Consider the following 56422-nt stretch of genomic DNA (forward strand, 5'->3'; position numbering starts at 1 on the left):
AGCGCCGGCGCACGATGACGAGCGACGTCACGACAACGGCGATGAGGGCGGCGAGACCCAGGAAAGCGAGGGGCATGTCGGGAACGGCGGACAGTGCGAAGCTCTCGGCGACCAGGTCTGCGCCATCCGTGATCGCGTATCCGACGAGCAGCAGGCCCGCGTGGGCGATCAGCAGCAGCAACGCGGGCTTGCCGAGCTTCGCGTGCAGCACCATCGCCCTGTCGTGCCCGAAGGCGCGATCGATGATGGGCAGGCGCGCGGCCAACAGGAGCATGAGAAGCAGAAGGTCGGTGCCGACCAGACCGCACAGGATGCCGAGCTGGTCCAGGCCCTCGGCCGGCGAGGCGATCTCCAGGCCACGGTCGGCGAGGAACAGCGCGACCACGACGGCGACCGACAGGATGGCGAGCACCTGCAGCACATCGACCCTGCGGCGCCGCTTACGCGCGGCCGTCGCCGGCGCGAGCAGCGCCGCGCGGCGGTCGGTTGGGCTGATGAGCATGCTTCATGCTGCCAAGCAGGCGTTCGTGGGACCTGCATAGCCGCTATGCGGTCTCTATGAGAGGGGGTCGCTCATCGGGCGCCCGGATGCTTGCATAGAGCAATGGCGCGCGCGTACATCGGCATCTCCGGCTGGACCTACAGGCCGTGGCGCGGGGTGTTCTACCCGAAGGGGCTCGTGCAGAAGCGGGAGCTCGAGTACGCATCCCGTCGCGTGAGCTCCATCGAGATCAACGGATCGTTCTACTCGCTGCAGCGGCCGACGAGCTGGGTGAAGTGGCGCGACGAGGTGCCGGGCGACTTCCTGTTCGCCGTGAAAGGGCCCCGGTTCATCAGCCATATCAAGCGACTGGTCGACATCGAGGCTCCCTTGGCGAACTTCTTCGCGAGCGGAATACTCGCCTTCGGCGAGAAGCTCGGCCCCATCCTGTGGCAGCTGCCGGCCACATTCCGCTTCGACCCCGTCGTGCTCGACGCCTTCCTCTCCCGCCTGCCGCGCACGACGACGGATGCCCGGGCCCTCGCGGCGCGCCACGACGAGCGCATGGAGGGCAGGAAGTGGTTCGACGTGCACGAGGAGCGGCCGTTGCGCTACGCCTTCGAGGTGCGCAGCACGAGCTTCGAGACGCCCGAATGGGCGCAGCTGCTGCGAAGCCACAACGTGTCATCCGTTGCCGCAGACACGGCAGGCAAGTGGCCCTACATCGACGAGACGACCGCCGACTTCGGCTACGCCCGGCTGCACGGCGACAAGGAGCTCTACGCGTCGGGGTACGACGAGGAGGGGCTGGACCGGTGGGAGGGCTGGTGCCGCGGGCACCTGGATGCCGGCCGCGACGTGTACGTCTACTTCGACAACGACATCAAGGTGCGGGCGCCCTTCGACGCGATCGCGCTCATCGAGCGGCTGCGACCTCAGGGCTGACCCCGTGTCGGCGCGGCCCGAGGCGCGCGTAGCATCGCGGGCAACACCGACACGACCCGAGAGGGCGCTCCCATGGCAACGAATGCCGCAGGTGGCGAGCCGGTTCTGGAGCTCCGCATCCATGGAGTGCAGAACATGCCGCCGTTCGAGATGCTCGACCTTCCGCGTGAGCAGGCGGAGTTCGCGATGGGCGATCCGCTCGGCAGTTTCTGGCATCCTACGGCGAGCGCGCTCGAGAGCGGCCGCAGCGTGCAGGAACTCGGCGAGGGCAGCCGCGGCGTGGTCGACCCGAGCGAGCCGCCGCGGGGCAGCGTGCCCGACGGCATCCACCGCGAGGCGTATTCCTGGGGCGGCATGGTGCGCACCACTCCCCCGGGCTCCGGGCCGGGCGGCGCCATACTCGCCGTAATGGCGCGTGCCTGCTGGACCCTCGTGCTGCCCTTCAGCATCGCCAACGCGGGCATGTGGGCATGGGAACTGCCGCACCGCCACCGCGCGCAATCCGTTCGAGCGGGCATCGTGCGCGTCTACTGTGCCCTTCTCACCGTGCTGCTCACCCTCGCGTTCGCCTCGGTCGCCATGGACCTTCTCGCTGTGCAGTGCTACGGGCACGGCGTGATGCAGTGCACGGCGCTGCCGGATGTGCTCCGCGTCTTCGAGGGCTGGGGCGATGCCCGCCGCATCGCCGCGTACTCGGCCGTTCCGATCCTGGTTCTCGTCGCCGTCTACATCGTCTCCACGGTCAGCAGGCTGCGCTACAGCGTCGCCGGGCGCATCGCCATCGAGGCCCGCGCCCTCAACGAGAGCGAACCGCTGCTCGCCCAGCCGCGGTTCTGGGAGAGCCGCCGCGAGACCAACCGGCTCGCGCTGGCCAACATCGCCCTGGGCGTCGGAGCCGTGGCGCTTCTGTGCGGACTCGCCGTCTGGAGCGCCGACGGCTCGCCATGGGACGAGCGGATGCTGTGGGGCGTCGCGGTCGTGGTGGTCGCCTCTGCGGCCATGCTCGTCGCGGCCGTCGTGGCGTTCCGCACCGACTCGATGCCCTTCGAGCGCCGACCTCGCCCCGCCGCGCACAAGATTCCGGCCGGGGAGATCGCGCTACTCGTAGCGCTGGCGGCGTATGCCTTCGGCATCGTCGCACTGCTCAGCCATCCCGACATGCTCATCGGCAACGTGCGCATGCGCGCCGCCTTCAATGTCGTTCTCACCTGCACGGTGGCGCTGGCCGTCGCCCTGCTCATCGTCACGATGTTCTTCCGGGTGAGCGGGCGTCGCTATCGGGCGTGGCACGGGTTCGCACCCGCCGTCTTCCTGCTGCTCGGCCTGGTCGTCGGCCTCATCTGGTCGAGCCTGGTGAACGTGCTGGTGGGTGACTGGCTGAACGGATCGCCCGGTGCGCAGGCCCTCGCCGCAACCGGGAGCGCCGCCGCTGCATCCAAGGCCGCCTGCTCGCCCTCGGGATGCCCGCCGCCGCTGACGCTCGGCGCCTTCTATCCGTGGTTCCTGGCGTTCCTGCTCGGAGCCCTCGTCGTCGCGGTCCTCTTCATCGCCGTCGCCCTTGTGCGCCGCCGCGATGTGGACCCGCGCGTGAAGGAGTTCGTCGGGGGTGTCTCGACCGCCACAGGAGCACAGGCGGATGCCGCACGGACCGTCGGGGCACGCACCGACATCGAGCAGCTCCTGAGTGGAGAGCGCCGGCGCAAGCGCGCGGCCGCCGCGCGGTTCCACCTCGTGGAACCCCTCCTGACCGTGCTCTGCATCGGTGCGGGCGCCGCCATCATCGTCACGCTCGTGTGGAGCGCATTCGGAGCACTCCCGGCGGCGGCGTTCGATGGCATCCGACCGCGGGTCGTGGCGGCCGTCACGCGCGGCTTCTCGCTCTTCATCGATGCGGGCCTGCTCGCCTGGGCGGCGATCGGGCTGCTCGTGGTCGCCGCTCTCGTCTTCGGCGGGTCCAAGACCGTGCGCCCGCTCGGCATCGTGTGGGACCTGGCCTGCTTCCTTCCCCGGGCTGGGCACCCGCTCGGAGCGCCGTGCTACACCGAACGGGCCGTGCCCGAGGTGGCCCGACGCCTCTCGTGGTGGCTCGACCTGGATGCGGCGGGCGATCCCCCGCGCCGGCGCAGCGTCGTGCTCGTGGCGCACAGCATGGGGGCGGTCGTCGCCGTCGCGGCCCTGTTCATGCTGCGCAACTTCCCGCGCGGGGCGGAGTACGAGAAGCAGGTCTCGCTGCTCACCTTCGGCGTGCAGTTGCGGCCCTACTTCGGCCGGTTCTTCCCCGAGATCCTCGGACCCCGTGTGATCGACGCCGTGCCCTGCCGCGCGCCGCGGTTGTGGAGCCGGGATCCCTGGGCGCGGGATCTGGCCGACGCCAGCGCGAACGCCGGCGGGACTGCCGGCGACCAGGTCGACGAGCAGCCTCCGCCCGTGGGCACGACCCCGACCGGCGTGCCGGTCCACGAATGGGTCAGCCTCTGGCGGGCGACGGACTACCTGGGCTTCCCCGCCCGCTCGACCGGCCGAAATTCGCGTGACGTCTTCGCCGAAGAGGTGGATGCGAGCGGCTACGTGGGCTCCGTCGACACCCATAGCTCCTACCCGCGCGTACCGAGTTACCGCTCCGCGCTCGGCCGCCTCGCCGGGCTGCCGCCGCGGGCGCCCGGACGGCCCTGATCCGCTCCTGTCGCTTCAGCGTCGAAGTGCCTAACCTGAGAGTGACTCAGAACAGTCGCGATCCAGGAGGGCTCGCCATGAATGAGGATTTCAACGGTGTCATCAAACTCGATGTGCGGGACTCCGTACCGGACTGGACACCCTACGAATTGAAGCGGGCGCCGGAGGGAGCGCCGAACATCCTCGTGGTGCTCTACGACGACACAGGCATGGCGGCCTGGTCGCCGTACGGCGGTCGCATCAACATGCCCACGCTGGACCGCCTCGCCCAGAACGGGCTGACCTACACGCAGTGGCACACCACCGCGCTCTGCTCGCCGACCCGGTCGACCTTCCTCACCGGTCGCAACCACCACGTGAATCGGTGCGCCTCGATCATGGAGGGCACCGACGGCTTCCCGGGAGCATCCGGACGCCTTCCGGCGGAGTGCGCGACCATCGGCCAGGTTCTGCAGGAGAACGGCTTCAGCACCTTCTGGGTGGGCAAGAACCACAACGTCCCGGAAGAGGACAACGCCGGCGGCGGCAGTCGTTCCGAGTGGCCGCTCAACAAGGGGTTCGACCGCTTCTACGGATTCCTCGGGGGCGAGACCAACAACTGGTACCCCGACCTCGTCGAAGACAACCACTTCGTCGATCAGCCGGCACTGCCGCAAGACGGTTACCACCTCTCCAAAGACCTTGCCGACCACGCCATCCGGATGCTGCGCGACCAGAAGTCATCCAACCCGTCCAAGCCCTGGTACCTGTGGTTCTGCCCGGGCGCCAACCATGCCCCGCACCACGCGCCGCAGGAGTACATCGACAAGTACAAGGGTGCCTTCGACGAGGGCTACGAGGCCTACCGCGAGTGGGTGCTCGCACGCATGATCGAGCGCGGCATCCTGCCCGAGGGAACCGAACTCACGCCGCTCAACCCGCTGCCCGACGACGTCTCGAACCCCGGCGACCACGTGCGCCCCTGGGCAGAGCTGAACGATGACGAGAAGCGGCTGTTCGCACACTTCGCCGAGGTCTTCGCCGGGTTCTCCGAGTACACCGATGCTCAGGTCGGGCGCATCATCGACTACCTCGAGGAGACGAACCAGCTCGAGAACACGCTCGTCTTCTACTGCGCCGACAACGGCGCCTCGGGAGAGGGCAGCCCGAACGGCTCGGTCAACGAGAACAAGTTCTTCAACGGCTACCCCGACGAGCTCTCCGAGAACCTCGCCATGCTCGACAAGATGGGCAGCCCCGACACCTACAACCACTACCCCACCGGATGGGCGGCGGCCTTCTCGACGCCGTTCCAGATGTTCAAGCGCTACGCGCAGTTCGCCGGCGGGACATGCGATCCCATGGTCATCCACTGGCCGAAGGGCATCCGGGCCAAGGGCGGGGTGCGCAACCAGTACCACCACTCCACCGACATCGTCTCGACCGTGCTCGATGTCGTCGGGCTCGAGATGCCCGACGTGTATCGCGGAGTGAAGCAGCATCCGCTGGCCGGAGTGTCGATGCGCTACTCGTTCGACGCCGAGCCGGATGCGCCCACGCGCAAGAAGGTGCAGTACTTCGCGATGCTCGGAACCCGTGGCATCTGGAAGGACGGGTGGAAGGCGGCGGCGCTGCACGCGCCGATCAGCGGCAAGGGGCACTTCGACGCCGATGTCTGGGAGCTCTACCACGTGGATGAGGATCGCTCGGAGTCCAAGAACCTCGCCGCCGAGCATCCCGAAAAGCTCACGGAGCTCATCGACGCCTGGTTCGCCGAGGCCGAGGCCAACTTCGTGCTGCCGCTCGACGACCGCACGCCCATCGAACTCATCTCCATCGAACGGCCCCAGTCCGAGCCGCGGCGCGAGCGCTACGTCTACTACCCCGACGCGACGGCCGTGCCCGAGGGCGTCGCCGTCAACGTGCGCGGCCGGTCGTTCAAGATCATCGCCGACGTCGATCTCGGCGCCGACGCGCAGGGAGTGCTGTTCGCACACGGGTCCCGCTTCGGCGGCCACGCGCTCTTCCTCAAGGACGACAAGGTGCACTACGTCTACAACTTCCTCGGCATCCCGCCGGAGCAGCATTTCGTCTCGGAGGCCCTCACGCCCGGACCGCACGCTCTCGGCGTGGAGTTCGTGCGCGAAGGAGCGGGAAAATACGGCGAGTCCACCGGCACCTGCAGGCTGTACGTCGACGACACGGTGGTGGCCGGGGGCCCGATGCGTGCCCAGATCGGCAAGTTCACCCTCTGCGGTGATGGGCTCTGCATCGGTTACGACAGTGCGGATGCCGTCAGCGGCGAGTACTCGAATCCGTTCCCGTTCTCGGGCGGCAAGCTGCTCGGGGTGGCTGTGGACGTGAGTGAGGAGCAGTACCTCGACCTCGAGCTCGAGGCCTTGGCGATGCTGTCGAGGGAGTGACGCGACCTCCCGAATCTCGCTGTTCGCTGAGCTCGTCGAAGGGCCGCGAGCCCCTACCCAGAGCCCGTCCGCTGAGCCTGTCGAAGCGCCGTGCGCCGCCTTTCGAATCCCGTTCGCTGAGCTTGTCGAAGCGCCGTGACCCGCCTCGAAGTGGGCCCCGTTCCCTTCGACAGGCTCAGGGAACACTCCCTGCAAACCCCCACCACCGCTGTTCGCTGAGCCTGTCGAAGCGCCGTGACCCGCCTCTCGAAGTGGGCCACGTTCCCTTCGACAGGCTCAGGGAGCACTCCCCCGTTCCCAGGGTCAACGGCGACCGTCCGCCTTCGCCGCCTTCGCCGCCCGACGCGCGCCCTTCGCGTCGGCCGTCTCGGCGTCGAGGAGGGCCTTCGTGCTCGTCAGGTCGCCGAGGGCCGGCCGCAGCCAGCGGGCGCGCGGGTTGGAGTCCACGAGCAGCATGCGCACGAGCAACGACAACGGGATGGCGAGAATGGCGCCGACAGGGCCGGCGACGACCGCCCAGAACAGCACGCTGAAGAAGGTGAGAGTCTGGCTCAGGGCGACGGCATTGCCGACGACCTTCGGCTGGATGATCGACTGGATGACGGCGTTGATGATGCCGTAGATGACGACGACCGCAACGACCAGAGGCCACCCGCCGACGAGCGCTCCGAAGACGAGCGGCGGGATGATCGCGATGAAGTACCCGATGTTGGGTATGAAGCTGCAGAGGAACGCGAGCATTCCCCAGAGCGCTGCGCCCGGAATGCCGAGCAGGGCGAGCGCGACGCCGTTGATCACACCCTGCGCGACGCCGAGCGCGGTGGTCACGACCATGTAGCTGCGCACTCCGTGGGCGAACTCGACGAGCGCGCTCACGAGGGCGGGCCGACGCGGCTCGAGCTGGTGCAGCAGCGTCGGCCCGAAGCCGGCATCCGCCGCCATCAGGATGAGCATGGTGAGCACGATGACCAAGCCGGTCGTGACGCCGGCCGCACTGCCGAGCAGCCCGCCCGCGAGCGCGACGAGACGGGAGGGATCGAAACCGGAGATGATGGCCTCAACCTGCGCCTGCCCGATGCCGAGGGAGGCCAGCCAATCGCCGAATGACTCCAGAGCGGCCTGCAGCTGAGGGCCGTAGTGGGGAAGCAACGTCGTGAATTGGGCGAAGGCCACGAAGAGCGCCCAGCCGAATGCCGCGAGCAGCAGGACCACGGTGAGGATGACGGATCCGGTCGCCAGTCCCCGCGGCACCCCGCGCTTGATCAGCGTTGTCCGGAGCGGGTGCACGCAGATGGTCAGGACGAGGGCGAGGAACGTCGGCGCGAAGATCGACTGGATCGCGGCGAGTCCGAAGGCCGAGACGGCCGCGCCGCCGAGCCCCATGAGGATGAATGCGGCCCGGTGCGGATCGGCGTCGCGCGAGGTCTCCCGAGGGGTATCGTCGCCGGATGCCGGTGCCGTTGAAGGTTCTGCAGCGCCCTTACGTCGAAACCACATCGGCCCTCCCGCAATCGCCTGCTGCCGTCGCTTCACCGTACGGCCGGCGCATGCGTCTGGCGGGGAGGCTCACCCGAGAGGAGTGAGGTTGTCTCGCCTCGAAGCGGTCGGGCGCGCCCCGCTCACAACTTCTCGATGGGCGCGATCTTGATGAGCAGCTTCTTCAGACCGGCGGTGTCGAACTGCACGTGTGCGACGCGCTTGCTGCCCTCGCCGGTGACCTGCGCCACGCGACCCTCGCCGAAGTTGTCGTGACGGATGCGGTCCCCCGCGACCAGTTCGAGGTCGCCGTTGTCTCGCACCTGGGCGCCGACCGTATTCGGCCAAGCCGCCTTGGGCCTGGATGCGGGCGGCAGGGCGTAGGCCGCCGCGCTGTCGTCGAAGTAGCCCGTGTCGCGCTGGCCGAACACGCGCCGGGCGTTCAGGGCGCGCGGTTGCGTTCCACCGCGGGAGTTCGCGGCGCCGGGCGATTGCCGCCACTCGATCAGCTCGCCGGGAATCTCCTGCAGGAACCGGCTCGGCATCGCCACGCTCGTGTCGCCGAACTGCGAGCGGGTCATCGCGAGCGAGAGGTAGAGCCGCTTCTTCGCGCGGGTGATGCCCACGTAGAACAGCCGGCGCTCCTCGGCGAGGCCGCCGGGCTCGTTCGCGCTCATCTTGTGCGGGAGCAGCTCCTCCTCGATGCCGGTGAGGAAGACCGCCTCGTACTCGAGGCCCTTCGCCGTGTGCAGGGTCATGAGCGAGACGGTTCCGGAGGAGTCGTCGAGCTCATCGGCCGCCGCCACGAGCGAGACCTGGGTGAGGAAGTCGACGAGCGTCGCATCCGTGTTCTCGCGCACGAAGTCGCGGGTCTGCGCCACGAGCTCCTCGACGTTCTCGGCGCGCGTCTCGTCTTGCGGGTCGCGGCTGGAGCGCAGCGCCTCGAGCAGCCCGCTCTCGGTGACGAGGTGGGTGAGCACGTCGGAGACCTTCGAGGCGCCACCCGGCCGTGCCGGGTCGGCCATCGCGGCCGCCTCGTCGAGCAGTCGTGCCAGCGACAGGATGGCGCCGGTCACCTTGGGACCGAGTCCGAGCCCGCCAGCCTCGCGCATGGCGTCGCGGAAGGTGATGCCGTTCGTCTCGGCGAACGTCGCCAACTGCGTCTCGGTGGCCGGTCCGATGCCGCGCTTGGGAGTGTTCAGGATGCGACGCAGGGCCAGCTCGTCCTGCGGATTGGCGACGGCGATGAGGTAGGCCATCGCATCCTTGATCTCGGCGCGCTCGTAGAACTTGGTGCCGCCGACCACGCGGTAGGGCAGCGCCGAGCGCACGAAGATCTCCTCGAGCGGACGCGTCTGCGAGTTGACGCGGTAGAACACGGCGATGTCGCGGTACGCCATGCCGGCCCGGTGCAGGGCCTCGATCTCGTCGGCCACGAACTGCGCCTCGTCGTGACCGGAGTACCCGGTATAGCCGACGATCTTCTCGCCGTTGCCGACCGCGGTCCAGAGGTTCTTGGCCTTGCGGTCGAAGTTGTTCTCGATGACGGAGTTCGCCGCAGAGAGGATGTTCTGCGTCGAGCGATAGTTCTGTTCGAGCAGAATGACCGTCGCGCCCGGAAAGTCGCGCTCGAACTCGACGATGTTGCGGATGTCGGCGCCGCGGAACGCGTAGATGGACTGGTCGGAGTCGCCCACGACCGTCAGGGATGCGCCGGGGATGACCCCGGAATCGTCCTGCAGGTTGGCCACGTGCAGGCCGTCGCGCTCCATCGCATCCGCGAGGTCGGCGGGAACCGGCCTCGTCAGTTCCTGGATGAGGGCGTACTGGGCGTGGTTGGTGTCCTGGTACTCGTCGACGAGCACGTGCCGGAACCGCCGCTGGTAGAGGGCCGCGGTGTCGGGAAAGGCACGGAAGAGGTAGACCGTCTCGGCGATGAGGTCATCGAAGTCGAGCGCGCCGGCAGAACGCAGCGTACGGGTGTACTGCCGGAAGATCTCGAGGAACGTTGCCTCTTTGGGGTCGCTGAGGTTCGCGCCGCGGGCGTAGGTGTCGGCATCCGTCAGCTCGTTCTTGAGCTTTGAGATGCGCGCCGCCGCGTTGGCCGGGGTGAAACCGAGCGTGTCGGCCTCGAGCACCTTGATGATGCGCTTCAGCACCGTGCGGCTGTCGGCCGAGTCGTAGATGGTGAAGGTCTGGGTGAGGCCCATCTTGGCCGCCTCGCGCCGCAGGATGCGCACGCACGCGGAGTGGAACGTCGAGATCCACATGCCGGATGAGGCGTCGCCGACGAGCGCCGCGACGCGCTCGCGCATCTCGGCCGCCGCCTTGTTGGTGAAGGTGATCGCCAGGATCTGGCTCGGCCACGCCTCTCGGGTGTCGAGCAGGCCGGCGATGCGATGGGTGAGCACGCGGGTCTTGCCCGATCCGGCTCCGGCGACGATGAGCAGGGCAGGGCCGCGGTACTCGACGGCCGCGCGTTGCTGCGGGTTCAGGCCCTCGGTGAGCCCGCTCGAGATGCCGGGTCCGCCGCCCTCACGCGGGTCGTGGACGATGATCGGGGCGGAGGACTGGGAGTCGGAAACGGTGCTCATGGGCGTGCTCAAGTCTAGGCCGCCTCCCTGACATCCCGGCGGTCCTCGACGGGAAGGCCGACGTCACGCACTCGGCCGTCGTCGGCGCGTCCATGCGAGGAGCGCACCACCGACAGCGCAGGTCACGGCGGCGGCCGCGCAGAGGAGCGCGACCATGGCGCCCGAAAGGTCTTCTCCCGTCGCCGCGAGCCGGCTCGGCCCTCCGGAGGCACCGCCGGTCGAGGGCGAGGCCGCGGCCGGCGCCCCCGGCGCCGCGCTCGGGATCGTCGGGGCCGGGGACGGGGTCGGGGACGGCGGGCCGCCGACCTCGGAGAGCACGACCGTCGTCTGCGCCGAGGCGCTCACGGGAGCGTCGTTGGATGCCCGTCGACCGCTCACCACGACGCGTGCCGTGAGTGTCGGTGCCGCGGCAGCCTTCGTCGCCGAGGAGCGCTGTTCGACCGTCGGCGGTGCCGCGGCGATGCTGGAGCAGGTGATCGTGACCGTGGCAGACGGGTCGAGAGTTCCGACCGACCGCGTCGGGCAATCGGCGATGCTCGCCTGGACGTCGAGCACCGCTTCATCACCGGGGTTGGTGATGCTCGCCCGCCACTGGATCGGCTGACCGGACTCGACAGGGTCCGGCGTGCCCGTCAGCGCCGCGGTGAGGGTGCCGGGCACGAGCGCCCGAACGGATGCCGTGGCGGTGGCCGTCGCCGCATCCGTGGCCGTCGCGGTGGCCGAGTATGCGAGCTGTCCCCGTGTCGTCGCGGTCGTCGAGCACGGCGCCAAGACCGCCAACGCCCCGGCAGCGATGGTGCCGATCGGTTGAACGCCGCAGGCCGAGGTGATCGCGACGCCGTGGACCGGGGCGTCACCGGTGTTCGTCACCGTTCCGCTCCAGCTCGTCGCCGACCCGACGAACACCGCATGCGGTGCGCCGGCAACCGCGAGCTCGAGGGGTCCGGGCACCCGCACGCGCACGGAGGCGGTGGCCGTAGCCGCGATCCTCTCGCCGGTTCCGGGAACGAGAGCCGAGAACGAGCCGGTCGCCTCGATGGGCCCCGATGCCGGCGCCGTGCTCGTACAGGTGATCGCGGGGGTGGAGGCACCGGCCGGCAACTCCCCGCGAATGTCTCAGCGGGACAGACTCTCGACGTCCACGCCGCATCCTGCAGCCGCGCTCCGCCGCTGTTGGTCAACTGCAGCGTCCAGGTGAGAGTCGCTCCGGGATCGACCGCGTCGACGGATGCCGTCAGCCTGGCGGTGAGGCCGGTCGGCAGCACATCGACGTAGCTGGTGACCGTGGGGTCGAGCGTGGTCCCGAGTTCGGGAACATCGGCGAGGAAGGTCGTGACGTTGACCGCGCGGCCGGACGCCGGCGCTCTCGTGACGCAGGAGAACACCGGCGTCTCGGCGCCGGGAGGAAAGGTGCCCGTGAAGCGCCTGGTGCCGCACGCGGAGCTGCTCCAGCCGAGGTCGGCGAGGTCGGTGGTGGATCCGCTGCTGTTCTCCGCAGCGAGGTACCAGGTGATCGACGCCCCCGGTTCGACGGGGTTCGGAGACCCGTAGCTCGTGGTGTAGAAATCGCGCACCGGCCCGTCGGCGAACGCTGTGGGCGAACCGACGAACGGCATTCCGGCGAGGAGTGCCGCCGCCGCGATGAGGCCCACCCAGAACCGAACGAACCCCCGGCTCGCCATGAGCCAACTGTGGTCTCGTTGTCGGCACCCGTCAAGATGTCGTGCCCGAGCTGCCGGGTCGCGTGGCGCCTCGAGCCCCGCGGGACGCGCGCCTCAGTTGGAGAGTGCCGAACGCGCCTCGACGGCGAGGTCGGGGTGGTCGGCGAAGACGCCGTCGACCCCGGTCGAGAGCACGAGTTCGAACTCGCCGAGCCAGTCCCCGTAGGCGCCCTTGGGCTTGCCCTGCCGGAACGCGGGAGCGAGGAAGCGGTTCTCGGGCCGGAGGGTCCACGTGAACACGAGCAGTCCGTTCGCGTGGGCGCTCCCCACGAGGGCGTCGCCGGCCGGCTCGCCCGCGGCATCCGTGCTCAGCAGGAGGGCTTTGTCGACGCTGATGCCGTCGACGGATTCGGCGAGGGACCGCAACCCGTCTTTCGTGAGGAAATCGGCGTACGGCCGTGCCCCGGCGCCGCGCGCGAGCACCTCGTCGTAGGGGGTGCCCGACTTCTCGAGCAGGAAGACCCGGCGCGCTCCCACTGCCCGGTTCGCCAGGTCGTGCAGCACCCCGAGCTCGAAGCACTCGAGGGTGAGGCGTTCGTCACGCGCCTGCCAGCCCGCGGCCGCGACCTCGGCGGCGAAGAGCTCGTCGAGGGGCAGCCCGATGCCCGCGAAATAGCTCGGATGCTTGATCTCGGCCACCATGCCGACGGGGGTACCGGCGTCGGCCGAGCGCTCGAGCAGTTCGAACAGGTCGCTCAGCCTCAGAAGCGGGTAGCGAGAGTCGAAGGTCGCGTTCGCGGGCCGCGTCTTCGGGATGCGCTCTCGCGCACCCAACGTCGAGAGCTCCGCCCACGTGAAGTCCTCGGTGAACCAGCCGGTGAGCGGCCTGCCGTCCACGACCTTCGTGGTGCGCCGCCGGACGAACTCCGGATGACGCGCCACGTCGGTCGTGCCGGAGATCTCGTTCTCGTGCCGCACGACGAGCACGCCGTCACGGGTGGCGACGATGTCGGGCTCCACCGCATCCGCCCCAAGCGCGATGGCCAGCCGGTAGGACGCCGCCGTGTGCTCCGGCCGGTAGCCGGGAGCGCCGCGATGGCCGATGACGAGCGGATGCGACGCGGATGCCATGCCCCAACGCTACTGTCGTGCACGCCTGCAGCGAATTCACGGCAATAATCCGCGCGCGCCGGGTAGATTCATAGGCAGCGGCCGTGGGCCGCGACACCCCCGCCTGAGAACGAAGGATCCCATGGCAACCAACCCGGCTTTCTCGCGTAACCCCGCTTTCAGCTCCAAGGGCACCGCCGTCGCGCCCGTGCCGACGGCATCGGCCGAGGAGCTGCAGGCGATGTACAGCGCGCCCGCCGCGAGCGCGGTGGACACCGACCGCATGACTGTCGAAGACACGGTCGTCAAGTCCGTCGTCGGCTTCGTCGTGCTCATCGCGGGCGCGGTCGTCGGCTACCTCATCACCCCGGCAGCCCCGGCGGTGTTCTGGATCGCCTCGATCGTCGGCTTCGTGCTGGCACTGGTCAACATCTTCAAGCGCGAACCCTCCGCCCCGCTCATCCTCGCCTACGCCGCGGCGCAGGGCATCTTCCTCGGCGGCATCTCGCTGATCTACGAGACGCAGTTCTCGGGCATCATCGCGCAGGCCGTCATCGCGACGCTCGCCGTCTTCGGCGTGACTCTCGCGCTGTTCGCGAGCGGCAAGGTGCGGGCGTCGAAGAAGGCGACCAAGATCTTCATGATCGCCCTGGGCTCGTACGTGGTGTTCTCGCTCGTCAACGTGGTGCTGATGCTGACCGGCGTCAACAAGGACCCGTGGGGCCTCTACGGCGCCGAGATCTTCGGCATCCCGCTCGGCCTGCTCATCGGCGTGCTCGTGGTCATCATGGGCGCCTACTCGCTCGTGCTCGACTTCGACGCCATCCAGCAGGGCGTGCGCAACCGCGCTCCCCGCAAGTACGGCTGGTCGGGTGCCTTCGGCATCATGGTCACGGTGATCTGGCTCTACGTCGAGATCCTGCGCATCATCGGCATCGCCCGCTCCAACTGACCAGTTACATCGAGAACGAGCCGTCCTTCGGGGCGGCTCGTTCCGTTTGCGCGGCACACCACCCCGGGTCGACTTGCCCTTTCCTGTGGGTTTGGGGCGCCTCGAACCCGCGAAAGGTGGCAAGTCGGGGTCGAGTCGGCCGCCTCAGGCGGTCGGCGGCCCCTCCACCAGGGCGGCGGCCTTGGCGAGCAGCACGTCGCGCTCGCGGATGTTGCCGGTGAGCTCCGCTGCGCGGGCGTACTCGGCCCGGGCCTGTTCCGTGCGACCGAGCCGGGCGAGCAGCTCCGCCCGCACGCTCGGCAGCAGGCGATAGCCCTCGAGCCTGCGGGATGCCGCGAGCTCGTCGACGATCTTCAGAGCGGTCGCGGGCCCGGTCGCCATGGCCACGGCCACGGCACGGTTGAGATCGACGACCGGCGACGGCGCGATGCGCCCGAGCGCCTCGTAGAGCACGACGATGCGCTCCCAGTCGGTCTGCTCGGTCGAGGGGGCGAGTGCATGGCATTCAGCGATCGCCGCCTGCAGGGCGTAGGTGCCGCGCCCCTGGCCGAGCGCATCCGCCCTCTCGAGCGCCGTTCGACCCCGCCGAATCTGCTCTCGATCCCACCTGCGACGATCCTGGTCGGCGAGCAGGATCGGCTCTCCAGCCGGTGTGAGCCGTGCGGGAAAGCGCGCCGCCGTGAGCTCCATCAGCGCGACGAGTGCGTGCGTCTCGGGCTCGCGTGGAACCAGCGCGGCCAGAACGCGGCCGAGCCGCAGCGCCTCATCGCACAGTTCGATGCGCATCCAGTCCTCGCCGCTGGATGCCGCGTAGCCCTCGTTGAAGATGAGGTAGATCACGGCGAGCACGGATGCCAGTCGCGCCGGCGCCTCCTGTCGGGAGGGCACCTCGAAGGGCACCTTCGCGGCCGCGAGCGTCTTCTTGGCCCGCACGATGCGTTGCTGCACGGTTGCCGTCGGCACGAGGAAGGCACGGGCGATCTGCTCGCTCGAGAGGCCACCGACCACGCGGAGCGTGAGCGCCACTTGGGCTTCCCGCGCGAGAACCGGGTGGCACGCGACGAAGACGAGCCGCAGCACGTCGTCGTCGATCTCGTCGGGGTTCCAGGGGCCGGCATCCGCCAGCAGGTCGTGCTCCAGCTCGCGCGCCAGAGCGGCGTAGCGGGCGTCGAGTCGTTCCTGTCGACGCCAGCCGTCGATCGCCCGCCGCTTGGCGACGGCCGTCAGCCAGGCGCCCGGATTGCGCGGAACGCCCTCGGCGGGCCACTGTCGCAGGGCGTCGACGAGCGCCTCCTGAGCGAGGTCCTCGGCCAGCCCGAAGTCCCCGACCACGCGGGTGAGGGTGGCGACGATCCGGGCGGCCTCGATGCGCCAGACGGCCTCGACCGCGCGGCGGGCGCGCACGTCGGCATCCGTCAATCTCGAGCTCGATTCCGTCATCGCCGCCCTCGCTCCCGCATCAGTTCGCGGGGATGTCTTCCCCGGCATCGCGGCGCCACTGCGCCTCCTTCTCGATCCACTCGTTGTCGGCCGGGAAGTCGGAGAGTTCCGTGACCCGGCGCACCTCGATCTTGGAGCCGGGGCCGAGCGGAACCCGCTTCGCCCACTCGACGGCCTCCTCGGCTGTCGCGACCTGGAGAATCCAGAAGCCGTTGAACAGTTCCTTGGTCTCTCCGTAGGGGCCGTCGGTCACCAGCGGAGGCTCTGCCGAGAAGTCGACGACGAATCCCTCGGACGCGTCGGTGAGACCATCGCCTCCGATCAGCACACCGGCCTTGATGAGCGCCTCGTTGTAACGGCCCATCGCCTCGATGACCTTCTCGAACGGCATCTGCTTGTACGCCTCGACGGCACTGTCGTCCGAGCGCATGATGAGCATGTACTTCACGGTGTTCTCCTTCATTCCGACAGGATGCGATTCATCCCCTCACCACTGCGTCGAACGGCGGGGCGGCCGATCGACACGTCGTGCGAAATTCTTCCGTGTGCTCAGACGGGGTCGGCGGCGAGACGTGCCGCGAGGTGCTCGGCGTCGCCGCGATACTGCTGCGCGTGACGCTCGAAGTCGGGCTCGTTCTCGTCGACGGCGCGACGTTCGGTGAACTCGGCCAGTTCGAGCAGGCGCTGCACCACGACCCGTTCGAGCTCGCCCGGCTCGAGTTCGATGCCGTAGGCCTCCGCGAGCAGCGCGAGGCGGCGCTCGCGCAATGGTTCGACGATCTGCACGTCGTCGCTCGAGCCCGGCGCGGTGAGCGGCACCATGCGGTAGGCGAGGTAGGCGATGTCCCACAGCCGCGGTCCCGGCGACGCGGTGTCGAAGTCGATCACGCCGACGCACTCGTCGTTCTCGTAGGCGAGGTTGTAGGGCGCGAAGTCGTTGTGGCAGATCACCTCGACGGGCTCGTGCGACGGCGAGCGCCAGACGGCGTCGTCGGGCAGGTCGGCGGCGAACGCGACGGAGGCGTCATGCACGGCCCGCAGCATCCGCGCGCTCGAGGTCAGAGCGTTCTCGTGCCACAGCCAAGCCGGGGCCGGGTAGAGCGGAACCTCGCCCTCGACGAACGACACCACCTCGCGGCCGAGGTCGTCGAACCCGAGCACGACGGGCAGACCCGGGATGCCCGACTGGGCCAGAGCGTCGAGCAGCCGGTGCACCGTGGGCGTCCACTCACCCACCGAACGGTGCACGCCGTCGTTCCGGATCTCGACATCGCTGTAGCTCACCCTGGCTGCCTTCTCTCGTTGGTGGACGGAACCGTGCGGCTGGCGCACCTCGGCCACCGGCCGGGCCTACGCCCCGCCGGTGGGAACTACTCCCACTCGATGGTGCCCGGCGGCTTCGACGTGACGTCGAGAACGACGCGGTTGACGCCGGCGACCTCGTTGGTGATGCGGTTCGAGATGCGGGCGAGCACGTCGTACGGCAGCCGGGTCCAGTCGGCCGTCATCGCGTCTTCGCTCGAGACCGGCCGCAGCACGATGGGGTGACCGTAGGTGCGGCCGTCACCCTGTACGCCGACGGAGCGCACGTCCGCGAGCAGCACAACGGGGCACTGCCAGATCTCGGCGTCGAGTCCGGCGCTGCTGAGTTCGGCGCGCACGATGGCATCCGCCTGCCGCAGCAGCTCGAGGCGGTCCTCGGTGACCTCGCCGACGATGCGGATGCCGAGGCCGGGGCCGGGGAAGGGCTGGCGACCGACGATGGCCTCGGGAAGCCCGAGCTCGCGGCCGATGGCGCGCACCTCGTCTTTGAAGAGGGTGCGCAGCGGTTCGACGAGCTCGAACTGCAGGTCTTCGGGCAGCCCGCCGACGTTGTGGTGGCTCTTGATGTTGGCCGTGCCCGTTCCGCCGCCCGACTCGACGACGTCGGGGTAGAGCGTTCCCTGCACGAGGAAGCGGATGGGCTCGCCGTCGGCCGCGGCCTCGGCCACGAGGTCGGCCTCGGCCCGCTCGAAGGCGCGGATGAACTCGCGGCCGATGATCTTGCGCTTCTGCTCGGGATCGGTGACCCCGGCGAGCGCCGTGAGGAACACCTCGCGGGCGTCGATCGTGACCAGGCGGATGCCGGTGGCGGCCACGTAGTCCTCTTCGACCTGGCGGCGCTCGTCCTGGCGCAGCAGGCCGTGATCGACGAAGACGCACACGAGCTGGTCGCCGACCGCCTCGTGCACGATCGCCGCCGCGACAGCGGAGTCCACACCGCCCGAGAGGCCCGCGATGACGCGGGCGCCGCCGACCTGCGCGCGGATCTTCTCCACCTGCTCGGCGATCACGTTTCCGCTGTTCCAGTCGGCAGCGATGCCGGCCGCCTTGTGCAGGAAGTTCACGATGACGTCTTGGCCGTACTCGGAGTGCTTGACCTCGGGGTGCCACTGCACGCCGTAGAAGCGCTTCTCGTCGTTGGCGAACGCGGCGACGGGGGTCGAGGCGCTCGACGCGAGCACGTCGAAGCCCTCAGGGGCGATGGAGACCGAGTCGCCGTGGCTCATCCACACCGTCTGCGCCGACGGCTGGCCGCCCAGCAGCGCGTTGCCGTCATCCGTCAGTGCGGTCACCGCGGTCGAGCCGTACTCGCGCTGGCCCGTGTGCGCCACCTCGCCGCCGAGCTGCTTGGCCATCACCTGGAAGCCGTAGCAGATGCCCAGGGTGGGCACCCCGAGTTCGAGGATGCCCTCGTCGAGCGCGGGCGCGCCCTCTTCGTAGACCGACGATGGACCGCCCGAGAGCACGATGCCGATCGGGTTCTTCGCCGCGATCTCCTCGGCCGTGATGGTGTGGGGCACGATCTCCGAGTACACGGATGCCTCACGCACCCGCCGCGCGATGAGCTGGGCGTATTGGGCGCCGAAGTCGACGACGAGAACGGGCCGCTGTTCGGTGTCGCTCATTTGGCTCCCTCGCTCGCCGATGCTGCCGGGGTAGTCGGGGTCGCCGGGGTGGTCGGGGTGGTCGCCGGCGCCACCGCATCCGCCTCGCGCCGGGCCAGGTATTCACGCACCTCGCGCGAGAAGCGCGCCTCGAGGAAGAACGAGAGCAGCGGAACGACGCCGCCGAGGGCGATCACGATGAAGCGCGAGAACGGCCAGCGCATCAGGCTCCACAGCCGGAAGTCGGCGAAGAGGTAGACCACGTAGAACCAGCCGTGCACGATGAGGATGCCCGTCGACAGGTTGACGCCGGTCACGGTGTCTCGCGGAACGAGGGCGAGGAATCCGTGGCGGCCCGCCAGTTCGATCTCGTACCCGAGCGCGTACTTCAGCAGCATCTCGATGCAGAGCAGCAGCAGCAGGCATCCGGTGATGATCGACGCGACCTGGTAGAACCTCACCGCCCCGCGGATGCGCGGAAAATCAACGGGCTTCGGTTCGAGCGGCATGCCTCAATTCTAGGGCTGCGAAAGCTGGCCGTTCTCCTCGGTCTGCGCCGTCTCCTCGGCCTGCGCCGTCTCCTCGGCCTGCGCCGTCTCCTCCGCCTCCTCGAGCTCGCGGTTGTAGGCATCGCGCACGAGCCGGTACCAGAGGAAGACGGCGAAGCCCGCGAACACCGCCCACTCGATGGCGTAGAAGACGTTGAGCCAGTTCAGCTCCACCTGCACGCTCGGCGGCGGCGAGCTGATCTGCTCCAGGCCGGATGCCGCGTCGCGGTCGATGACGTACGCCCAGTACACGTCGTGCGCGTCGAAGTCGGCCCACAGGTTTATGAGCGCGGCCACGGCGACCGTCGTCATCTCGTGGGCCGGGTGGCCCTCCGCGGGCACCTCGGGCGCCTCGGTGGGCAGCAGGCGCCCCGTCACCGTCACGGTTTCCTGCCCGTTGCCCTGTGCCAGCTCGGCGGCGGCCTTCGCGGCCTGCTTCTTGTCGGCCGTCCAGCCACGAGCGATCGGGATGCCGGGAGTGCCGTCGGCATCCACCGCGAGATGGCTGACCACCCAGTAGCCGGTGGCGCCGTCGTTCAGGCGTCCGGTGATGACCTGCTCGTCGCCCGGAACCCAGTGGCCGCTCACCTGCACCAGCTGGCCCGTCGAGGTCTGCCGGATGGGTCCGCCGGGCGTGGCCGCATCCGACAACGGCTTCACCGTCTCGGTGTCGCGCTTCTCGACGTGCCCCGATTCGACGGCACGGCTCAGCTGCCACTGGCCGAGCACCGCGAATCCCGAGGCGACCGCGAGGGCGAACAGCAGGGCGAGCACCCAGCGCGGGCGCACCATCATTCGGAGCATTCGGGTTCAGTCGTCCTGATCGTTGCGCGGGCGGGTGTCCGTCCCATTCTCGTTCACGTCGAGCAGCCGATCGATCGCCTTCTGGGTCTCCTGCTCGCTGCGGGTGCCGATCTCGCTCGTCGCCGCCTCCACCAGGGCGATCTCCTCGTCGAGCATGGCGTCACGCGGGGCCTTCGTGGCAGCGGGCGGGGTCTTCTTCTTCGGCAGGATGGCGGCGCCGATGCGTTCGGAGTTGGCGGCGAGAATGGGGCCGAGAATCGACATCACGAGCACGTAGAGGCCCGCGAACGGCGTGATGCGATCATCGAGCCCGGCGCCGAGGGAGAGCGTGGCGAGGATGAGCGCGAACTCGCCACGGTTCTGCAGGATGACCGCGGCGTTGATGCCCGCCTGCGGCCCGAGCTTGTTGAGCCAGGCGACGAGCTGCCCGGCGGCAACGTTGAGCACGATCGTCATGACGACGGCGAGCACGACCGGCAGGGCGACGCCAGGGAAGTCGGCGATGTTCATCGTGAGGCCGAAGTTGAGGAAGAAGAAGGCGGCGAACACGTCGCGCAGCGGCAGGGCCGTGTGCTCGATCTTGTTGCGGAACCGGGTGGCGCCGAGCACGAGGCCGATGAGGAAGGCGCCGATGGCATCCGTCACCCCGAGCACCTCGCCGATGCCGCCGAAGAGCACCGCCAGCCCGAAGAACAGGATGGTGAACAGCTCTTCGTCCTTGGTGCGGAACAGGCGGCTGACGAAGCGGCCACCCCAGCGCGCGACGATGAACATGACGATGAGGAACGTGAACGCCACACCGAGCTTCAGCAGGATGGGACCCAGATCGCGTTCCCCCGAGAGCACGACGGAGACGATGGCGAGGTAGATGGCGATGAAGATGTCTTCGACAACGGTGACACCGAGGATCATCGGGGTCTCGCGGTTGGGCAGGCGCTTCAGTTCGATGAGCAGCTTCGTCACGATGGCGCTCGAACTGGTGGCGGTGATGCCGGCGATGACGAGCGCCTCGCGGGTGCCCCATCCGACGAGGAAGCCGAAGGCCAGGCCCGCCGCCATGTTGATGAGGATGTAGCTGCCGCCGGAGACGATGAGCCGGCCGAAGTTGCCGAAGAACTCGTCTTGATCGAACTCCAGCCCCAGGTTGAACAGCAGCAGGATGAGGCCGAAGACGGCGATGAGCTCGATGTAGTGGTTCTCGAAGTTGAGGGGGAACCATCCGGTGTGCGGACTCGCGAGCAGCCCGACGATCATGTAGATCGGGATCGTCGGCAGGCCGACGAACTTGCCGAGCCTGCCCAGGATGTAGGCGACGAGCAGCAGCAGGCCGAGAACGATCAGGTCTTCGCCGAAGTGCATGCTCAGCCTCCGGGGGATGCGTCGGCGGCGCGGCTGCCTGAGCGGAAGAACGCGAAGGCCTTGGCCACCTTCTCGGGTGCTCCCGCGACCACGAGGGTGTCGCCGGGGAACGCCTTGAAGTCGGGGGCGGGTGCCGGATGCGCGGCTTCGCCGCGAACGACGGCCACGACGGTGACGCCCGGAACGCCGCTGTCGGCGGGGCCGCCGAGGGGCTGGCCGGCGATGTGGTCGTCGTAGTCCACGGTGAACCAGTCGATGGACAGTCCGGGAATCTGGTCGAGCGCCGTGAGGGTCTCGGTGATCTGGGTGCCGCCGAGCAGCTCCGCGAGGGTGTGCGCCTCATCCTCGGTGAGACGCAGCGACACCTTCTCGGCATCGCTCGCCTCATCGGAGAAGGTGATGAGGTCGCTCGGGCCGGAGCGATGGGCGATGACGCCGACCTTGCCGCCGTCATCCGTGATGAAGGTATGCAGCACCCCGACGCCGGGAAGCTTCACCCGCCGAACATCAACCATGGTTGGGCTCCTGAAGTCTTGGGGGCAGTGGTTCCAGCCTAACGAACGCCGCTCGCGCCCCCTCGCCCTCCCCGGCCCTCCGGCCCCGGCCCGGCGCCGCCCTTCCTCCCGCCGTTGAACCATTTCGTCGCCGTTGAGCCGCTTCTGACGGATCAAGGGGCACCAAATGGTTCAACGGCGGGCATGAGAGGCGACCTTCACCACTTATCCACGGGCGGTGGCGCGTCCCCACTCATCCACCGATCGCGGACGGGCCGCGAACAGTCGCCTCTATGGGAGGAGGCTCACGTTATGTCTCCTCCATCCGCGCCCTTCGACGGCGTGCAGTTCGCATCCCAAGCGCGCCTGCGCGGCGAGACCTCCGCTCTGCAAAATGCCGCCCGGCGGGGTGAACTGCGCGCGCTGCGCCGTGGCGCATTCATCGATCAGACAACGTGGGACTCCCTGGCTCCACTCGATCGATATCTGAGAAAGCTGGCGGCGGTCGCGGGCACACGGTCGGATGCCGTCTTCTCCGGTGTCTCCGCGGCCGCACTTCACGGTCTGCCCATCATCGGCGACTGGGACGATGACGTCCATCTCGTGTGCCCGTCATCCGTGGGTGGCAAGAAGAGAAGCGGCGTCGTCGAACACTACCGTCGCGGCGATGAAGCGATCGTGTCTGTCGATGGATTCATGGCGACGTCGGTTCCGCAGACGGTGGTCGAGGTCGCGCGCGTCTCGAGTTTTCTCATCGGCGTGACAATCGCGGACGCTGCACTTCGCGTCGACCGGTTCGACCGTCAGCGCCCGTTATGCACGGCGGACGAACTCCGCGGGGCATACGAGCAACGACTGCCCTTTCCCGGTAGCCGTAAAGTGCGCCACGTTTTGGACTTCGCCGTCTCCGCAGCAGACACACCGCTGGAGTCGCTGAGCAGAGTCGTCATGTGGGAGGAGGGATTTGCGATGCCCACCCTGCAACACCGACTATGGCTGCCGCGGAGTGGCAGGTGGATCTGGCTCGATTTCGCGTGGCTCGAGTACAACGCGTTCGGCGAATCAGACGGCAACGGCAAGTACCTCGGCAGCGAAGATCTCACCGGCGTCGATGCTCGAAACGTCGTGATCCGAGAGAAGAATCGCGAGAACGAGGTGCGAGCACTCGGCCATCGCCTCGATCGCTGGGACTGGGCGGAGGCCCGGAGTCGAAGAGCACTGAGGGCGAAGTTGCTACAACTCGGCATCCCCATCGTTCGCAAACCGACCCACGCGCAGCACTCCCGTCGCAATCACACCGCCTTTGAACCATCTGGTCGCGATTGATCCGCACCTGGCGGGTCAAAGCGCACCAAATGGTTCAAAGGCGGGGCGGGGCGCGGGGTTACTCCACCGGCTGGATGTCCGGGGCCTCAAGACGCACGCGGTCGGCGGATGCGTCGTCGGGCTCCTCCTGCGAGGCACGCTCCGCGGCCACCCGCTTCAGGTAGTTGGCCACCTCGCTCTGCCTGCGCGCCTCATCCCAGCCGAGCACGCCGCCCATGAGCTCCGCGGCGACCGGGGCCGCCGAGACGCCGCGGTCCCACGCCTCGATCGAGATGCGGGTGCGGCGCGCGAGCACGTCCTCGAGGTGCAGCGCCCCCTCGTGCGAGGCGGCGTAGACCACCTCGGCCGCGATGTAGTCGTCGGCGCCGGGAAGCGGCTCGGCGAGCTTCGGGTCGGAACGGATGAGGTCGAGCAGCTCGTCGGTGAGCGTTCCGTAGCGGTTGAGCAGGTGCTCGACGCGCACCTTGTGCAGCCCGAACGCCTTCGCGATCTTGCCGCGCTTGTTCCACGCCGCGTGGTACCCCTCTGCCCCGAGCAGCGGGATCGTCTGCGTCGTCGAGGGCGGGATGCGGCCGTCGAGCGCGTCGGCGGCAGCGTCGATCGCATCCTTCGCCATGATGCGGTACGTGGTCCACTTGCCGCCGGCAACGACGACCAGGCCGGGAACCGTGTGGGCCACGACATGCTCGCGCGAGAGCTTGGAGGTCTGCTCGCTCTCACCGGCGAGCAGCGGCCGCAGACCGGCGTAGACGCCCTCGACGTCTTCGCGGGTGAGCTTGAGGGCGAGCACCTGGTTCACGTGCTCGAGCAGGTAGTCGATGTCGGCGGCCGTCGCCGCGGGGTGCGCCTTGTCGAGGTTCCAGTCGGTGTCGGTCGTTCCGATGAGCCAGTGCCGACCCCACGGGATGACGAACAGCACGCTCTTCTCGGTGCGCAGCAGCAGCCCCATCGAGCTCTGGAATCGATCGCGCGGCACCACGAGGTGGATGCCCTTCGAGGCGCGCACGTGGAAGGTGCCGCGCTCCCCCACCATGCGCTGGGTGTCGTCGGTCCAGACTCCGGTCGCGTTCACGACCTGCTTGGCCCGCACGTCGAAGCGCTCGCCCGTCTGCAGGTCGTGCGCGTGCACGCCCACGACGCGCTCGCCCACCTTGATGAAGCCCTCCACGCGTACGCGCGTGGCCACGTGGGAGCCGTAGAAGGATGCGGTGCGCCCGAGCGAGGACACGTAACGGGCGTCGTCGACCTGGGCGTCGTAGTACGTGATGCCGCCGACGAGCGCATCGTTGGCGAGCGAGGGGATGGACCGCATCACCTGGCGCTTGCTGAGGTGGCGGTGGTGCGGAACGCCAGGAGGCCGCCCGCCGCTGTAGCTGAAGATGTCGTAGAGCAGCATGCCGGAGCCGATGTAGAAGCGCTCGAACACCCGCTTCTTCAGCGGGTAGAGAAAGCGCACCGGCTTCACGAGGTGCGGTGCGAGCTCCTGCAGCAGCAGGCCGCGTTCGATCAGCGCCTCGCGCACGAGTCGGAAGTCCAGTTGCTCGAGGTAACGGATGCCGCCGTGCACGAGCTTGGACGACCGGCTCGAGGTGCCCGACGCGAAGTCGCGCTGCTCGAGCAGTCCGACCGACAGCCCGCGTGTCACGGCATCCAGCGCAGCGCCGGTGCCGACGATGCCGCCGCCGACCACGAGAACGTCGAGTTCCCGATCCTTCATGCGCTCCAGCGCCGCCGCACGTTCCTCTGGTCCGAGCTTGGACGACCTGCTGACCGAATTCGTCGCTGCCATAGCTGCCTCCGATGGGGATGGATCACTCTCGACGTTAGGCCATCCCGCCACCACATGCACCGGATTGCCGAGGTTCCACAGCTCTGCTAGCCCCGACGCAGGCGGCTGGCCCCGACCTCAGTGCCCGCGGTAGGGCGAGATGACGACCTCGACGCGCTGGAACTCCTTGAGGTCGGAGTACCCGGTCGTCGCCATCGAGCGACGCAGCGCTCCGACGAGGTTCGCGTTGCCCTCCGAGACGGATGCCGGGCCGTAGAGGATCTCCTCGAGCGGTGCGATGCCGCCCACCTGCACGCGGTTTCCCCGGGGCAGCTTGGAGTGGTGCGATTCCGCTCCCCAGTGAAACCCGCCGCCGGGAGCGTCGGTCGCGCGGGCGAGCGCCGAGCCCAGCATCACGGCATCCGCTCCGCAGGCGATCGCCTTCACGATGTCGCCCGAGGTGCCGAGACCGCCGTCGGCGATCACGTGCACGTAGCGTCCGCCCGACTCGTCGAGGTAGTCGCGGCGGGCGCCGGCGACATCGGCGACGGCGGTGGCCATCGGGGCGTGGATGCCGAGCGCCGCCCGGGTGGTGGATGCTGCGCCGCCGCCGAAGCCGACGAGCACGCCCGCGGCGCCCGTGCGCATGAGGTGCAGCGCGGCGGTGTAGGTCGCCGCGCCGCCCACGATCACGGGAACGTCGAGTTCGTAGATGAATTTCTTGAGGTTCAGCGGTTCCTGGTTCTTCGAGACGTGCTCGGCCGACACCGTGGTGCCGCGGATGACGAAGAGGTCGACGCCCGCTGCGACGACGGTCTCGTAGAGCTCCTGCGTGCGCTGCGGCGAGAGCGCGCCGGCCACGGTCACGCCCGCGGCGCGGATCTCGGCCAGGCGCTGGGTGACGAGCTCGGGCTTGATGGGCTCGGAGTAGATCTCCTGCATCCGCCGCGTCGACTGCTCCTGCGGCAGCGAACGGATCTCCGCGAGAACGGGCTCCGGGTCGTCGTAGCGGGTCCACACCCCCTCGAGGTCGAGCACGCCGAGGCCACCCAGCTGGCCGATGCGGATGGCGGAGGCCGGCGAGACGACCGAGTCCATCGGCGCAGCCAGGAACGGGATGTCGAACTGGTAGGCGTCGATCGACCAGGTCACCGACACGTCCTCGGGGTCGCGGGTGCGCCGGCTGGGCACGATCGCGACGTCGTCGAAGGCAAACACGCGGCGCCCGCGCTTGGCGCGGCCGATCTCCATCTCCATACTCACCGGGCAAGCCTATCGCCGCGGCCGAGAGGCGCCCGGATGCCGCCGGTGCCTAGCGCCGGCGGCGCACCCGCGATTCATCCCAGACCGGTTCGTTCGATTCGTAGACCTCGCCGTCGGAGCCGAAGACGAGGAAGCGGTCGAAGCTGCGCGCGAACCAGCGGTCGTGCGTGACGGCCAGCACCGTTCCGTCGAACGCCTGCAGCGCATCCTGCAGCGCCTCGGCCGAGACGAGGTCGAGGTTGTCGGTCGGCTCGTCGAGCAGCAGGAGGGTCGCCCCCGAGAGCTCGAGCAGCAGGATCTGCAGTCGCGCCTGCTGCCCGCCCGAGAGCGACTCGAACCGCGAGCCGGCAGAGGCGACGAGGCCGTAGCGGTCGAGGGCTCCGCTGGCGGCCTCGCGGGGCATCCCGGCGCGTCCGTCGTCGCCGCGGTGCAGGATCTCGAGCAGGGTGCGACCGACGAGATCCGGGTGCTCGTGCAGCTGGGCGAACCAGCCCGGAACGACTCTGGCACCGAGCACAGCACGGCCGGTGTGCGGAACGGGGGCAAGGCCCTCGCCGACACTCGTCACGTGGCCGAGCATGCGATCGGGTTCCGTTCCACCGCGGGCCAGCAGGCGCAGGAAGTGCGACTTGCCCGAGCCGTTCGAGCCGAGCACCGCCACGCGCTCCCCGTACCAGACCTCGAGGTCGAACGGATGCATGAGTCCCGTCAGTTCGAGGCGCTCGGCGATCACGGCCCGCTTACCCGTGCGCGCGCCACGCAATCGCATCGAGACGTCCTGTGCCGGCGGTCGCTCCTGGGGCGGCCCGGCGTCCTCGAAGCGGCGAAGCCGCGTCTGCGCCGCCTGGTAGCGAGAGGCCATTCCGTCGTTGTAGGTCGCCTTGGTCTTCAGCGTCTGCACGAGCGTCTTCAGCTTGAGATGCTCCTCGTCCCAGCGGCGCCGCAACTCGTCGAGCCGCTCGAAGCGTTCGGCACGGGCATCGTGGTAGCTGCCGAACCCGCCACCGTGCGTCCACGCCGTGTTGCCGGCCGCACCGAGCTCGAGGGTCACGATGCGATCCGCCGCCCGCGCGAGCAGCTCGCGGTCGTGTGAGACGAGCAGAACCGTCTTGCGCGTGGCTCGCAGCTGCTCCTCGAGCCAGCGCTTGCCCGGCACGTCGAGGGAGTTGTCGGGCTCGTCGAGCAGCAGCACCTCCTCGGGTCCGCGCAGCAGCGCCTCGAGGGCGAGCCGCTTCTGTTCACCGCCTGAGAGCGTATTGACGTCGCGATAGCGCGCCCGCTCCCACGGCACGCCGATGGCGGCGATGGTGCAGGTGTCCCACAGCGTCTCCTGCTCGTACCCGCCCGCATCCGCGTAGTCGGCGAGCGCGGTGGCGTACCGCATCTGCGTGGAGGTGTCGTCGTTCTCGATGAGCGCCTCCTCGGCGGCGTCGAGTTCGATCGCCGCTGCGCGCACCCTCGACGGAGCGACCGAGACGAGCAGGTCGTGCACGGTTCCGGATGCCGCGTGGCCGACGAACTGGTCCATCACGCCGAGCCCGCCCGAGATCGCGACAGCGCCGTCATCGGGCGCCGTCTGGCCGCGGATGATGCGGAGCACCGTGGACTTGCCCGCACCGTTGGCGCCGATGAGGGCCGCCGTGAGACCGTCGCCGATGCGGAACGAGACGTCCGCGAGCAAGGGCCGTCCGTCGGGGAGGGCGAGCGTGAGCCCGTTGACCTCGATGCTGCCCATGTCCGTGTGTCCTCCGGAAGCCTCTGTGCAGGGCCGCCCGGCGGGCAGCCTCCCAGACTAGCGGCTGCTCGCGCGTGTGGGTGCCCTGCGGCAAGCTGGAGGCATGAGGATCGATCCCGAACCGCTCGACCGCCTGCGCACCCGCACGAGCGCGAAGTGGTTGTCGTATCCGCCCGACGTGCTGCCGCTGCCGGTGGCCGAGATGGACTTCCCCCTGGCTCCGGCCGTCGCCTCCGCCCTCCATGACGCGATCGATCGCTCCGACACCGGCTACCACTACGGCAGCCGCGACGTTGCCGAGGCCTTCGCCGAGTTCGCGGCTGAGCGGTGGAACTGGAGGCTCGATCCGGCCCGGGTCACGCTCTGCGTCGACGTGAGCGCGGGCATCGTCGAGGTGCTGCGCCAGGTGACGGATGCCGGCGACGGCATCATCATCTGCCCACCGGTCTATCCGCCGTTCTTCGAGCTGCCCGACGAGGCGCAACGCCCGCTCGTGACGGTGCCCCTGCTCGGCGGCATCGAGGAGGGCTGGTCGCTCGACCTCGACGGCATCGACGCCGCCTTCTCGGGCGGAGCGCGCGCCATGATCCTCTCCAACCCCCACAACCCCGTCGGACTCTGCTTCGACGCCGCGCAGCTCGCGGCGCTCGCGGAGGTCGCCGCCCGGCACGGCGCCACCGTCATCAGCGACGAGATCCACGGCGCGCTCACCCTGCCGGGCGCCAGCTTCGTTCCCTTCCTGGGGGTGTCGGATGCGGCGCGCGAGATCGGCGTCACCGTCACCTCGGCGAGCAAGGCGTTCAACCTCGCGGGGCTCAAGTGCGCCATGGTCATCTCGGCGAGCGAGCGCGCAGACGCGATCCGCGATGCCTTCCCGGCCGAAGTGGAATGGCGCGCCTCGATGTTCGGCGCCGTCTCCGCGATCGCGGCGTTCCGCGAGAGCCGGGAGTGGCTCGACGGCGTCATCGAGACGCTCGATGCGAACCGGCGGTTGCTCGAGCGGCTGCTCTCCGAGCAGCTTCCCGGGGTGCGCTACCGGCTCCCCGACGCCACCTACCTCGCCTGGCTCGACCTCTCCGCCCTCGGCTGGGGGGACGATCCGGCGGCGTACGCCCTCGAGCACGCCCGCGTTGCGCTCGGCAACGGCCCCGAGTTCGGTGCCGAAGAAGGCCGGGGCCACGCCCGGCTCAACTTCGGCACCCACCCCGAGATCCTCACCGAGGCGATCGGGCGGTTGCGCTCAGCGCAGTGACCGGAAGGCCGCCCGCATCTCCTGGGAACTCCGCATCCCGCGCGAAAAGCGAGGAGATCCGAAAAGCGAGGACATTCCGAAAAGCGAGGAGGTTCGGCGCGACACGCCGCCGAAACGCGCGAAACGCCCGGCACCAACCCGGAATCGCCTCGCTTTTCGGAATCTCCTCGCTTTTGGAAACCGGCCTACCGCGTGTAGTTCGGCGCCTCCACGACGATCTGCACGTCGTGCGGATGCGATTCCTTCAGCCCGGCGGGAGTGATGCGCACGAAGCGGCCCTTCTCCTTGAGCTCGGGGATGGAGCGCGCGCCCACGTAGAACATCGACTGGCGCAGCCCGCCGACGAGCTGGTACGCCACCGCGGAGAGCGGGCCGCGGAACGGCACCTGTCCCTCGATGCCCTCGGGGATGAGCTTGTCGTCGTTCGGCACGTCGGCCTGGAAGTAGCGGTCCTTGGAGTACGAGGTCTTCTTGCCGCGCGTCTGCAGGGCACCGAGGGAACCCATGCCCCGGTAGGTCTTGAACTGCTTGCCGTTCTGGAAGACGAGTTCCCCGGGGCTCTCGGCCGTACCGGCCAGCAGCGAACCGAGCATCACGGTGTCCGCACCGGCGACGAGCGCCTTGGCGATGTCACCCGAGAACTGCAGGCCACCATCCGCGATCACCGGGATGCCGGCCTCGCGCGCCGCGAGGGAGGCCTCGTAGACGGCGGTGACCTGGGGCACTCCGACGCCGGCGACGATGCGGGTGGTGCAGATGGAGCCCGGCCCGACACCGACCTTGATGGCGTCGGCCCCTGCGTCGATGAGCGCCTGAGCGCCCGACCGGGTCGCGACATTGCCGCCGATGATGTCGACGCCCGCGAAGGCCGGGTCGGCCTTCAGCCGTCGGATGATGTCGAGCACGCCGGCGCTCTCGCCGTTGGCGGTGTCGACGACGAGCACGTCCACGCCCGCCTCGAGCAGCGCCGTGGCACGCTCCCAGGCGTCGCCGAAGAAGCCGATGGCGGCACCGACGCGCAGACGGCCCTCCTCGTCCTTCGTGGCGTTGGGGTACTGCTCCGACTTGTCGAAGTCCTTCACCGTGATCAGGCCGGTGAGACGGCCGGCGTCATCGACGAGGGGAAGCTTCTCGATCTTGTGCTGCGCGAAGATGGCGACGGCCTCGTCGGGATCGATCCCGACGCGCCCGGTGATGAGGGGCTGCTTGGTCATCACGTCGCGTACGAGCGTCGTCTTCTTCTCGAAGTCCGAGACGAAGCGCATGTCGCGGTTGGTGATGATGCCGACGAGCACGCCGTCCTCGTCGATCACGGGAACGCCGCTGACGCGGTACTGGGCGCACAGGTCATCGACATCGGCGACCGAGGCATCCGGCGTGGTCGTGACGGGGTTGGTGATCATGCCCGACTCGCTGCGCTTCACCAGGTCGACCTGCGCAGCCTGGTCCTCGATGGAGAGATTGCGGTGCAGGATGCCGATGCCGCCCTGGCGCGCCATCGCGATCGCCATGCGCGTCTCGGTCACCGTGTCCATCGCGGAGGAGAGCAGCGGCACGGCCACGTTGATGCGCCGCGTGAGCCTGCTGGTGGTGTCGGCCTCGCTCGGGATGACGTCGGTGTGCCCGGGAAGCAGCAGCACGTCGTCATACGTCAGTCCGATGAATCCGAAGGGATCGGGCTCGCCCATGTCAGTCCTTTTCGTCGCGCAGATCAATTGCGAACCGGGGCCATCGTGATGATTCGACCGGTTCACCAATGTTAAGCGAGTTTGCGTCCAAGGCATTCCTCCCCCCAGAATCACCACACGACACACAGCACCGCCGAAACACATAAGACATAATCAGCACGTACTGTCGACACCGTCGTTGACAGACCGGAACTCGGGGCCGCGGGGCACCACCATGGAGGTTCAGTGCGATCCACTGATGCGGTACACAGGCGAGCACCGGGTTTTCTCGTGCTCCTGCTGACTGCCCTGCTCGCGGCCATCGGGCTCAGCCTGTTCGCCGCCGCCCCGGCGCACGCCGACGAGGGCGGTTCCGGTGACTACACGTTCGCCGGCAACGTGCAGTACAACCAGAAGCCCCTCGAAGGCGTCGAGATCACGGTCTCCGGCAACGGTGAGAAGGTCACGGTGAAGACGGATGCCGCGGGCCAGTGGCGCATCCACGTCGCCGCGAAGGGCAGCTACAAGGTCACCCTCGACGAGGAGACCCTCCCCAAGGGCGTCGTCGTGGCCAAGGGCGGGGCGACCCAGACGGCGGAGTTCGGGCTCACTCAGACGAAGGCGGTCAACTTCTTCCTCGGCCAGGGCCAGCGGGTCACGAACACGTTCTGGGACCAGCTGCTGCAACGCCTGATCAACGGCCTGAACTTCGGGCTCATGCTCGCGCTCGCGGCCATCGGCCTCTCCCTCATCTTCGGAACGACGGGCCTGTCCAACTTCGCGCACTCCGAGATGATCACCTTCGGCGCGCTGATGACGCTCACGTTCAGCACCATCCTCGGATGGCCGCTCTGGGCGGGCATCGCCATCGCGCTCATCCTCTCCGCCGGACTCGGCTGGAGCATGGATGCCGTCATCTGGAAGCCGCTGCGCAAGAAGGGCGTCGGCCTCATCCCGATGATGATCGTCAGCATCGGCCTCTCGCTCGCCATCCGGTACGTGTACCAGTTCTTCTACGGCGGCGCGACGCGCCAGCTGCCGGGAGCGACGCTTCCCTCGGAACTGCGCATCGGCGCCGCGAGCCTGTCCTGGGTCGACGTGCTCAGCATGGTCATCAGCCTCGTCGTGCTGGGCGGAGTGGCGTTCTTCCTGCTGCGCACCCGCATCGGCAAGGCCACCCGCGCGGTCTCCGACAACCCCAGCCTCGCCTCGGCCAGCGGTATCGACGTCGACAGGGTCATCCGCATCGTGTGGGTCATGGGCGGCGCCCTCGCGGGCCTCTCCGGCATCCTGTACGCCTACTACCGTCCGGGCGTCAGCTGGGACATGGGCTTCCAGATCCTGCTGCTCGTCTTCGCCGCGGTCACGCTCGGCGGCCTCGGCACCGCGTTCGGCGCCCTTGTCGGCTCGCTCGTCGTCGGCCTGTTCGTCGAGCTGTCGACGCTCTGGCTGCCCTCCGACCTCAAGTACGTCGGAGCGCTCGTCGTCCTGATCCTCGTGCTCCTGCTTCGACCGCAGGGCATCCTGGGTCGCAAAGAGAGAATCGGATAGGGGCCGGCCATGCTCGACTGGGGAGCCATCTTCTCGAACGCGTCGCAGGAGCTCATCAGCCCGACGACCGCCGCCTACGCCCTGGCCGCACTGGGGCTTGCCATCCACTTCGGCTACACCGGACTGCTGAACTTCGGCCAGGCCGGATTCATGGCGCTCGGCGCCTACGGCTACGCCATCTCGACCCTCACCTTCGGGTTCCCGGTCTGGGCGTCGGTGCTGGTCGGCGTGGGCGCATCCGTCATCTTCGCCCTCATCCTGGGCATCCCGACGCTGCGGTTGCGGGCGGACTACCTCGCCATCGTGACGATCGCGGCCGCCGAGATCCTGCGCCTGCTGTTCACGACGAACACGTTCGAATCGATCACCGGATCGGCGACCGGCCTCAGCGGCTACAAGGGCGGCTTCGGCGACCTCAACCCGATTCCGCCCGGAACCTACGGGTTCGGCCCCTGGCAGTACAACGCCTACGACTGGTGGGTGCGCATCGTCGGGTGGAGCGTGGTCATCCTCGCGGCCCTGTTCACCTGGCTCATCATGCGCAGCCCGTGGGGGCGCGTCATCAAGGGCATCCGTGAAGACGAGGATGCGGTGCGCGCCCTCGGCAAGAACGTGTACTCCTACAAGATGCAGAGCCTCATCCTCGGTGGCGTCTTCGGCACCCTGGCCGGCATGATCTTCGTGCTGCCCCGCGCGGTGGTTCCGGCCAACTACCAGACCTCGCTCACGTTCTTCATCTACGCGATCCTGCTGCTCGGCGGTGCCGCCACCATCCTCGGCCCCATCGTCGGCTCGATGATCTTCTGGGTGCTGCTCTCGTTCTTCTCGGGCTTCATCGCGCGAGCGGTCGAGGCCGGCTGGCTGCCATTCATGTCACAGGTTCAGGCTGGTCAGCTACGGTTCATCCTGGTGGGCGTGGCGATCATGCTGATCGTGATCTTCAGGCCTCAAGGCATCCTCGGAAACAAGAAGGAGCTGGCCTTTGTCAAGTGACATCTCTTCCGCGACCAGTCCGGTCAAGACGACCGGACTGCACATCGGCGAGGCCGAGCCCGGCTGCCGCAAGGTGGATCCCATCCTCATCGCCGACGGCGTCCGACGCACCTTCGGCGGATTGACCGCCGTCGACGTCGAGCACGTCGAGATTCCGCGCGGCGCCATCACCGCCCTCATCGGCCCGAACGGCGCCGGCAAGACGACCTTCTTCAATCTGCTCACCGGCTTCGACCGGCCGGATGCGGGCGTGTGGGAGTTCGACAAGAAGCCGCTGGCGCACGTGCCCGCCTACCGGGTCGCTCGCATGGGCCTCATTCGCACGTTCCAGCTGACCAAGTCGCTCGGCCTGCTCTCGGTTCTCGACAACATGAAGCTCGGAGCCAAGGGCCAGTCGGGCGAGAACCTGTTCCGGTCGGTGCTGCCCTTCCTCTGGCGACGGCAGGAGAGCGCGAACGAGCAGAAGGCGATCGAACTGCTCACGCGCTTCAAGCTCGACGGCAAGAAGAACGACTACGCCGCATCACTCTCGGGCGGCCAGCGCAAGCTGCTCGAGATGGCACGCGCCCTCATGAGCGACCCTGAGCTGGTCATGCTCGACGAGCCGATGGCGGGTGTGAACCCGGCCCTGACCCAGTCGCTGCTGGACCACATCCTCGATCTGAAGAACCAGGGCATGACCGTGCTGTTCGTCGAGCACGACATGCACATGGTGCGCCACATCGCCGACTGGGTCATCGTGATGGCCGAGGGCAAGGTCGTGGCAGAGGGTGATCCCCACACCGTCATGCAGAACGAGGCCGTGATCGACGCCTACCTCGGGCGCCACCACGACACCGACCTCGGCACCGAGGACTCGGAGCACATCGAGGTACTGAAGGAGCTCATCGATGACGAACAGTGACGCCACCCTGACACCGGCACCGGCGGCCACCGCCCGTTCGGTCGTCGAGGTGCGCAACGTGACGGCGGGCTACCTGCCGGGCGTGAACATCCTGAACTCCTGCTCGCTCGTGGCCAACCAGGGCGAGCTCATCGGCATCATCGGCCCCAACGGCGCCGGCAAGTCGACTCTGCTGAAGGCCATCTTCGGCCTCGTGAAGGTGCGCGAGGGCGGAATCTTCCTGCAGGGCGAGGAGATTACCAATCTCAAGGCCAACAAGCTCGTCGCCAAGGGCGTCGGCTTCGTGCCGCAGACGAACAACGTCTTCCCGTCGCTGACCATCCAGGAGAACCTCGAGATGGGCATGTACCAGAAGCCCAAGGGGCTGAAGGAACGCCTCGAGTTCGTCACCGAGATCTTCCCTGAGCTCGGCCGTCGTCTTCCGCAGCGGGCGGGCTCGCTGTCGGGCGGTGAGCGCCAGATGGTCGCCATGTCGCGTGCGCTCATGATGGGCCCGCACGTCATGCTCCTCGACGAGCCCTCTGCCGGCCTCTCCCCCGTGCGCCAGGACGAGGCGTTCCTGCGCGTCAAGGAGATCAACCGTGCCGGCGTGACCACGATCATGGTCGAGCAGAACGCGCGACGCTGCCTGCAGATCTGCGACCGCGGCTACGTGCTCGACCAGGGCCGCGACGCCTACACCGGTACCGGCCGTGAGCTGCTGAACGACCCGAAGGTCATCGGCCTCTATCTCGGCACCCTCGGCGCCTAGGCGCACCAGCGCGACACACGAAGGGCGGATGCTGCGGCATCCGCCCTTCTGCGTGCCCCCCCCGAGAGGTGCCCGCCCGACCGGCACGCGAAAGGGCCCCGGCTCGCGCCGGGGCCCCTCCGTCACTGACGCGTCAGTTGATGCGCTTGTAGGTGTTGTCGGCACCGTACTGGTAGATGCCGATGGTGGCCTCGGTCGGGTCACCGTTCTTGTCGAGCGTGATCGGTCCGCTGGGGCCGTCGTAGTCGATCTGCTTGCCTTCCTTGAGGAGCTTGGCGCCCTCTTCGAAGGAGGTGACCTTCTCGCCCTTGCCGCTGCCGCCGGAGACCTGCTGCAGGTACTTGGCGATCTCGGTGCCCTCGGTGCTGTTGGCCGCGTAGGCGGCCAGTGCGATGAGCACGGTGGCGTCGTAGGACTCGGGGCCGTAGCTGAAGTCCGTCAGGGCCGGGTCGGTTCCGAGCAGCTTGGTGCGGAAGTCGTCCTTCAGCTTCGGGCCGGGCAGCGTGCCCTTCGATCCCTTGATGAGGCCGGGGGCGAAGTCCTTGCTGTAGTCCGCCAGGTTTCCGTCGACGAAGTAGAGCTTGTCGCCGGGGAAGCCGCTGCCGACCAGTGCCGGAACGGCGACCTTCGCCTCATCGAACGTGATGACGGCCACCGCGTCGGGCTTCGCCGCGTTGATGGAGGCCAGCTGGGCGTCGAAGTTGGAGTCGCCCGAGTTGAACAGCTCCTCGGCGACGACCTTTCCGCCGGCGTCCTCGAACGTCGACTTCAGCTGCTTGGCCAGGCCGGTGCCGTACGGGTCGTTCAGCACGAGCAGGCCGAGCGACTGAACGCCGTCCTCAGCGATCTGGTTTCCGAGAACCTCACCCTGGAGCAGGTCCGAGGGGGCGGTACGGAAGTACAGGCCCTTGTCGTTGTAGGTCGTGAAGTCGGGCGACGTGTTCGCCGGCGAGAACTGCACGACGCCGGCGCCCGTGATCTGGTCGATCACGGTCTTCGAGACACCCGAGGATGCCGCACCGATGATCGCCGAGACGCCCTGCGAGAGCAGATCGGTGACGGAGACGGTGGCGGTGTCGGTCGTGGTGTCACCGGAGTCGCGGTAGGTCACGTCGAGCTTCAGACCGGAGTCCGCGGCGTTGACGTCGCTCGCGCCGAGCTTGACGCCGGCTTCCTCGGGCGGGCCGAGGAAGGCGAGGGTGCCCGACTCGGGGAGGATCGTGCCGACCTTCAGGTCGAGGTCGCGGTCTCCCGCCTTGATGGGCAGGGCGTCGCCAGCGTCGGCAGCCGCCGAGGTCGAAGGGGTGCTGGCAGTGCCGCCGCCGCTGCTGCACGCGGTCAGTAGCAGAGCGCTGACGCCGACGACGGCGATACCGCTCAGTACTGCCCCGGCAGAGCGCGAGGCCTTGGCCTTCGCAAATACGCTCATGTTGCTCCTTGGGCGTGTGGAATGTGACCGGCAGTCGACATGACTGCCGTGGTGTCACAGTATTGGGCACTGCTAGGCGAAACAAGCCAAACAGGTCACAGTGTTGCAACACGGCCCGAATTGTTACATTGCCGCAAAGAACCGGGTGCTTTTCGACGAATTCCGTAGTGAGAGCGTTCTTCGACGAAACAATTCGCCATCACGGCGTCGCTGCGACACCCCGGTAGCTGATGTCGGATCCATCGGAGAGGGCATCGGCGCACTGCCCCCAACCGGAGCACTCGAAGCCGTCGTGAGACAGGTCCGGCAGCGCCGCGGCGACCGCCGCTCCGCTGTCGTTGTGAGCGGAGATCGCCGCCAGGGCGAGCCTCAGGAGAACGTCATATCCCTCCGGCCCTCCCGACAGGGCTTCCAGGCCGGGATCGGCGCTCTTCAGCCGGGCGGCGAACGTGTCGTCGACCGGAGCGAGGGCACCGGGGTCGCCGAGTGCCGGCAGGGGCACGATGCTCGTCCCGGCGGCGCCGAGCGCATCGCGAAGGCCGGCGTCGGCATCCGCCGCCCCACCCCAGAGCACCACGTCGACGCCGTGGGCGAGCAGGTCGGCGGCGAGTGCTGCGCCGTCGCCACCGATCACCCGATGGATGAGCACGAGATCGGCTCCCGCCACCCCGCCCTGCTCGTCGACCTCGCGAGCGGCCAGCTCCGTACCGGCGACGACTGCCGCCGAGACCGCTGCCGCATCGCCGCCGTCGAGCACCGTCGCCACCCGCAGGATGCCGTCACCGGGATGAGCAGTGACCGCGATCGGGCCTGCGGTGACCGAAGGAACGGGGCGGGAGGCCTTGTCTGTGTTCGTGCACCCGCACAGCGTGAGCAGCAGGGCTCCCGCGAGCGCAATGAGGGCCGTGGCGCGGGCGGGCATCGGCTGCTCCTTCGAAAGGGTCGGCGCCACCCTACTGAGGAATCAGGCCGTGACGACGGATGCGCGCCGCGAGGTGCGCGCCGTTCTCACCAGGTCGACGGCGAGCACCAGAAGGGCGACCCACACGAGCGCGAAGCCGAACCAGCGTTCCGGCGGCATCGCCTCGTGCAGCACGGCGACACCCACGATGAACTGGATGAACGGGGCGAAGTACTGGATGAAGCCCATGTACACCAGCGGAAGGCGCCGGGAGGCAGCCGCGAAGAAGAGAAGGGGAACAGCGGTGATCGCGCCGGCCGCGATGAGCAGCACCGTGTTCCACGTGCCCACGCTGCCGAAGGTGATGCCGCCGCCGATCACCTGCACGAGCACGAGCACGAGCACCGCGACGGGCGCAAGCCACAGGGTCTCGAGGGTGAGCCCCGAGACGGCGTCGACCTGATGGCCGACGTTCTTCTTGATCAGCCCGTAGAACCCGAACGAGAACGCGAGGGCGAGTGCGATCCACGGCAGCGAACCGTAGCCGACGGCGAGCACGATCACAGCGGCGATGCTGATGCCCACGGCGATCCACTGCAGCGGACGCAGTCGCTCGCGAAGCACGATGACGCCGAGGAAGACCGTGACGATGGGGTTGATGAAGTAGCCCAGGGCCGCCTCGACCACCTGACCGCTCACGGTGGCGAACACGTAGGTCTGCCAGTTGATGAAGATGAGCACGCCGGCCAGGCCCATCGTGAGACTCACCCGGGGCTGGCGCAGCAGCCGCGTGAAGGCGCCCCAACCGCGCGTGACGGTGAGCAGGATGGCGCAGAAGACGAGGGAGAAGAGGATGCGCCACGCGACGATCTCGAACGGGCCCGTCGGCGCCAGCGCGATGAAGTAGATGGGAAGGAAGCCCCAGAGCACGTATGCCGAGACGGCGAAGACGAGTCCGGTGTTCTGCGAGCCGATCGCCGGTGATGGGGTCTTCGGCGTCTCGGTTCTCGTGCCTGCCACTCGCAGCAGTCTACGCGGCGGCCACGGGCGTGGATGGGACGGGGCCTGCCACGACCGCGCGAATTCCTGCCGCACGCAGAAGGGCCCGGATGCATCGCATCCGGGCCCTTCTCGAAGCGGGTGAGCTAGCGCACGACCACCGCGAGCACGTCGCGGGCCGACAGCACGAGGAACTCCTCGCCGCCGAACTTGACCTCGGTTCCGCCGTACTTGGAGTAGAGCACCTTGTCGCCGACGTTGACGTCGAGCGGAACGCGGTTGCCGTTGTCATCGATGCGGCCGGGACCGACAGCCACGACCTCGCCCTCCTGGGGCTTCTCCTTGGCGGTGTCGGGGATGACCAGGCCGGAAGCAGTGGTCTGCTCTGCCTCGACCTGCTTGATGACGATGCGATCCTCGAGCGGCTTGATGGAGACCGACACGGTTGACCTCTTTCTTGTACTAAGACTGGGTTAGCAGACTCGATGTGAGAGTGCTAAGTCGAGTGTATTGGCTGACTGGCACTCATGCAACGCGAGTGCCAACAGCCGGGCCGTGTACCGTCGAGAGCATGGAACGCTCGGAGTTGGTGCTGCTGCTCTCACCAGAGGGCCTGCGCCTGCTCGACGAGATCCCGCCCGTCACGAACTCGACCGACATCGTGCGCGTCGTCGCCGCGCTGAGGGCGGCGGGCCACGATCCCGGCCTTGTCGCGGCCGCCCTGACGCAGGCGCGGTTGCGCACCAAGGCGGAAGGGAAGTTCGGCGAATTCGCCGCCCGCATGCTCTTCACCGAGGCGGGGCTGGAACAGGCCACGCGGCTCTCTGTTGCCGCCCTGCACGCCGGCCGGTTCGCCGCCGCGGGAGTGCGCTGGGTCGCCGACCTCGGCTGCGGCATCGGGGGCGACGCCCTCGCGTTCGCCGCCCTCGACCTCGACGTTCTCGCCGCGGATGCCGATGAACTGACCGCGGCCATTGCGAGCTACAACCTCGCCCCCTTCGCCAACGCCGAGGTGCTGCACGCCCGTGCGGAAGATGTCGACCTCTCCGGGGTCGGCGGCGTCTACCTCGATCCGGCACGGCGAACGGCAGGGCACCACGACACGCACCGGCTCACGCGGCCGGAGGACTACTCCCCCTCCCTCTCGTTCGCCTTCGGCCTCGCTGAGCGGCTGCCGGTCGGCGTCAAGCTCGGCCCCGGCCTGGACCGCGACCTCATCCCCGCCGACGCCGAGGCCCAGTGGGTCTCGGTCAACGGCGCCCTCGTCGAGATGACGCTGTGGTTCGGCGCGCTGGCCCGCGACGGCATCCGTCGCTCGGCGTTGCTCACCGGCACAGGCGGCACGCACGAGCTGGCCGCCGCCGCGGACTCCGTCGACGCCGAGGCGGGGCCGCTCGGCGAGTACGTCTACGAACCCGACGGTGCCGTCATCCGAGCGCGCCTCATCGGCGATCTCGCACGCAGCCTCGACGCCCGGATGCTGAGCGAGGGCATCGCCTACCTCACCTCGGACAGCGCGCGGCCAACGCCCTTCGCGACCGCGTTCCGCGTGCTCGAGACGCTTCCTGCCGACGAGAAGAAGCTCAAGGCGGCACTGCGCGAGCGCGGCATCGGCACCCTCGAGATCAAGAAGCGCGGCGTCGACGTCGACCCTGCGGCGCTGCGCAAGCGGCTCGCGCTGAAGGGTTCGGCGAGCGCGACCATCGTGATGACTCGGGTCGCCGGGCGCCACGCCACTCTTCTCGTCGAGCGGGTCTAGCGAGCCGTTTCAGAGGGCGCGCGCCGCCATCTGCTGCGCGAACCCGAGCACTACGAGCACCCAGACGGCCGCGAGCACCAGTCCGACGAAGCCCGAGACGATGCCCACGAGCCTCTCGGCCCGGCTGGGCGGGTCGACGCTCCTCGAGATGAATCCGAGCACGATCGCCAGGAGCGATGCGACGGCTCCCCACGGAGCGAACAGGCACACGATGAGGCCGAGCACCCCGAGCCAGGCCGAGGTTCCGGTGGGGCCGCGTCGCTGCGGCGGGAGCACGATGGCTCCGGGTGGCGGCGCCGGAAGGCTCGCCCCGGTGGAGTACCCGGGTACCCGAGGCTCGGAACCGGTCTCGCTCATGCGTCATGCATAGCACAGGGCGCACGGCGCCCGGCCGTCCGCCCTGTGCTGAGGAGAGAACTCAGTAGGTGTTGTAGTTGCTCGTGCTCGCGGCGACGAGCACGAAGATCCAGAAGATGCCGAAGATGAGGGCGATCAGCAGGCCGACGAAGCCGAGGATGATGCCCGTCAGCCACATGCCCTTCGCGGCCGGCTCCCTCTTGCGTCCGAGGAAGCCGAGGATGATCGCCGCGACGGCGGGAACGAAGCCGATGCCGAATAGCCAGGCGCCCAGGAATCCGAGGATGCCTGCGATCAACGAGATGATGCTCAGTACGGGAGTCTTGCCGGGCTGCTGCGGCCCGCCGTAACCCTGGCCATACGCCGGGGTGGCGTAGCCGGGCTGTGCCGGGGCGCCGTAGCCGGGCTGCGGAGCTCCGTACGCGGGCGGCGGTCCGGGAGGGGCGCCGTAGCCGGGAGCCGGTGCGCCATACGCCGGCGGAGCGGGCGGTTCAGGTGCGCGGGGAGGCTCGGGCGCTGCAGGCGGGTCGACCGAGGGCGCCGGCTCGTCGGGGATGCTGCCGCCCGGGCGGTCGCCGAAGTCCGGTTCGCCCGGTGTGGGACTGGTCGGATTGCTCATGTGTTTCGTCTCCTTCGAGGCGTTGGGTGAGTGAACCCCCTGTCGGCGTTCTCCCAGCTTCAGACTACTCTCGGGGGTGCAGGCGGGGGAAGAACCCCGCCGCTGCCCGAAAGTGCCTCAATCGACCTGGATGTCCGTGACCGGCAGCGTCGAGTCGGCTCCGAACTCGAGCGAGGAGGCAGCACGCCCGGCCATGATGAGCTGCGCGCCGAGAGCGGCGATCATGGCGCCGTTGTCTGTGCACAGCGAGAGCGGCGGGATGCGCAGCTCGATTCCCGCGGCATCCGCCCTTTGCCCGGCGAGCTCTCGCACCCGGGCGTTGGCCACGACGCCGCCGCCGAGAAGCAGGCGCGGCACCCCGTAGTCCACGCAGGCGGCGATCGCCTTGCCGAGCAGCACGTCGGCCACGGCCTCGCGGAACGAGGCGGCGACGTCGGCGACGGGCACCGGCTCGCCGGCATCGGTGCGCCGCTCGACCCAGCGCGCGACCGCGGTCTTGAGGCCCGAGAAGCTGAAGTCGTAGCGGTGCGCCGCCATGTCCTTCGGCAGCGTGAGGCCTCGGGGGAAGCGGATGGCCTTGGGGTCGCCCTCCGCGGCGAGCCGGTCGATGTGCGGGCCGCCCGGGTAGGGCAGGCCCAGGATGCGGGCGACCTTGTCGAAGGCCTCCCCGGCCGCGTCATCGATCGTCTCGCCGAGCAGTTCGACGTCGCCCACGAGATCGCGCACGAGCAGCAGCGAGGTGTGGCCGCCCGAGACCAGCAGCGCGATCGTGGGGTACTCGATGTGCCCGGCCTCGCTGAGCACATCGGCGCCGACGTGACCGACGAGGTGGTTCACGGCGTAGAGGGGCTTGTCGAGCGCCAGGGCGAGCGCCTTGGCCGCACCGACCCCGACCATCAGCGCGCCGGCGAGGCCCGGCCCGCTCGTGACGGCTACGGCGTCGATGTCGTGCAGGTTCACGCCTGCTTCGGCGACCGCGGTCCGGATGGTCGGGATCATCGCCTCGAGGTGGGCACGGGCTGCGACTTCGGGCACCACTCCGCCGTAGCGCGCGTGCTCGTCCATCGACGAGGCGATGGTGTTGGCCAGCAGCGTGCGCCCGCGCACGATGCCGACGCCCGTCTCGTCGCACGAGGTCTCGATGCCGAGCACGAGCGGATTCTCCCGGTTCACAGCGCCTCCTGCCCCACGGCCAGACGCGCGCGAGCGGCTGGCACGGCGAGGCGCATCACGATCGCATCGACATCGTCGGGCTGGTAGTAATGCGGGCGGACCGCGATCTGGCTGAAGCCGAGGCTCTCGTACAGCGCTCGCGCCACGGGGTTGTCGGCGCGCACCTCGAGGAACACGTGCTCGGCTCCGCGACGGCGGGCCTCGTCGATGAGGGCGAGCATGAGCGCCCGGCCCAGGCCCTCTCCACGGGCCGAGGGATGGACCGCGATCGTCTGCACGTCGCCCTCGCCGGCCGCCTCGGGCGCAAGCAGGCCGGCGTAGCCCACGACCGCGGCGGGGACGTCGACGTCGACGACGACGACGACGAGGTAATACGTGTGGGGACTCTCCAGGTCGCTGAGCATGGCCTCGCGCGACCAGGCATCCGTCGTGAAGGTGCTCGTCTCGATGGCCATGATCGCGTCGAGGTCACTCGGGTGTGCGCGCCGCAGCTGCCGGCTCATGCGGTCACCCGCTTCGGTGCCGACGAGGGCGTCACGTCGGGAGAGCGCAGGTAGAGCGGCTCATCGGCGGCGAAGGGCCTCCCCGCGGCGAAGGCGATCTCGGCGACCATGCCGAGGGCGCCGGCCGAGACCTCCGCGGCGTCCAGACGGGGAACATCCGCGTGCGGAACGGTGTCGGGCCGGGCAAGTCCGGGCCCGTCGAGGCGCTCGGGCAGGCCGACGTCGTCGGGGCCGCCGTAGAACGACCAGTACACCTCGCGCCGGCGCGCGTCCGTCACGACGAGCAACGGCCCGTAAGCGCCCTCGCCATAGTGCGCGTACGCGAGCGCGTCGTGGCTGACGACGGGCACGAGCGGGCGGGCGATCGCATAGGCGAACATGCGCGCGGCCGCGATGCCCACGCGCAGCCCGGTGAAGGGCCCCGGCCCCATTCCGGCGACGACCCCCGAGAGCGCCGTCGGCGGCACGTCCGCCTGGGCGAGTGCCTGCTGGATCAGGGCGCCGATGACCTCGGCGTGACGCATGGTGTCGGCGACGGCGACTTCGCTCAGGATGCCGCCCTCGCGGTCGACGACGGCGACGCTCGTTCCGGCGGAGGTGTCGATGGCGAGCAGCACCCTCCCAGCCTACGCGTCGCGCTCCTGGGCGAACTCGGTGTCGGCCCAGCGCGGGCCGACGCCGCGGATGCTCACGGTGCGGGGCTCGTCCACCTCGTCGGCGGGGTCATCGGCCTCCTGGGCCGCGCCTGCTCCCGCCGCATTCCGCGCCCCGCCGCCGGTCGGCCGCTCGATGTCGACCTCGAGCCAGGAGTCACTGATGCCCTCGAGCATGCCCTTGCCCCACTCGACGACCACGACGGAGCGGGCGAAGTCGATGTCGAGGTCGTCGAGCTCGAGCGCGCTCGAGAGCCGGTAGGCGTCGACGTGCACGAGCGGCGGGCCGTCGACGAGCGACGGATGCGTGCGGGCGAGCACGAACGTGGGGCTCTGCACCCGGCCGCGCACGCCGAGACCGGCGCCGAGCCCGCGGGTGAGGGTGGTCTTGCCGGCGCCGAGTGGGCCGGTCAGCACGAGCAGGTCGCCCGCACGCAGCGTCGCGGCGAGGCGCTCGCCCAGCGCCGTCATCTGCTCCGCCGTGGCGATGCCGAGGGTGGTGCTCATGATTCCCGGTAGCGCCGCACGACCCGGTTGCCGACGCGCGTGACGATCTCGTAGTTGATGGTGTCGGCGGCGCGTGCCCAATCGTCGGCCGATGGGGCGCCACTCGCCGGGTCGCCGAACAGCACGACGGCGTCGCCGATCTGCACGGGCGAATCCCCCACGTCGACGATGAACTGGTCCATCGCGATACGCCCGACGATCGGATGCCGCCGGCCCGCGATCGTGACCTCGGCCCTGCCCGACGCGTGCCGGGGAACACCCTCCGCATAGCCAAGCGGCACGAGTGCGAGCGTGGTGTCGCGCTCGGCGCGCCAGGTGTAGTCGTAGGAGGCGCCCGCTCCCGCCTGCACGCGGCGCACGTTGGCGACGCGGCCCCGCAGCGTCATCGCGGCGCGCAGCGCGACGCCGGCATCCGTGCCGGTCCAGGGGGAGAGCCCGTAGATGCCGATACCAAGTCGAACCATGTCGAACCGGTTCTCGGGACTCGAGATAGCCGAGGCCGTGGCGGCGAGGTGCCGAATGGGGGGACGGATGCCGTGGGCGGCGGCCACGGCGAGTCCCTGCTCGAACGCGGCACGCTGCGCGGCGTCGTCGTCGGGCGAGGCGTTCGAGACGTGACTGAACACGCCCTCGACGAGCACGGCGCCCTGGAGATCCCGTGCGCGTTCGAAGACCTCGCCCCACTGCTCGCGCGGGACTCCGTTGCGGCTGAGCCCCGTGTCGAGCTTGACGTGGGCGCGGGCGCGGCGGCCCTGTCGGTCCGCCGCTGCGGCGAGCGCCTCGAGCTGGCCGGAAGTGGAGATGCCGACCGCGACCTCGGCGGCGAGCGCCTCGTCGAAGTCCTCGTCGGGGTCGTGCAGCCACGCGAGCACCGGGGCGGTGATGCCGGCAGAGCGCAGTTCGAGCGCCTCGGCGATCTCGGCCACGCCGAGCCAGTCCGCTCCCCCGGCGAGCGCCGCCCGGGCGACGGGAACGGCGCCGTGACCGTAGCCGTTGGCCTTGACGACGGCCATCGTGTGCCGCGTGCCGATGTGCGCGCGCAGCGCGGCCACGTTCTCACGCACGGCGCCGAGGTCGATGACCGCCTCCCGGAACGACGGCGGTTCGAAGGCGCTCACGCGTCGTTCCCGTCGTTGCCGCCGGGGCCGTCGTTGCCGCCCTTGTCGTCGTTGCCGCCCGGGCCGGGCACGGCATCCGTCTCGGTGACCACGAACGCCGTGGCGATGCCCGCGTCGTGACTCATCGAGACGTGCACCCGGCGCACGCCCCGGCGGGCGGCGATGGCCGCAACGGTTCCCGTGAGTTCGAACGCCGGGTCGCCGTGCTCGTCCGAGACGATCACCATGTCGTGCCAGCGCAGGCCGGAGTCGCCGCCGAGCGCCTTGATGAGCGCCTCCTTGGCGGCGAAGCGCGCCGCGAGCGAGCGCGGGTGCCGACCCTGTTCGCTCTCGGCGAACAGGCGGTCGACGAGGCCCGGAGTGCGCGCGATGGCGCGCTCGAAGCGCGCGAGGTCGACGACGTCCACTCCGATGGCGGCGATCACGTCACTCCACCGTCACCGACTTGGCGAGGTTGCGCGGCTGGTCGACGTCGAGCCCCTTCGCCTCGGAGAGCTCCATGGCGAAGATCTGCAGCGGCACCACGGCGAGCAGCGGCTCGTAGAAGGGCGTCGCCCGCGGGATGCGCACGACCTCGTCGGCGAACGGCAGCACGGCGACGTCGCCCTCTTCGGCGATCGCGATCACGCGGGCGCCGCGTGCGCGGATCTCCTGGATGTTCGAGACGACCTTCGAGTGCAGCAGCGGCGAGTGGTGCGGGCTCGGCACCACCACGAACACGGGCTGGCCGGGTTCGATCAGGGCGATGGGACCGTGCTTCAGCTCGCCGGCCGCGAATCCCTCGGCGTGGATGTAGGCGAGCTCCTTGAGCTTGAGCGCACCCTCGAGGGCGATCGGGAACCCTACGTGCCGCCCGAGGAAGAGCACCGCCCGGGTGTCGGCCATCCAGTGCGCGAGGGTGCGGATGCTCTCGCCCACCTCGAGAACACGCGTGAGCTTGGCCGGCACCGCCTCGAGCTCGGCCAGTTCGGCAGTGACCGCGTCGGGCGTGAGGGTGTTCCGCACCCGGGCCAGGTGAAGGCCGAACAGGTAGAGCGCGGTGATCTGGGCGACGAAGGCCTTGGTGGATGCCACCGCCACCTCGGGACCGGCGTAGGTGTAGACGGCGGCATCCGACTCGCGCGGGATGGTCGCGCCTTGCGTGTTACAGATCGAGATGGTCTTCGCGCCCGCCTCCCTGGCGTACTTGACGGCCATCAGGGTGTCCATCGTCTCGCCCGACTGCGAGATCGAGATGACGAGCGTGTCGGAGGTGATGACGGGGTCCCGGTAGCGGAATTCGTGGCTGAGCTCTACCTCGACCGGAACGCCGGTCCACTTCTCGATGGCGTACTTGGAGACCAGGCCCGCGTACCACGCCGTTCCGCAGGCGATCACGGTGATGCGGCGGATGGCGGCCAGCTCGTCGTCGCCGAATTCCGTGAGCTCGGGGATGACGACCCCGCCCTCGTGGATGCGGCCGCGCAGGGTGTTGGCGACGGCCTCCGGCTGCTCGCTGACCTCCTTGGCCATGAAGCTCGACCAGCCGCCCTTCTCGCTCGCCGACGCATCCCAGGCGATGTCGAACTCCTCGGAGACGACCGGTCGGCCCTCGAAGTCGGTGACGTCGACCGCGTCGGCGGTGATGGCCACGATCTGGTCCTGTCCGATGGCGACGGCGCGCCGGGTGTGCTCGACGAATGCGGCGACATCGGAGCCGAGGAAGTTCTCGCCGTCGCCCAGGCCGATGACGAGCGGCGAGTTGCGCCGGGCGCCCACGACCACCCCCGGCTCGTCCTGGTGCAGGGCGAGCAGCGTGAAGGCGCCGTCGAGCCGCGAGACGGTGCGCCGGAAGGCCTCACGGAGGTCTCCGCTGGCGCGGTACTCCCGGCCGAGCAGCACGGCGGCGACCTCGGTGTCGGTCTCGCTCTCGAAGGTGAACCCCTCGTTCAGCAGCTCGTCCTTGAGCGCCGAGAAGTTCTCGATGATGCCGTTGTGGATGAGGGCGAGCCGGCCGTCATCGCCGAGGTGCGGATGCGCGTTGCGATCGGTCGGGCCGCCGTGCGTGGCCCAGCGCGTGTGCCCGATGCCGGTACGGCCGTCGTTGATGGGGTGCGCCAGCAGCTCATCCGTCAGCTTGCCGAGCTTGCCGGCCTTCTTCGCCACGCCGAGGCCGCCGTCGCCGTCGATGACCGCGACCCCGGCGGAGTCGTATCCCCGGTACTCGAGCCTTTTCAGACCGCCGACCAGCACCTCGAGTGACCGGTCACGACCGACATAACCCACGATTCCACACATGCCCATGATTCTAGGCGGCGGCGCCGTCGGCTTCCTGAGGCCGCACTATGCTTGCACCGATGTCCGATCCCTCCGCCACGAACGGCGAATCTTCGCACTATTCCCCGTTCCTCGAGCTGAGCCGGGATGACTGGGCCGCCCTCGCCCCCTCGACGCCCCTCCCGCTGCGTGAGACGGAGCTCGTGCAGCTGCGCGGCCTCGGCGAGCCCCTCGACCTCGGCGAGGTGACGGATGTGTACCAGCCGATCTCGCGGCTGCTGAACATGTACGTGACTGCCACGGAGCGCCTGCACGAGGCCACCAACCGGTTCCTCGGCGAACGCGCGGCGCGCACGCCGTTCGTGATCGGCATCGCGGGGTCGGTCGCCGTGGGCAAGTCGACCATCGCCCGGCTGCTGCGCGAGCTGCTCTCGCGCTGGGAGAACACCCCCCGGGTCGAGCTCGTCACCACCGACGGCTTCCTGTTCGACAACGCGGAGCTGCAACGGCGGGGGCTGATGGCGCGCAAGGGCTTCCCCGAGTCGTACGATCGGCGGGCGCTGCTGCGCTTCGTGAGCGAGGTGAAGTCGGGAGCCGCAGAGGCGCGGGCGCCCTTCTACTCGCACCTGAGCTACGACATCGTGCCGAACGCCCAGATCACCGTGCGCCAGCCCGACGTGCTCATCATCGAGGGGCTCAACGTTCTGCAGCCGCCCTCGGCCGCCCACCGCCTCGCGGTCAGCGACCTGTTCGACTTCAGCATCTACGTGGACGCCCGTACGAGCGACATCGCCCGCTGGTACGAGGAGCGCTTCCTGAAGCTGCAGCGCGGCGCGTTCAGCGATCCCAAGTCCTACTTCCACCGCTACGCCTCGTTGACCGAGGAGCAGGCGCGCGAGCAGGCCCGCAGCATCTGGCAGTCGATCAACGAGCCGAACCTGGTGCAGAACATCCGCCCCACGCGCTCACGCGCCACGCTCGTGCTGCGCAAGGACGCGAACCACGCCGTCGACAGCGTGCTGCTGCGCAAGCTCTGAGAACCCCGGAGAACGCACCAGCGGAACCCCCAGCCCCGAGAGGTCCGGGGGTCGGTGGGCATCTTTGGGCGGAACCCGCAGCCCCGAGAGGCGGAGTTCCGAGGGGTGGGGGTCCGTGGGTCGGCGGGCATCTTCGGGCGGGACCCCCAGCCCCGAGAGACGGAGTTCCGAGGGGTGAGGGTCCGGGGGTCGGTAGGCATCTTCGGGCGGGACCCCCAGCCCTCGGAACTCCGCCGGAACTCGCTAGGGCGTGACGATCGGCAGGGCGAGCTCGGCACGCACGACGTCGGCGAGCTCATGGGCCAGCCGATCGGCCGTCACCTGGTCGGCGGCCTCCACCATCACGCGCACCATGGGCTCGGTGCCTGAGGGCCGCAGCAGCACGCGGCCGGTGTCGCCGAGTTCGGCCTCCACGTCGGCGACGGCCTTCGCGATGCCCTCGTTGTCCTTCAGGGCGTGGTGGTCGACGCCCCGCACGTTCACGAGCACCTGCGGGAAGACGGTCATCACCGAGGCCAGCTCCGCGAGCGACTTGCCGGTGCGGGCCATCTCGGCCACGAGGTGCAGGCCGGTCAGGATGCCGTCACCCGTCGTGGCGTGCTCGGTCATGATGACGTGCCCGGACTGCTCTCCACCGAGGGCGTAGCCGTGGGCGTTCAGTTCCTCGAGCACGTACCGGTCGCCCACGCTCGTCTCGACGACCGTGATGCCGTTCGCGGCCATGGACTTCTTCAGTCCCAAGTTGCTCATGACGGTCACGACGAGGGTGTCGGCCGTCAGGTGGCCGCGCTCCTTCATGGCGACCGCGAGGATGGCCATGATCTGGTCGCCGTCCACGACGTTGCCCGCACGGTCCACGGCGAGGCAGCGGTCCGCGTCGCCGTCGTGGGCGATGCCGATGTCGGCGCCCAGTTCCAGCACCTTCTGGGCCAGGTGGTCGAGGTGCGTGGAGCCGACGCCGTCGTTGATGTTCACGCCGTCAGGATCGGCGCCGATGACGCTCACGGTGGCACCCGCGAGGGTGAAGACCTCGGGAGAGACCCCGGCCGCGGCCCCGTGGGCGCAGTCGAGCACGACGTGCACACCCTCGAGGCGGTTGGGCAGCGTCTCCATGAGGTGCAGCACGTAGCGGTCCTCGGCATCCGCGAACCGGCGGATGCGGCCGACCTCGCCGCCCGTCGGGAGCAGCTTCTCGATGCCGAGGTGCTCCTCGATGCGGTCCTCGACCTCGTCGGGGAGCTTGGTGCCGCCGAACGCGAAGATCTTGATGCCGTTGTCGGGCGCGGGGTTGTGCGACGCCGACACCATGACGCCGAAGTCGGCGCCGATGTCGGCGATCAGGTAGGCGGTCGCGGGCGTCGGGATGACGCCGGCGTCGAGCACGTCGACGCCGGAGCTCGCGAGCCCGGCGGCGACGGCCGCCGTCAGGAATTCGCCCGAGACCCGAGGGTCGCGAGCCACGACGGCGACGGGGCGGCGCCCGGCGGCACGACGTGCTTCAGCGCGCTTTCCGCGCATGAGCACGAAGGCGCTGGCCTGGGCGAGGCCCAGGGCCAGGTCAGCCGTGAGTTCACGGTTGGCCAGGCCCCGGACCCCGTCGGTGCCGAAGAGACGAGGCATGGTGCGCTCGGGAAGCGTTAGCGCTTCGAGAACTGCGACGCCTTGCGGGCCTTCTTCAGACCGGCCTTCTTGCGCTCGATGACGCGGGCGTCACGCGTGAGGAATCCGGCCTTCTTGAGGATGGCGCGGTTGTTCTCACGGTCGATCTCGTTCAGCGAACGGGCGATCGCCAGGCGCAGTGCGCCGGCCTGGCCCGAGGGGCCGCCGCCGGTGATGCGGGCGACGACGTCGTAGCTGCCGACGAGGTCGAGAACCTTGAAGGGGTCGGTGATGAGCTGCTGGTGCAGCTTGTTCGGGAAGTAGTCCGCGATCTCGCGGCCGTTCACGGTGATGGTTCCGGAGCCGGGAACGACGCGGGCGCGGGCGATGGCCTGCTTGCGTCGGCCGACGGCCGAGCCGGAAACGTTCAGGACGGCCCGGGGTGCACGGGGAGCAGCGGCGTCGGCCGGAGTCTCGGTGCTGTAGCTCTCCGGAGCCGCGTCAATCTGGTCTGCGATCTTCGCCACGGTGATGGAAGTCCTTTATCTCTGTGTCTGTCTGGCCGGGCGCTACTGGGCGACCTGGGTGAAGGTGAACTGCTTGGGCTGCTGCGCCGCGTGGGGGTGCTCCGGGCCGGTGTAGACCTTGAGCTTCTTCAGCTGCGCGCGTCCGAGCGAGTTCTTCGGGAGCATGCCGCGCACGGCCTTCTCCACGGCGCGCACGGGGTTCTTCTCGAGGAGCTCCGAGTAGCTGACGGCCGAGAGGCCACCCGGGTAACCCGAGTGGCGGTAGGCCTTCTTCTGCTCCGCCTTCGAACCCGTCAGCGCGACCTTGTCGGCGTTGATGATGATGACGAAGTCGCCCGTGTCGAGGTGGTTCACGAAGGTGGGCTTGTGCTTGCCGCGCAGGAGCGCGGCCGTGTGGCTGGCCAGGCGACCGAGCACGACGTCGGCTGCGTCGATGACGTACCAGTCGTGAGTGATCTCACTGGCCTTCGGGGAATACGTACGAGTCACTTCTGTGGCTGCTTTCTGATCGAACGGAGGTGTTCGTGAATCCCACTCCGGGCGGATTCCAGAAGGGAATCCTGTCGATGGAGGGCTCACGTTCGTGTGCCGCGCCGCCGGGCGCAGGCACCAAAGAGCTATCTTACGGGGTCAGCTCTGCTGCTGCAAACCGAGCGCACGTCTGGCCCGGGTCTGCTCGGCGCGGGCGGCGAGCCGGGCATCCTCCGGGTAGCCGACGTCGACGAGGGTGAGCCCGCGAGCGGGCATGACCTTGAATGCGCTCGTGCGCTCGGCCGCGTTGCGCAGCCGCACCAGGTCGGTGCCGTCGAGCTTGCCCTCCCCGACGGCCACGCACGCGCCCACGAGGGCGCGCACCATGCTGTGGCAGAAGGCGTCGGCCTGCAGGTGCGCGCACAGCACGCCCGATTCGTCGCGCACCCAGCGGAACTCCTGCAGGGTGCGGATGGTCGTGGCACCCTCGCGCGGCTTGCAGTACGCCGCGAAGTCGTGGAGTCCGGTGAGGGAGCGGGCTGCGACATCCATGGCCTCGCCGTCCAGACGCCCCGGATACCACGTGGTGTCGGCGCGGCGCAGCGGATCGCGCAGCGCACCGCCGTCGGCCAACCGGTACTCGTAGCGCCGCCACACCGCCGAGAAGCGCGCGTCGAAGCCTGTCGGTGCGATGCTGCCCCGGTTGATCACGATGTCGCCCACCTGGCTCAGGATGCCGTTCAGCCGCCGTGCCAGGGCCGCCCCGGCATCCGCATCGGCGCTGCGATTGCGGCCCCGTGTGGGACGCAACAGGGCATCGCACTGTTCGGCGCTGAGGTCGAGGTGCGCGACCTGCCCGCGCGCGTGCACGCCGGCATCGGTGCGCCCGGCGACGACGAGGCTCGGCGGCGCTCCGAAGCGATGCAGGATCGTCGCGAGTGCCCGCTCGATCTCGCCCTGCACCGTGCGCAGGCCCGGCTGCCTGCTCCAGCCCGCGAAGCCGGACCCGTCATAGGCGATGTCGAGCCGGATGCGCGCGGCGGGCGACACGGGCGACGAAGGCGACGCGGGCGACGGGGCGGGGAGCACCTGCACAGTTTAGGCGGCCGCCTGCGGCCCGCTCGCACGCGCCGTTGCGCCACTTCGGCGGCCCTTGCGCCAGATCTTCTGGCGCAACGGCCGAGGAGGTGGCGCAACCGCGGCCACGGCGACCCAGCGAGTGGCTCGAACGCAACGGCCGGGGACGACGAAAGCCCCGGGCATCCGATCGGATGCCCGGGGCTCTCGGTGGTGAAGGTTACTTCGCCTCTGCCTCTTCGGCCTCGGCGGGAGCCTCGTCCGCAGCAGCGGTCTCGGCGGGCGCCTCGGCGTCCGTCGCGACGGCCTCGTCGACCGCGGCCTCGGAGTCCGTCACGGTCTCGTCGGCGACGGGCGCCTCCTCGACCGGGGCGGATGCGGTGCCGGCAGCCGGCTTGGCGGCCTTGACCTTGGGGGTGACGGGCTCGAGCACGAGCTCGATCTGCGCCATGGGGGCGTTGTCGCCCTTGCGGTAGCCGATCTTCGTGATGCGTGTGTAGCCGCCCTCACGCTCCGCGACGAGCGGAGCGATCTGCGTGAACAGCTCGTGCACGACGTTCTTGTCGCCGATCACGGCGAGCACGCGCCGACGGGCGTGCAGGTCGCCGCGCTTGGCGAACGTGATCAGTCGCTCGGCGAGCGGACGAAGGCGCTTGGCCTTGGTCTCGGTCGTCTTGATCGACTTGTGCGTGAACAGCGCAGCGGCCAGGTTCGCCAGCATGAGGCGCTCGTGTGCGGGGCCGCCTCCGAGGCGGGGGCCCTTGGTGGGCTTAGGCATGGGTCAATGTCTCCAGTATCTGAGGGGGGAAAGCTCGCGACGAGCTTTAGATGGTCTCGTCGTCGTAGCCGCTGTAGAAGTGGGCGCCGTCGAATCCGGGAACAGAGTCCTTGAGCGACAGGCCGAGCTCCACGAGCTTGTCCTTGACCTCATCCACCGACTTCTGTCCGAAGTTGCGGATGTTCATCAGCTGTGTCTCGCTGAGGGCGACGAGCTCGCTGACGGTGTTGATGCCTTCGCGCTTGAGGCAGTTGTACGAGCGCACCGAGAGGTCGAGGTCTTCGATCGGAATCGAGAGCTCGCTCGAGAGCACGGCGTCGACGGGAGCCGGGCCGATCTCGATGCCCTCGGCAGCGGTGTTCAGCTCACGGGCCAGCCCGAACAGCTCGGTCAGGGTGCGACCGGCGGATGCGATGGCGTCGCGCGGCGTGATGGCGGGCTTGGTCTCGACGTCGACCACGAGGCGGTCGAAGTCGGTGCGCTCGCCGGCGCGGGTGGCCTCGACGCGGTAGGTGACCTTGAGCACGGGCGAGTAGATCGAGTCGACCGGAATCTGGCCGGCCTCGCTGTACTCGTTGCGGTTCTGCGTCGCGGAGACGTAGCCGCGGCCGCGCTCGATGGTGAGCTCGAGCTCGAAGCGCGCCTTCTCGTTGATCGTGGCGATCACGAGCTCGGGGTTGTGCACCTCGACACCGGCGGGAGCCGAGATGTCGGCGGCGGTCACGACGCCGGCGCCCTGCTTGCGCAGGTAGGCGGTGATCGGCTCATCGTGCTCGCTCGAGACCACGAGGCTCTTGATGTTCAGGATGATCTCTGTGACGTCTTCCTTGACACCGGGAACGGTGCTGAACTCGTGGAGGACGCCGTCGATGCGGATGCTGGTGACAGCAGCCCCGGGGATCGACGAGAGAAGGGTGCGGCGGAGGGAGTTGCCGAGGGTGTAGCCGAAGCCCGGCTCGAGGGGCTCGATCACGAACCGCGAGCGGAACTCGGAGATGTTCTCCTCGGTGAGCGTGGGGCGCTGTGCAATGAGCACTGTTGATTCCTTTCGGCGAGACGTCCGCTATATGACGCCTGCGATGGCAACCGGGTGGCTGGCCCGGCGGATTGTTGAGTTATTGAAGGAACAGGCTTGGCGGGCCGTCGGATGCGCGCAGTGCGCGGCATCCGACGACCCGAAAGCGTCGGAACTTAGACGCGGCGGCGCTTGGGCGGGCGGCAGCCGTTGTGCGCCTGCGGCGTCACGTCGTTGATCGAGCCGACCTCGAGGCCTGCGGCCTGAAGCGAGCGGATCGCGGTCTCACGACCCGATCCGGGGCCCTTGACGAAGACGTCGACCTTCTTCATGCCGTGCTCCTGCGCCTGGCGGGCGGCCGACTCGGCGGCCAGCTGAGCGGCGAACGGGGTCGACTTGCGCGAACCCTTGAAGCCGACTCCACCCGACGAGGCCCAGCTGATGACCGCACCGGTGGTGTCGGTGATCGAGACGATCGTGTTGTTGAAGGTGGACTTGATGTGGGCCTGGCCCACAGCGATGTTCTTCTTTTCCTTGCGGCGCGGCTTGCGAGTAGCCGACTTGGGTGCAGCCATTGAATTCTCCTAATACTGGCGACAAGCGGTTACTTGCGGCCGGCCTTCTTCTTGCCGGCAACGGTGCGCTTCGGGCCCTTGCGGGTACGAGCGTTGGTCTTGGTGCGCTGGCCGTGCACGGGCAGGCCACGGCGGTGGCGCAGGCCCTGGTACGAACCGATCTCGACCTTGCGGCGGATGTCGGCGGCCACCTCGCGGCGAAGGTCACCCTCCACCTTGAAGTTCCCCTCGATGAAGTCGCGCAGGGCGACGAGCTGGTCGTCGCTGAGGTCCTTCACGCGGATGTCGCCGGAGATCCCGGTCTCCTTGAGCGTCTGGAGGGCGCGGGTGCGGCCGACTCCGTAGATGTAGGTCAGTGCGACTTCCACGCGCTTCTCGCGCGGGATGTCGACGCCGGCTAGACGTGCCATTGTGGCTTCTCCTGTTGATGAGTGGAGGTGTGGAGCGCTCCCGGTGCCTCGGCCTCCAACCGAGGGTGTCCCCCGGCCTGATCACTCAGGCGCGGGTTCGTGGGAGTGCGGGTGATGCGATATTGAGTTGTCTCGAGCCGCCGGCCGGACGCATCCGGGCGGGCGGCGACGCCGACTAGCCCTGGCGCTGCTTGTGGCGCGGGTTGGACTTGCAGATGACCATGACGCGGCCGTTGCGGCGGATCACCTTGCAGTGCTCGCAGATCGGCTTGACGCTGGGGTTGACCTTCATGAGTGTTTCTTTCTGTTCGCTGTCTTCGTACCCACACGGATGCCGGGCATCCGTGCATGCGGGCCGTTACTTACAGCAGTCGCTTACTTGTAGCGGTAGACGATCCGGCCGCGGGTCAGGTCGTAGGGGCTCAGCTCCACGATCACGCGGTCCTCGGGGAGGATGCGGATGTAGTGCTGACGCATCTTTCCTGAGATGTGTGCGAGAACCTTGTGTCCGTTGGTGAGCTCTACGCGGAACATCGCGTTGGGCAGAGCTTCCACCACCGAGCCTTCGATCTCAATGACGCCGTCTTTTTTGGCCATAGCCTCTTCGTCGCTAAAAGTTGTGATTGCTGGTCGTGCGGATCAAGTGCCCGCGATCGCACGCATGCATCGAACGGGTCGACGGCACAGGTGTAGGAACGCAAGGCACCAAAGATCGATCTTATGCCATGCGGGACGATTTCCCAACTCTGCGCTATAGTCCCGGTGCCGCTGTGAGCGAACCGAGCCGCGCGGCCAATTCGCGCACCCGGCGACTGGCCTCCGCGCCGCCCTCACCCGCCAGCGCGGCGCGGGCGAGGGTCTGCGCCTGCTCGAGGGTGAAGCGGGCGAGGTAGCGGCGCACGCGCCCGAGCGCGGGCGCCGACATCGACAGGCTCGTCACTCCGAGTCCGACGAGCACGACGGCGAGAAGAGGGTCCGCGGCTGCTTCGCCGCACACCCCGACCGGGCGCCGGGTCGATCGCCCCGCCTCCCCGATCAGAGCGATGAGCTTGAGCACGGCCGGATGCCACGGATCCTGCAACTCGGCGAGCGTTCCGAGGGTGCGGTCGGCCGCGAGCGTGTACTGCGTGAGGTCGTTGGTGCCGATCGACGCGAAATCGGTCTCTCCGAGCAGGCGGTCGGCCAGCAGAGCCGCGGAGGGCACCTCCACCATCACGCCCACCCGCTCCAGCCCCATCCGATGGGCGTACTGGGTGAACCAGCGCGCCTCCTCGATTGTGGCGACCATCGGCGCCATCACCCATAGCTCCGCCGAGGTGTTCGCCGCAGCCTGCGCGAGTGCGCGCAGCTGGTCATCGAGAACGGGCCGGGCCCGGCGCAGGGCACGGATGCCGCGCTCCCCCAGCGCCGGATTCTCCTCGTCGGCAACGCCGAGGTAGCTCAACGGCTTGTCGGAACCGGCGTCGAGCATGCGCACGATGACCTTCTTGCCGGGGAAGGCGGCGAGCACGTACGCGTACTTCTCGCGCTGCTCCTCGACGCTGGGCGCTGCCTCGGTATCGCCGAACAGGAACTCCGTGCGC

The 56422-nt window shown here is 68.9% G+C and carries 54 protein-coding genes (2 of these 54 only partly in view); 13 read left to right on the forward strand and 41 right to left on the reverse strand.

Going from position 1 to position 56422, the window contains the following annotated elements; genetic code table 11:
- Positions 1 to 502: the beginning of a ferredoxin reductase family protein gene (locus WDJ51_RS06460; protein WP_337851617.1), read on the reverse strand. The gene continues 887 nt to the left of window position 1, outside the view; the window shows 502 of its 1389 coding nt (coding positions 1-502); it begins with the start codon at positions 500 to 502; its stop codon lies beyond the left edge, outside the window.
- A 102-nt stretch (positions 503 to 604) separates the two neighbouring features.
- Between WDJ51_RS06460 and WDJ51_RS06465 the strand changes: the two genes are divergently transcribed.
- From WDJ51_RS06465 to WDJ51_RS06475, 3 genes are all read left to right on the forward strand, one after another.
- A complete protein-coding gene (locus WDJ51_RS06465) occupies positions 605 to 1426 on the forward strand; it encodes a DUF72 domain-containing protein (protein WP_337851618.1) in 822 nt (273 codons plus the stop codon).
- A gap of 72 nt (positions 1427 to 1498) precedes the next feature.
- On the forward strand, positions 1499 to 4099 hold the full coding sequence (locus WDJ51_RS06470) for a hypothetical protein (protein WP_337851619.1): 2601 nt from the start codon (positions 1499 to 1501) through the stop codon (positions 4097 to 4099).
- A gap of 77 nt (positions 4100 to 4176) precedes the next feature.
- A complete protein-coding gene (locus tag WDJ51_RS06475) occupies positions 4177 to 6501 on the forward strand; it encodes an arylsulfatase (RefSeq protein WP_337851620.1) in 2325 nt (774 codons plus the stop codon).
- A 303-nt stretch (positions 6502 to 6804) separates the two neighbouring features.
- On the opposite strand, the gene WDJ51_RS06480 is transcribed toward WDJ51_RS06475, so the two are convergent.
- The 3 genes from WDJ51_RS06480 to WDJ51_RS06490 form a co-directional block, all read right to left on the reverse strand.
- Positions 6805 to 7998, reverse strand: coding sequence for an AI-2E family transporter (locus WDJ51_RS06480; protein WP_337851621.1), 1194 nt, complete (start codon positions 7996 to 7998; stop codon positions 6805 to 6807).
- A gap of 122 nt (positions 7999 to 8120) precedes the next feature.
- The gene (locus WDJ51_RS06485) at positions 8121 to 10571 is read right to left on the reverse strand and encodes an ATP-dependent helicase (protein WP_337851622.1); all 2451 of its coding nucleotides are present in this window, start codon (positions 10569 to 10571) and stop codon (positions 8121 to 8123) included.
- 63 nt (positions 10572 to 10634) lie between these two features.
- On the reverse strand, positions 10635 to 11672 hold the full coding sequence (locus tag WDJ51_RS06490; protein WP_337851623.1) for a hypothetical protein: 1038 nt from the start codon (positions 11670 to 11672) through the stop codon (positions 10635 to 10637).
- Between the two features lie 231 nt (positions 11673 to 11903).
- On the opposite strand from WDJ51_RS06490, the gene WDJ51_RS06495 reads away from it, so the two are divergent.
- On the forward strand, positions 11904 to 12122 hold the full coding sequence (locus WDJ51_RS06495) for a hypothetical protein (RefSeq protein WP_337851624.1): 219 nt from the start codon (positions 11904 to 11906) through the stop codon (positions 12120 to 12122).
- Positions 12123 to 12346: 224 nt separating this feature from the next.
- Here the strand turns inward: WDJ51_RS06495 and WDJ51_RS06500 are convergent, their stop codons facing one another.
- On the reverse strand, positions 12347 to 13363 hold the full coding sequence (locus WDJ51_RS06500; protein WP_337851625.1) for a glycerophosphodiester phosphodiesterase family protein: 1017 nt from the start codon (positions 13361 to 13363) through the stop codon (positions 12347 to 12349).
- A gap of 121 nt (positions 13364 to 13484) precedes the next feature.
- Between WDJ51_RS06500 and WDJ51_RS06505 the strand changes: the two genes are divergently transcribed.
- A complete protein-coding gene (locus tag WDJ51_RS06505; protein ID WP_337851626.1) occupies positions 13485 to 14294 on the forward strand; it encodes a Bax inhibitor-1/YccA family protein in 810 nt (269 codons plus the stop codon).
- 144 nt (positions 14295 to 14438) lie between these two features.
- On the opposite strand, the gene WDJ51_RS06510 is transcribed toward WDJ51_RS06505, so the two are convergent.
- The 8 genes from WDJ51_RS06510 to WDJ51_RS06545 form a co-directional block, all read right to left on the reverse strand.
- Positions 14439 to 15734, reverse strand: coding sequence for an RNA polymerase sigma factor (locus WDJ51_RS06510; protein WP_337851627.1), 1296 nt, complete (start codon positions 15732 to 15734; stop codon positions 14439 to 14441).
- A 19-nt stretch (positions 15735 to 15753) separates the two neighbouring features.
- On the reverse strand, positions 15754 to 16182 hold the full coding sequence (locus tag WDJ51_RS06515) for a YciI family protein (RefSeq protein WP_337851746.1): 429 nt from the start codon (positions 16180 to 16182) through the stop codon (positions 15754 to 15756).
- 101 nt (positions 16183 to 16283) lie between these two features.
- Positions 16284 to 17018, reverse strand: coding sequence for an aminoglycoside phosphotransferase family protein (locus WDJ51_RS06520; protein ID WP_337851628.1), 735 nt, complete (start codon positions 17016 to 17018; stop codon positions 16284 to 16286).
- An 86-nt stretch (positions 17019 to 17104) separates the two neighbouring features.
- Positions 17105 to 18682, reverse strand: coding sequence for a glutamine-hydrolyzing GMP synthase (guaA, locus tag WDJ51_RS06525; protein ID WP_337851629.1), 1578 nt, complete (start codon positions 18680 to 18682; stop codon positions 17105 to 17107).
- Positions 18679 to 19170, reverse strand: a complete 492-nt coding sequence (locus tag WDJ51_RS06530) for a DUF3817 domain-containing protein (protein ID WP_337851630.1) — start codon at positions 19168 to 19170, stop codon at positions 18679 to 18681. Before WDJ51_RS06530 ends, guaA begins: the two co-directional genes overlap by 4 nt.
- A gap of 9 nt (positions 19171 to 19179) precedes the next feature.
- Positions 19180 to 20004, reverse strand: a complete 825-nt coding sequence (locus WDJ51_RS06535) for an SURF1 family protein (protein WP_337851631.1) — start codon at positions 20002 to 20004, stop codon at positions 19180 to 19182.
- 15 nt (positions 20005 to 20019) lie between these two features.
- Positions 20020 to 21372 carry a cation:proton antiporter gene (locus tag WDJ51_RS06540; RefSeq protein WP_337851632.1) on the reverse strand — a complete coding sequence of 451 codons (1353 nt, stop codon included), beginning with the start codon at positions 21370 to 21372 and terminating at the stop codon, positions 20020 to 20022.
- A 2-nt stretch (positions 21373 to 21374) separates the two neighbouring features.
- Complete coding sequence (locus WDJ51_RS06545) at positions 21375 to 21887, reverse strand: cation:proton antiporter regulatory subunit (RefSeq protein WP_337851633.1); 513 nt, start codon at positions 21885 to 21887, stop codon at positions 21375 to 21377.
- Positions 21888 to 22208: 321 nt separating this feature from the next.
- On the opposite strand from WDJ51_RS06545, the gene WDJ51_RS06550 reads away from it, so the two are divergent.
- On the forward strand, positions 22209 to 23192 hold the full coding sequence (locus WDJ51_RS06550; RefSeq protein WP_337851634.1) for a hypothetical protein: 984 nt from the start codon (positions 22209 to 22211) through the stop codon (positions 23190 to 23192).
- Between the two features lie 58 nt (positions 23193 to 23250).
- On the opposite strand, the gene WDJ51_RS06555 is transcribed toward WDJ51_RS06550, so the two are convergent.
- From WDJ51_RS06555 to WDJ51_RS06565, 3 genes are all read right to left on the reverse strand, one after another.
- Positions 23251 to 24981: a glycerol-3-phosphate dehydrogenase/oxidase gene (locus WDJ51_RS06555; protein WP_337851635.1), complete on the reverse strand. Its 1731-nt coding sequence runs from the start codon at positions 24979 to 24981 to the stop codon at positions 23251 to 23253.
- A gap of 117 nt (positions 24982 to 25098) precedes the next feature.
- Positions 25099 to 26217: a GuaB3 family IMP dehydrogenase-related protein gene (locus WDJ51_RS06560; RefSeq protein ID WP_337851747.1), complete on the reverse strand. Its 1119-nt coding sequence runs from the start codon at positions 26215 to 26217 to the stop codon at positions 25099 to 25101.
- A gap of 55 nt (positions 26218 to 26272) precedes the next feature.
- A complete protein-coding gene (locus WDJ51_RS06565) occupies positions 26273 to 27958 on the reverse strand; it encodes an ABC-F family ATP-binding cassette domain-containing protein (protein ID WP_337851636.1) in 1686 nt (561 codons plus the stop codon).
- A 103-nt stretch (positions 27959 to 28061) separates the two neighbouring features.
- On the opposite strand from WDJ51_RS06565, the gene WDJ51_RS06570 reads away from it, so the two are divergent.
- Positions 28062 to 29210 carry a MalY/PatB family protein gene (locus WDJ51_RS06570; RefSeq protein ID WP_337851637.1) on the forward strand — a complete coding sequence of 383 codons (1149 nt, stop codon included), beginning with the start codon at positions 28062 to 28064 and terminating at the stop codon, positions 29208 to 29210.
- A 185-nt stretch (positions 29211 to 29395) separates the two neighbouring features.
- On the opposite strand, the gene guaB is transcribed toward WDJ51_RS06570, so the two are convergent.
- Entirely contained in the window at positions 29396 to 30898 is a 1503-nt protein-coding gene (gene guaB / locus WDJ51_RS06575) for an IMP dehydrogenase (protein ID WP_337851638.1), read from the reverse strand.
- 270 nt (positions 30899 to 31168) lie between these two features.
- Here guaB and WDJ51_RS06580 point away from each other — a divergent pair, with 270 nt between their 5' ends.
- The 4 genes from WDJ51_RS06580 to WDJ51_RS06595 are packed head-to-tail and all read left to right on the forward strand — an operon-like array spanning position 31169 to position 35076.
- Complete coding sequence (locus tag WDJ51_RS06580; RefSeq protein ID WP_443218466.1) at positions 31169 to 32428, forward strand: branched-chain amino acid ABC transporter permease; 1260 nt, start codon at positions 31169 to 31171, stop codon at positions 32426 to 32428.
- 9 nt (positions 32429 to 32437) lie between these two features.
- Positions 32438 to 33421, forward strand: coding sequence for a branched-chain amino acid ABC transporter permease (locus WDJ51_RS06585; protein WP_337851639.1), 984 nt, complete (start codon positions 32438 to 32440; stop codon positions 33419 to 33421).
- The gene (locus WDJ51_RS06590) at positions 33411 to 34325 is read left to right on the forward strand and encodes an ABC transporter ATP-binding protein (protein WP_337851640.1); all 915 of its coding nucleotides are present in this window, start codon (positions 33411 to 33413) and stop codon (positions 34323 to 34325) included. Before WDJ51_RS06585 ends, WDJ51_RS06590 begins: the two co-directional genes overlap by 11 nt.
- Positions 34312 to 35076, forward strand: coding sequence for an ABC transporter ATP-binding protein (locus WDJ51_RS06595; protein WP_337851641.1), 765 nt, complete (start codon positions 34312 to 34314; stop codon positions 35074 to 35076). The genes WDJ51_RS06590 and WDJ51_RS06595 overlap by 14 nt, the downstream gene beginning before the upstream one ends.
- A gap of 133 nt (positions 35077 to 35209) precedes the next feature.
- Here the strand turns inward: WDJ51_RS06595 and WDJ51_RS06600 are convergent, their stop codons facing one another.
- From WDJ51_RS06600 to groES, 4 genes are all read right to left on the reverse strand, one after another.
- Positions 35210 to 36505: an ABC transporter substrate-binding protein gene (locus WDJ51_RS06600; protein ID WP_337851642.1), complete on the reverse strand. Its 1296-nt coding sequence runs from the start codon at positions 36503 to 36505 to the stop codon at positions 35210 to 35212.
- Between the two features lie 199 nt (positions 36506 to 36704).
- Complete coding sequence (locus tag WDJ51_RS06605; protein WP_337851643.1) at positions 36705 to 37427, reverse strand: hypothetical protein; 723 nt, start codon at positions 37425 to 37427, stop codon at positions 36705 to 36707.
- Between the two features lie 42 nt (positions 37428 to 37469).
- Complete coding sequence (rarD, locus tag WDJ51_RS06610) at positions 37470 to 38426, reverse strand: EamA family transporter RarD (RefSeq protein ID WP_337851644.1); 957 nt, start codon at positions 38424 to 38426, stop codon at positions 37470 to 37472.
- A gap of 125 nt (positions 38427 to 38551) precedes the next feature.
- Positions 38552 to 38848, reverse strand: a complete 297-nt coding sequence (gene groES / locus WDJ51_RS06615) for a co-chaperone GroES (protein WP_337851645.1) — start codon at positions 38846 to 38848, stop codon at positions 38552 to 38554.
- Between the two features lie 128 nt (positions 38849 to 38976).
- Between groES and WDJ51_RS06620 the strand changes: the two genes are divergently transcribed.
- Positions 38977 to 40164, forward strand: a complete 1188-nt coding sequence (locus WDJ51_RS06620; RefSeq protein WP_337851646.1) for a class I SAM-dependent methyltransferase — start codon at positions 38977 to 38979, stop codon at positions 40162 to 40164.
- Positions 40165 to 40173: 9 nt separating this feature from the next.
- Here WDJ51_RS06620 and WDJ51_RS06625 read toward each other — a convergent pair whose 3' ends face one another.
- The 9 genes from WDJ51_RS06625 to glmS form a co-directional block, all read right to left on the reverse strand.
- Positions 40174 to 40521, reverse strand: coding sequence for a hypothetical protein (locus tag WDJ51_RS06625; RefSeq protein ID WP_337851647.1), 348 nt, complete (start codon positions 40519 to 40521; stop codon positions 40174 to 40176).
- Between the two features lie 61 nt (positions 40522 to 40582).
- Positions 40583 to 41140 (reverse strand): DUF4190 domain-containing protein, encoded by a 558-nt coding sequence (locus tag WDJ51_RS06630; RefSeq protein ID WP_337851648.1) that lies wholly within the window; start codon positions 41138 to 41140, stop codon positions 40583 to 40585.
- Between the two features lie 117 nt (positions 41141 to 41257).
- Positions 41258 to 42313 carry a tRNA (adenosine(37)-N6)-threonylcarbamoyltransferase complex transferase subunit TsaD gene (tsaD, locus tag WDJ51_RS06635; RefSeq protein WP_337851649.1) on the reverse strand — a complete coding sequence of 352 codons (1056 nt, stop codon included), beginning with the start codon at positions 42311 to 42313 and terminating at the stop codon, positions 41258 to 41260.
- On the reverse strand, positions 42310 to 42816 hold the full coding sequence (gene rimI / locus WDJ51_RS06640) for a ribosomal protein S18-alanine N-acetyltransferase (RefSeq protein WP_337851650.1): 507 nt from the start codon (positions 42814 to 42816) through the stop codon (positions 42310 to 42312). The genes tsaD and rimI overlap by 4 nt, the downstream gene beginning before the upstream one ends.
- Positions 42813 to 43433 (reverse strand): tRNA (adenosine(37)-N6)-threonylcarbamoyltransferase complex dimerization subunit type 1 TsaB, encoded by a 621-nt coding sequence (gene tsaB / locus WDJ51_RS06645; protein ID WP_337851651.1) that lies wholly within the window; start codon positions 43431 to 43433, stop codon positions 42813 to 42815. The genes rimI and tsaB overlap by 4 nt, the downstream gene beginning before the upstream one ends.
- Positions 43434 to 43442: 9 nt before the next feature.
- Entirely contained in the window at positions 43443 to 43976 is a 534-nt protein-coding gene (gene tsaE / locus WDJ51_RS06650; RefSeq protein WP_337851652.1) for a tRNA (adenosine(37)-N6)-threonylcarbamoyltransferase complex ATPase subunit type 1 TsaE, read from the reverse strand.
- Positions 43973 to 45094, reverse strand: a complete 1122-nt coding sequence (gene alr / locus WDJ51_RS06655; RefSeq protein ID WP_337851653.1) for an alanine racemase — start codon at positions 45092 to 45094, stop codon at positions 43973 to 43975. Before alr ends, tsaE begins: the two co-directional genes overlap by 4 nt.
- Entirely contained in the window at positions 45091 to 45519 is a 429-nt protein-coding gene (locus tag WDJ51_RS06660; protein WP_337851654.1) for a holo-ACP synthase, read from the reverse strand. Before WDJ51_RS06660 ends, alr begins: the two co-directional genes overlap by 4 nt.
- A 1-nt stretch (position 45520) precedes the next feature.
- Complete coding sequence (gene glmS / locus WDJ51_RS06665; protein ID WP_337851655.1) at positions 45521 to 47371, reverse strand: glutamine--fructose-6-phosphate transaminase (isomerizing); 1851 nt, start codon at positions 47369 to 47371, stop codon at positions 45521 to 45523.
- 59 nt (positions 47372 to 47430) lie between these two features.
- On the opposite strand from glmS, the gene coaA reads away from it, so the two are divergent.
- On the forward strand, positions 47431 to 48387 hold the full coding sequence (gene coaA / locus WDJ51_RS06670; protein WP_337851656.1) for a type I pantothenate kinase: 957 nt from the start codon (positions 47431 to 47433) through the stop codon (positions 48385 to 48387).
- Between the two features lie 243 nt (positions 48388 to 48630).
- Here coaA and glmM read toward each other — a convergent pair whose 3' ends face one another.
- The 11 genes from glmM to ptsP form a co-directional block, all read right to left on the reverse strand.
- On the reverse strand, positions 48631 to 50007 hold the full coding sequence (glmM, locus tag WDJ51_RS06675; protein WP_337851657.1) for a phosphoglucosamine mutase: 1377 nt from the start codon (positions 50005 to 50007) through the stop codon (positions 48631 to 48633).
- A gap of 17 nt (positions 50008 to 50024) precedes the next feature.
- Positions 50025 to 50513, reverse strand: a complete 489-nt coding sequence (rpsI, locus tag WDJ51_RS06680) for a 30S ribosomal protein S9 (RefSeq protein WP_337851658.1) — start codon at positions 50511 to 50513, stop codon at positions 50025 to 50027.
- A 42-nt stretch (positions 50514 to 50555) separates the two neighbouring features.
- Positions 50556 to 51002 carry a 50S ribosomal protein L13 gene (gene rplM / locus WDJ51_RS06685; protein ID WP_337851659.1) on the reverse strand — a complete coding sequence of 149 codons (447 nt, stop codon included), beginning with the start codon at positions 51000 to 51002 and terminating at the stop codon, positions 50556 to 50558.
- Positions 51003 to 51143: 141 nt separating this feature from the next.
- Positions 51144 to 52073, reverse strand: coding sequence for a tRNA pseudouridine(38-40) synthase TruA (gene truA, locus WDJ51_RS06690; protein ID WP_337851660.1), 930 nt, complete (start codon positions 52071 to 52073; stop codon positions 51144 to 51146).
- A gap of 208 nt (positions 52074 to 52281) precedes the next feature.
- Entirely contained in the window at positions 52282 to 52839 is a 558-nt protein-coding gene (gene rplQ, locus WDJ51_RS06695) for a 50S ribosomal protein L17 (protein WP_337851661.1), read from the reverse strand.
- 46 nt (positions 52840 to 52885) lie between these two features.
- Entirely contained in the window at positions 52886 to 53875 is a 990-nt protein-coding gene (locus WDJ51_RS06700) for a DNA-directed RNA polymerase subunit alpha (protein WP_337851662.1), read from the reverse strand.
- A gap of 155 nt (positions 53876 to 54030) precedes the next feature.
- Positions 54031 to 54429: a 30S ribosomal protein S11 gene (gene rpsK / locus WDJ51_RS06705; protein ID WP_337851663.1), complete on the reverse strand. Its 399-nt coding sequence runs from the start codon at positions 54427 to 54429 to the stop codon at positions 54031 to 54033.
- A 29-nt stretch (positions 54430 to 54458) separates the two neighbouring features.
- On the reverse strand, positions 54459 to 54839 hold the full coding sequence (rpsM, locus tag WDJ51_RS06710; protein ID WP_337851664.1) for a 30S ribosomal protein S13: 381 nt from the start codon (positions 54837 to 54839) through the stop codon (positions 54459 to 54461).
- Between the two features lie 175 nt (positions 54840 to 55014).
- Complete coding sequence (gene rpmJ, locus WDJ51_RS06715) at positions 55015 to 55131, reverse strand: 50S ribosomal protein L36 (RefSeq protein WP_047405455.1); 117 nt, start codon at positions 55129 to 55131, stop codon at positions 55015 to 55017.
- 83 nt (positions 55132 to 55214) lie between these two features.
- Entirely contained in the window at positions 55215 to 55436 is a 222-nt protein-coding gene (infA, locus tag WDJ51_RS06720) for a translation initiation factor IF-1 (protein WP_021759551.1), read from the reverse strand.
- A gap of 154 nt (positions 55437 to 55590) precedes the next feature.
- Positions 55591 to 56422 carry the 3' portion of a phosphoenolpyruvate--protein phosphotransferase gene (ptsP, locus tag WDJ51_RS06725; protein ID WP_337851665.1) on the reverse strand. Its footprint extends 851 nt past the window's final position, so the window shows 832 of its 1683 coding nt (coding positions 852-1683); its start codon lies beyond the right edge, outside the window; the stop codon is at positions 55591 to 55593.

The sequence above is a fragment of the Rathayibacter sp. YIM 133350 genome (genome assembly GCF_037404875.1).
Classification (GTDB): Bacteria; Actinomycetota; Actinomycetes; order Actinomycetales; family Microbacteriaceae; genus Orlajensenia.

What these genes read in the sequence shown, in the direction of transcription:
- WDJ51_RS06465 (WP_337851618.1), top strand. Translation starts at nt 605, where the DNA reads ATGGCGCGCGCGTACATCGGCATCTCCGGCTGGACCTACAGGCCGTGG.
- WDJ51_RS06470 (WP_337851619.1), top strand. Translation starts at nt 1,499, where the DNA reads ATGGCAACGAATGCCGCAGGTGGCGAGCCGGTTCTGGAGCTCCGCATC.
- WDJ51_RS06475 (WP_337851620.1), top strand. Translation starts at nt 4,177, where the DNA reads ATGAATGAGGATTTCAACGGTGTCATCAAACTCGATGTGCGGGACTCC.
- WDJ51_RS06480 (WP_337851621.1), bottom strand. Translation starts at nt 7,998, where the DNA reads ATGTGGTTTCGACGTAAGGGCGCTGCAGAACCTTCAACGGCACCGGCA.
- WDJ51_RS06485 (WP_337851622.1), bottom strand. Translation starts at nt 10,571, where the DNA reads ATGAGCACCGTTTCCGACTCCCAGTCCTCCGCCCCGATCATCGTCCAC.
- WDJ51_RS06500 (WP_337851625.1), bottom strand. Translation starts at nt 13,363, where the DNA reads ATGGCATCCGCGTCGCATCCGCTCGTCATCGGCCATCGCGGCGCTCCC.
- WDJ51_RS06505 (WP_337851626.1), top strand. Translation starts at nt 13,485, where the DNA reads ATGGCAACCAACCCGGCTTTCTCGCGTAACCCCGCTTTCAGCTCCAAG.
- WDJ51_RS06510 (WP_337851627.1), bottom strand. Translation starts at nt 15,734, where the DNA reads ATGACGGAATCGAGCTCGAGATTGACGGATGCCGACGTGCGCGCCCGC.
- guaA (WP_337851629.1), bottom strand. Translation starts at nt 18,682, where the DNA reads ATGAGCGACACCGAACAGCGGCCCGTTCTCGTCGTCGACTTCGGCGCC.
- WDJ51_RS06530 (WP_337851630.1), bottom strand. Translation starts at nt 19,170, where the DNA reads ATGCCGCTCGAACCGAAGCCCGTTGATTTTCCGCGCATCCGCGGGGCG.
- WDJ51_RS06535 (WP_337851631.1), bottom strand. Translation starts at nt 20,004, where the DNA reads ATGATGGTGCGCCCGCGCTGGGTGCTCGCCCTGCTGTTCGCCCTCGCG.
- WDJ51_RS06540 (WP_337851632.1), bottom strand. Translation starts at nt 21,372, where the DNA reads ATGCACTTCGGCGAAGACCTGATCGTTCTCGGCCTGCTGCTGCTCGTC.
- WDJ51_RS06545 (WP_337851633.1), bottom strand. Translation starts at nt 21,887, where the DNA reads ATGGTTGATGTTCGGCGGGTGAAGCTTCCCGGCGTCGGGGTGCTGCAT.
- WDJ51_RS06555 (WP_337851635.1), bottom strand. Translation starts at nt 24,981, where the DNA reads ATGGCAGCGACGAATTCGGTCAGCAGGTCGTCCAAGCTCGGACCAGAG.
- WDJ51_RS06560 (WP_337851747.1), bottom strand. Translation starts at nt 26,217, where the DNA reads ATGGAGATGGAGATCGGCCGCGCCAAGCGCGGGCGCCGCGTGTTTGCC.
- WDJ51_RS06565 (WP_337851636.1), bottom strand. Translation starts at nt 27,958, where the DNA reads ATGGGCAGCATCGAGGTCAACGGGCTCACGCTCGCCCTCCCCGACGGA.
- WDJ51_RS06570 (WP_337851637.1), top strand. Translation starts at nt 28,062, where the DNA reads ATGAGGATCGATCCCGAACCGCTCGACCGCCTGCGCACCCGCACGAGC.
- guaB (WP_337851638.1), bottom strand. Translation starts at nt 30,898, where the DNA reads ATGGGCGAGCCCGATCCCTTCGGATTCATCGGACTGACGTATGACGAC.
- WDJ51_RS06585 (WP_337851639.1), top strand. Translation starts at nt 32,438, where the DNA reads ATGCTCGACTGGGGAGCCATCTTCTCGAACGCGTCGCAGGAGCTCATC.
- WDJ51_RS06595 (WP_337851641.1), top strand. Translation starts at nt 34,312, where the DNA reads ATGACGAACAGTGACGCCACCCTGACACCGGCACCGGCGGCCACCGCC.
- WDJ51_RS06600 (WP_337851642.1), bottom strand. Translation starts at nt 36,505, where the DNA reads ATGAGCGTATTTGCGAAGGCCAAGGCCTCGCGCTCTGCCGGGGCAGTA.
- WDJ51_RS06605 (WP_337851643.1), bottom strand. Translation starts at nt 37,427, where the DNA reads ATGCCCGCCCGCGCCACGGCCCTCATTGCGCTCGCGGGAGCCCTGCTG.
- WDJ51_RS06620 (WP_337851646.1), top strand. Translation starts at nt 38,977, where the DNA reads ATGGAACGCTCGGAGTTGGTGCTGCTGCTCTCACCAGAGGGCCTGCGC.
- WDJ51_RS06625 (WP_337851647.1), bottom strand. Translation starts at nt 40,521, where the DNA reads ATGAGCGAGACCGGTTCCGAGCCTCGGGTACCCGGGTACTCCACCGGG.
- WDJ51_RS06630 (WP_337851648.1), bottom strand. Translation starts at nt 41,140, where the DNA reads ATGAGCAATCCGACCAGTCCCACACCGGGCGAACCGGACTTCGGCGAC.
- rimI (WP_337851650.1), bottom strand. Translation starts at nt 42,816, where the DNA reads ATGAGCCGGCAGCTGCGGCGCGCACACCCGAGTGACCTCGACGCGATC.
- tsaE (WP_337851652.1), bottom strand. Translation starts at nt 43,976, where the DNA reads ATGAGCACCACCCTCGGCATCGCCACGGCGGAGCAGATGACGGCGCTG.
- glmS (WP_337851655.1), bottom strand. Translation starts at nt 47,371, where the DNA reads ATGTGTGGAATCGTGGGTTATGTCGGTCGTGACCGGTCACTCGAGGTG.
- coaA (WP_337851656.1), top strand. Translation starts at nt 47,431, where the DNA reads ATGTCCGATCCCTCCGCCACGAACGGCGAATCTTCGCACTATTCCCCG.
- glmM (WP_337851657.1), bottom strand. Translation starts at nt 50,007, where the DNA reads ATGCCTCGTCTCTTCGGCACCGACGGGGTCCGGGGCCTGGCCAACCGT.
- rplQ (WP_337851661.1), bottom strand. Translation starts at nt 52,839, where the DNA reads ATGCCTAAGCCCACCAAGGGCCCCCGCCTCGGAGGCGGCCCCGCACAC.
- rpsK (WP_337851663.1), bottom strand. Translation starts at nt 54,429, where the DNA reads ATGGCTGCACCCAAGTCGGCTACTCGCAAGCCGCGCCGCAAGGAAAAG.
- rpsM (WP_337851664.1), bottom strand. Translation starts at nt 54,839, where the DNA reads ATGGCACGTCTAGCCGGCGTCGACATCCCGCGCGAGAAGCGCGTGGAA.
- rpmJ (WP_047405455.1), bottom strand. Translation starts at nt 55,131, where the DNA reads ATGAAGGTCAACCCCAGCGTCAAGCCGATCTGCGAGCACTGCAAGGTG.
- infA (WP_021759551.1), bottom strand. Translation starts at nt 55,436, where the DNA reads ATGGCCAAAAAAGACGGCGTCATTGAGATCGAAGGCTCGGTGGTGGAA.